The sequence below is a fragment of the Burkholderia sp. Cy-637 genome (assembly GCF_011753175.1).
Taxonomy (GTDB): Bacteria; Pseudomonadota; Gammaproteobacteria; order Burkholderiales; family Burkholderiaceae; genus Burkholderia; species Burkholderia gladioli.
In genome coordinates this window covers 1-48,211 of record NZ_VWWC01000037.1, presented here as the reverse complement: position 1 = coordinate 48,211, position 48,211 = coordinate 1, and the positions used below count along the sequence as shown (strand labels likewise).

The 48,211-nt window shown below is 66.8% G+C and carries 46 protein-coding genes, 2 tRNA genes and 1 pseudogene; 17 read left to right on the top strand and 32 right to left on the bottom strand.

All coding sequences use genetic code 11. The features are described 5' to 3' along the window. The 4 genes and pseudogenes from F3J10_RS13245 to F3J10_RS13230 all read right to left on the bottom strand — a co-directional run. Window positions 1-252: pseudogene (locus F3J10_RS13245) on the bottom strand (23S rRNA pseudouridylate synthase B); the annotation flags it as partial. Between the two features lie 63 nt (window positions 253-315). Continuing rightward, window positions 316-1,425, bottom strand: a complete 1,110-nt coding sequence (scpB, locus tag F3J10_RS13240; RefSeq protein ID WP_166913229.1) for an SMC-Scp complex subunit ScpB — start codon at window positions 1,423-1,425, stop codon at window positions 316-318. Between the two features lie 304 nt (window positions 1,426-1,729). Further along, window positions 1,730-2,935 carry a pyridoxal phosphate-dependent aminotransferase gene (locus tag F3J10_RS13235; protein WP_240155567.1) on the bottom strand — a complete coding sequence of 402 codons (1,206 nt, stop codon included), beginning with the start codon at window positions 2,933-2,935 and terminating at the stop codon, window positions 1,730-1,732. Between the two features lie 64 nt (window positions 2,936-2,999). Further along, window positions 3,000-3,902 (bottom strand): LysR family transcriptional regulator, encoded by a 903-nt coding sequence (locus F3J10_RS13230; RefSeq protein ID WP_046575873.1) that lies wholly within the window; start codon window positions 3,900-3,902, stop codon window positions 3,000-3,002. 415 nt (window positions 3,903-4,317) lie between these two features. On the opposite strand from F3J10_RS13230, the gene F3J10_RS13225 reads away from it, so the two are divergent. Together F3J10_RS13225 and F3J10_RS13220 are read left to right on the top strand one after the other, a co-directional pair. Continuing rightward, window positions 4,318-4,719 carry a transposase gene (locus F3J10_RS13225; RefSeq protein ID WP_013697771.1) on the top strand — a complete coding sequence of 134 codons (402 nt, stop codon included), beginning with the start codon at window positions 4,318-4,320 and terminating at the stop codon, window positions 4,717-4,719. Between the two features lie 183 nt (window positions 4,720-4,902). Beyond that, window positions 4,903-5,160: a hypothetical protein gene (locus tag F3J10_RS13220; protein ID WP_240155565.1), complete on the top strand. Its 258-nt coding sequence runs from the start codon at window positions 4,903-4,905 to the stop codon at window positions 5,158-5,160. Between the two features lie 145 nt (window positions 5,161-5,305). On the opposite strand, the gene F3J10_RS13215 is transcribed toward F3J10_RS13220, so the two are convergent. Beyond that, window positions 5,306-5,623, bottom strand: coding sequence for a hypothetical protein (locus F3J10_RS13215; protein ID WP_013697770.1), 318 nt, complete (start codon window positions 5,621-5,623; stop codon window positions 5,306-5,308). A 200-nt stretch (window positions 5,624-5,823) separates the two neighbouring features. Here F3J10_RS13215 and F3J10_RS13210 point away from each other — a divergent pair, with 200 nt between their 5' ends. The 3 genes from F3J10_RS13210 (at window position 5,824) to F3J10_RS13200 (ending at window position 7,441) form a co-directional block, all read left to right on the top strand. Continuing rightward, a complete protein-coding gene (locus F3J10_RS13210; protein WP_167242275.1) occupies window positions 5,824-6,540 on the top strand; it encodes a YdcF family protein in 717 nt (238 codons plus the stop codon). A 228-nt stretch (window positions 6,541-6,768) separates the two neighbouring features. After that, window positions 6,769-7,029 (top strand): hypothetical protein, encoded by a 261-nt coding sequence (locus tag F3J10_RS13205; protein ID WP_013697768.1) that lies wholly within the window; start codon window positions 6,769-6,771, stop codon window positions 7,027-7,029. Between the two features lie 157 nt (window positions 7,030-7,186). After that, window positions 7,187-7,441 (top strand): hypothetical protein, encoded by a 255-nt coding sequence (locus F3J10_RS13200; protein WP_013697767.1) that lies wholly within the window; start codon window positions 7,187-7,189, stop codon window positions 7,439-7,441. Window positions 7,442-7,492: 51 nt separating this feature from the next. Here the strand turns inward: F3J10_RS13200 and F3J10_RS13195 are convergent, their stop codons facing one another. Further along, window positions 7,493-7,783 (bottom strand): putative quinol monooxygenase, encoded by a 291-nt coding sequence (locus tag F3J10_RS13195; RefSeq protein ID WP_013697766.1) that lies wholly within the window; start codon window positions 7,781-7,783, stop codon window positions 7,493-7,495. Window positions 7,784-8,276: 493 nt separating this feature from the next. After that, complete coding sequence (bamC, locus tag F3J10_RS13190) at window positions 8,277-9,500, bottom strand: outer membrane protein assembly factor BamC (protein WP_167242274.1); 1,224 nt, start codon at window positions 9,498-9,500, stop codon at window positions 8,277-8,279. A 619-nt stretch (window positions 9,501-10,119) separates the two neighbouring features. Here bamC and F3J10_RS13185 point away from each other — a divergent pair. Both F3J10_RS13185 and F3J10_RS13180 read left to right on the top strand, forming a co-directional pair. After that, a complete protein-coding gene (locus F3J10_RS13185; RefSeq protein ID WP_167242273.1) occupies window positions 10,120-10,284 on the top strand; it encodes a hypothetical protein in 165 nt (54 codons plus the stop codon). Between the two features lie 5 nt (window positions 10,285-10,289). Continuing rightward, complete coding sequence (locus F3J10_RS13180; protein ID WP_167242272.1) at window positions 10,290-11,915, top strand: hypothetical protein; 1,626 nt, start codon at window positions 10,290-10,292, stop codon at window positions 11,913-11,915. An 82-nt stretch (window positions 11,916-11,997) separates the two neighbouring features. Here the strand turns inward: F3J10_RS13180 and F3J10_RS13175 are convergent. Continuing rightward, window positions 11,998-12,074: transfer RNA gene (locus tag F3J10_RS13175), tRNA-Pro, on the bottom strand. An 85-nt stretch (window positions 12,075-12,159) separates the two neighbouring features. Continuing rightward, window positions 12,160-13,404 carry an MFS transporter gene (locus F3J10_RS13170; protein ID WP_167242271.1) on the bottom strand — a complete coding sequence of 415 codons (1,245 nt, stop codon included), beginning with the start codon at window positions 13,402-13,404 and terminating at the stop codon, window positions 12,160-12,162. Between the two features lie 232 nt (window positions 13,405-13,636). Here F3J10_RS13170 and F3J10_RS13165 point away from each other — a divergent pair, with 232 nt between their 5' ends. Continuing rightward, window positions 13,637-15,085 carry a PLP-dependent aminotransferase family protein gene (locus tag F3J10_RS13165; protein WP_167230410.1) on the top strand — a complete coding sequence of 483 codons (1,449 nt, stop codon included), beginning with the start codon at window positions 13,637-13,639 and terminating at the stop codon, window positions 15,083-15,085. 51 nt (window positions 15,086-15,136) lie between these two features. Here F3J10_RS13165 and F3J10_RS13160 read toward each other — a convergent pair whose 3' ends face one another. Continuing rightward, the gene (locus F3J10_RS13160; protein WP_025098695.1) at window positions 15,137-15,307 is read right to left on the bottom strand and encodes a Flp family type IVb pilin; all 171 of its coding nucleotides are present in this window, start codon (window positions 15,305-15,307) and stop codon (window positions 15,137-15,139) included. A 361-nt stretch (window positions 15,308-15,668) separates the two neighbouring features. On the opposite strand from F3J10_RS13160, the gene F3J10_RS13155 reads away from it, so the two are divergent. Further along, on the top strand, window positions 15,669-17,843 hold the full coding sequence (locus tag F3J10_RS13155; protein ID WP_167242270.1) for a hypothetical protein: 2,175 nt from the start codon (window positions 15,669-15,671) through the stop codon (window positions 17,841-17,843). A gap of 103 nt (window positions 17,844-17,946) precedes the next feature. Here the strand turns inward: F3J10_RS13155 and F3J10_RS13150 are convergent, their stop codons facing one another. The 14 genes from F3J10_RS13150 to F3J10_RS13085 form a co-directional block, all read right to left on the bottom strand. Next, window positions 17,947-18,357 (bottom strand): MerR family transcriptional regulator, encoded by a 411-nt coding sequence (locus F3J10_RS13150; protein WP_025098697.1) that lies wholly within the window; start codon window positions 18,355-18,357, stop codon window positions 17,947-17,949. A gap of 56 nt (window positions 18,358-18,413) precedes the next feature. Beyond that, window positions 18,414-18,815: an integration host factor subunit alpha gene (locus tag F3J10_RS13145; RefSeq protein ID WP_013697759.1), complete on the bottom strand. Its 402-nt coding sequence runs from the start codon at window positions 18,813-18,815 to the stop codon at window positions 18,414-18,416. 73 nt (window positions 18,816-18,888) lie between these two features. Then, complete coding sequence (pheT, locus tag F3J10_RS13140; protein ID WP_167242269.1) at window positions 18,889-21,318, bottom strand: phenylalanine--tRNA ligase subunit beta; 2,430 nt, start codon at window positions 21,316-21,318, stop codon at window positions 18,889-18,891. 79 nt (window positions 21,319-21,397) lie between these two features. Then, window positions 21,398-22,411, bottom strand: coding sequence for a phenylalanine--tRNA ligase subunit alpha (gene pheS, locus F3J10_RS13135; protein WP_013697757.1), 1,014 nt, complete (start codon window positions 22,409-22,411; stop codon window positions 21,398-21,400). A gap of 148 nt (window positions 22,412-22,559) precedes the next feature. Further along, entirely contained in the window at window positions 22,560-22,919 is a 360-nt protein-coding gene (rplT, locus tag F3J10_RS13130) for a 50S ribosomal protein L20 (protein ID WP_004192938.1), read from the bottom strand. A gap of 29 nt (window positions 22,920-22,948) precedes the next feature. Next, on the bottom strand, window positions 22,949-23,146 hold the full coding sequence (rpmI, locus tag F3J10_RS13125; RefSeq protein WP_004191477.1) for a 50S ribosomal protein L35: 198 nt from the start codon (window positions 23,144-23,146) through the stop codon (window positions 22,949-22,951). 188 nt (window positions 23,147-23,334) lie between these two features. Continuing rightward, a complete protein-coding gene (gene infC, locus F3J10_RS13120; RefSeq protein WP_080562332.1) occupies window positions 23,335-23,859 on the bottom strand; it encodes a translation initiation factor IF-3 in 525 nt (174 codons plus the stop codon). 49 nt (window positions 23,860-23,908) lie between these two features. Beyond that, window positions 23,909-25,816: a threonine--tRNA ligase gene (gene thrS, locus F3J10_RS13115; protein ID WP_013697755.1), complete on the bottom strand. Its 1,908-nt coding sequence runs from the start codon at window positions 25,814-25,816 to the stop codon at window positions 23,909-23,911. A gap of 250 nt (window positions 25,817-26,066) precedes the next feature. Continuing rightward, a tRNA-Val gene (locus F3J10_RS13110) sits at window positions 26,067-26,143 on the bottom strand. A 93-nt stretch (window positions 26,144-26,236) separates the two neighbouring features. Beyond that, on the bottom strand, window positions 26,237-28,471 hold the full coding sequence (locus F3J10_RS13105) for a bifunctional (p)ppGpp synthetase/guanosine-3',5'-bis(diphosphate) 3'-pyrophosphohydrolase (RefSeq protein ID WP_167242268.1): 2,235 nt from the start codon (window positions 28,469-28,471) through the stop codon (window positions 26,237-26,239). A gap of 31 nt (window positions 28,472-28,502) precedes the next feature. Further along, window positions 28,503-28,856, bottom strand: a complete 354-nt coding sequence (locus F3J10_RS13100) for a RidA family protein (protein ID WP_025098700.1) — start codon at window positions 28,854-28,856, stop codon at window positions 28,503-28,505. 81 nt (window positions 28,857-28,937) lie between these two features. Then, window positions 28,938-29,837, bottom strand: a complete 900-nt coding sequence (locus tag F3J10_RS13095; protein WP_167242267.1) for an alpha/beta hydrolase — start codon at window positions 29,835-29,837, stop codon at window positions 28,938-28,940. 262 nt (window positions 29,838-30,099) lie between these two features. Beyond that, window positions 30,100-30,741 carry a CoA transferase subunit B gene (locus tag F3J10_RS13090; protein ID WP_047837208.1) on the bottom strand — a complete coding sequence of 214 codons (642 nt, stop codon included), beginning with the start codon at window positions 30,739-30,741 and terminating at the stop codon, window positions 30,100-30,102. Window position 30,742: 1 nt separating this feature from the next. Further along, the gene (locus F3J10_RS13085; protein ID WP_025098703.1) at window positions 30,743-31,447 is read right to left on the bottom strand and encodes a CoA transferase subunit A; all 705 of its coding nucleotides are present in this window, start codon (window positions 31,445-31,447) and stop codon (window positions 30,743-30,745) included. A 222-nt stretch (window positions 31,448-31,669) separates the two neighbouring features. Between F3J10_RS13085 and F3J10_RS13080 the strand changes: the two genes are divergently transcribed. Next, complete coding sequence (locus F3J10_RS13080) at window positions 31,670-32,215, top strand: LuxR C-terminal-related transcriptional regulator (RefSeq protein WP_166913217.1); 546 nt, start codon at window positions 31,670-31,672, stop codon at window positions 32,213-32,215. Between the two features lie 61 nt (window positions 32,216-32,276). Here the strand turns inward: F3J10_RS13080 and F3J10_RS13075 are convergent, their stop codons facing one another. Both F3J10_RS13075 and F3J10_RS13070 read right to left on the bottom strand, forming a co-directional pair. Then, entirely contained in the window at window positions 32,277-32,708 is a 432-nt protein-coding gene (locus tag F3J10_RS13075) for a thioesterase family protein (protein WP_013697748.1), read from the bottom strand. Window positions 32,709-32,741: 33 nt separating this feature from the next. Continuing rightward, the gene (locus F3J10_RS13070) at window positions 32,742-33,518 is read right to left on the bottom strand and encodes an SDR family oxidoreductase (protein WP_025098705.1); all 777 of its coding nucleotides are present in this window, start codon (window positions 33,516-33,518) and stop codon (window positions 32,742-32,744) included. A 169-nt stretch (window positions 33,519-33,687) separates the two neighbouring features. On the opposite strand from F3J10_RS13070, the gene F3J10_RS13065 reads away from it, so the two are divergent. Then, window positions 33,688-35,361: an electron transfer flavoprotein-ubiquinone oxidoreductase gene (locus F3J10_RS13065; protein ID WP_025098706.1), complete on the top strand. Its 1,674-nt coding sequence runs from the start codon at window positions 33,688-33,690 to the stop codon at window positions 35,359-35,361. Window positions 35,362-35,489: 128 nt separating this feature from the next. Here the strand turns inward: F3J10_RS13065 and aroC are convergent, their stop codons facing one another. The 3 genes from aroC to F3J10_RS13050 all read right to left on the bottom strand — a co-directional run bounded on the left by aroC (window position 35,490) and on the right by F3J10_RS13050 (window position 39,348). Next, entirely contained in the window at window positions 35,490-36,590 is a 1,101-nt protein-coding gene (aroC, locus tag F3J10_RS13060) for a chorismate synthase (RefSeq protein ID WP_167242266.1), read from the bottom strand. Window positions 36,591-36,759: 169 nt separating this feature from the next. Next, window positions 36,760-38,694: an MFS transporter gene (locus tag F3J10_RS13055; protein ID WP_167242265.1), complete on the bottom strand. Its 1,935-nt coding sequence runs from the start codon at window positions 38,692-38,694 to the stop codon at window positions 36,760-36,762. A 183-nt stretch (window positions 38,695-38,877) separates the two neighbouring features. After that, the gene (locus F3J10_RS13050; protein ID WP_013697743.1) at window positions 38,878-39,348 is read right to left on the bottom strand and encodes a CBS domain-containing protein; all 471 of its coding nucleotides are present in this window, start codon (window positions 39,346-39,348) and stop codon (window positions 38,878-38,880) included. 229 nt (window positions 39,349-39,577) lie between these two features. Between F3J10_RS13050 and F3J10_RS13045 the strand changes: the two genes are divergently transcribed. Then, window positions 39,578-39,898 carry an Mpo1-like protein gene (locus tag F3J10_RS13045; RefSeq protein WP_025098709.1) on the top strand — a complete coding sequence of 107 codons (321 nt, stop codon included), beginning with the start codon at window positions 39,578-39,580 and terminating at the stop codon, window positions 39,896-39,898. 119 nt (window positions 39,899-40,017) lie between these two features. On the opposite strand, the gene F3J10_RS13040 is transcribed toward F3J10_RS13045, so the two are convergent. Beyond that, window positions 40,018-41,331 carry a YihY family inner membrane protein gene (locus F3J10_RS13040; protein WP_166913216.1) on the bottom strand — a complete coding sequence of 438 codons (1,314 nt, stop codon included), beginning with the start codon at window positions 41,329-41,331 and terminating at the stop codon, window positions 40,018-40,020. Between the two features lie 84 nt (window positions 41,332-41,415). Between F3J10_RS13040 and wrbA the strand changes: the two genes are divergently transcribed. From wrbA to F3J10_RS13020, 4 genes are all read left to right on the top strand, one after another. After that, a complete protein-coding gene (wrbA, locus tag F3J10_RS13035; protein WP_025098711.1) occupies window positions 41,416-42,024 on the top strand; it encodes an NAD(P)H:quinone oxidoreductase in 609 nt (202 codons plus the stop codon). Beyond that, the gene (locus tag F3J10_RS13030) at window positions 42,021-42,503 is read left to right on the top strand and encodes a DUF2069 domain-containing protein (protein ID WP_167234437.1); all 483 of its coding nucleotides are present in this window, start codon (window positions 42,021-42,023) and stop codon (window positions 42,501-42,503) included. The genes wrbA and F3J10_RS13030 overlap by 4 nt, the downstream gene beginning before the upstream one ends. Window positions 42,504-42,534: 31 nt before the next feature. Next, window positions 42,535-43,956, top strand: a complete 1,422-nt coding sequence (locus F3J10_RS13025; protein ID WP_025098713.1) for an FAD-binding oxidoreductase — start codon at window positions 42,535-42,537, stop codon at window positions 43,954-43,956. 97 nt (window positions 43,957-44,053) lie between these two features. Then, window positions 44,054-44,899, top strand: coding sequence for a metallophosphoesterase (locus tag F3J10_RS13020; RefSeq protein ID WP_167234438.1), 846 nt, complete (start codon window positions 44,054-44,056; stop codon window positions 44,897-44,899). A gap of 165 nt (window positions 44,900-45,064) precedes the next feature. Here F3J10_RS13020 and F3J10_RS13015 read toward each other — a convergent pair whose 3' ends face one another. Next, a complete protein-coding gene (locus F3J10_RS13015) occupies window positions 45,065-45,229 on the bottom strand; it encodes a hypothetical protein (protein WP_161783281.1) in 165 nt (54 codons plus the stop codon). 150 nt (window positions 45,230-45,379) lie between these two features. Next, window positions 45,380-46,321 (bottom strand): LysR family transcriptional regulator, encoded by a 942-nt coding sequence (locus tag F3J10_RS13010; RefSeq protein WP_167234435.1) that lies wholly within the window; start codon window positions 46,319-46,321, stop codon window positions 45,380-45,382. A gap of 218 nt (window positions 46,322-46,539) precedes the next feature. Between F3J10_RS13010 and F3J10_RS13005 the strand changes: the two genes are divergently transcribed. Then, window positions 46,540-48,211: efflux transporter outer membrane subunit (locus tag F3J10_RS13005; RefSeq protein WP_240155563.1), on the top strand; the 1,672-nt coding region annotated here is incomplete at its 3' end.

The window sequence follows — 48,211 nt, the reverse complement described above, 5'->3', positions numbered from 1 at the left end:
GGCCGCGGCCGGCGCGCCCTCTTCGGCCACCTCGGCCGGCGCGGCTTCCGCACCTTCGCCCGCCGGATCGGCATTCTTCGATTTCGCCGCCGCGCGACGACGCGCGATCAGGCTGCGCGGGCCGCGACGCAGGCCGCGGCGCGGACGGTCTTCGCCGCCCGCGTCCTGGCCGGACTGCTCGGGAGCGTCCTCGGCGCGCGAAGCCTGGGCGTGCGCGGATTCGGACGAATCAGTGTCGTGGGTATCAGTCAAAACAACCTCGAAATGTCAGGTCTCGCGCCCGTCGCGGGCGCGGCAATCTCTATATGGCCGCAATCAAGCGCGGCGTTGCGCGGGCTCGTCCTCGTCGGGCGAGGCATCGCCCGAGCCGGTGTCTTCCGCTGAACCGGTTGCGTCGCCGTGCCGGTAGGCCGGGGCCGCGTCGATATCGTGTGGTGCTGCGTCCGCCGGGTTGCGGCTGGCTTGCGCCTCGTGGTGGCGGGCCGACTCGTCGTCGATCTCGGCACCAGGCACGGGGCCCTGTCCTGCTTCATGCTCGACCGCGAGCGGCCGGGCGGGTTCCGTCTCCGCCTGCTCGGCGCTCGCGTCGACAGGCTGCGATTCCTGCTGTTCGATGACGGTTTCGGCGGCCGGCTCGACTTGCTCCGAGGCCTCCGTTGCTTCGACCGGCTCGACCGAGCCGGCCAAATCCAAGCCGATGGGATCGCGCGCCTCGCCGCCTGCGGCCTGGCTCTCCCCCACCGACGGATCGGCAGCATCGCCGCTCGCGCCCGGCACCGGCTCGCCCCCGGCATTCGCCTGGAGCGATTCGCCCGATGCAGCGGAATCAGCCACGTCGAGACCAGCCTCGCCGGCTTCGCCTTCGTTGAATTCCATCGATGCCTGCGCCAGCAGGCTCGCCTCGAGATGCGCGGCGGGCTCTTCGAGCGCCGGCAGATCGTCGAGCGCCTTCAGCCCGAGATCGTCGAGAAACTGTTTCGTCGTCGCATAGAGCGCCGGACGGCCCGGCACGTCACGATGGCCGATCACCTCGATCCAGCCGCGATCCTCGAGTTGCTTCACGACCTGCGTATTCACCGTGACGCCGCGAATCTCCTCGATATCGCCGCGCGTGACCGGCTGGCGATAAGCGATGATCGCCAGCGTCTCGAGCACCGCGCGCGAATATTTCGGCGGCTTTTCCGGGTGCAGGCGGTCCAGATAGACGCGCATCGCAGGCTTGCTCTGAAAGCGCCAGCCCGTCGCCAGCGCGACTAGCTCCACGCCGCGGCCGGACCACGCTTCCTTCAATTCTTCGAGCAACGTTCGGACTGTGTCCGCCGACACGGTGTCGGCAAAGAGCTGCCGCAGATCGCCCAATTTGAGCGGTTCCTGCGCGCAGATCAAGGCAGTCTCGAGGACGATCTTCGCCTCTTGGGTATTCATGCAGCTAGGCCAGACCCTCTGGTCAAACGAACCGGATCAATATACGAAACAGACGATAAGGAACAGAAGACGCGCTCGCCCGATTCTGATCGGTCATATTGATGGGAGCACGAACCGGGGGTGGCGAAACCAGCGTGTTGCCTGACCCTGACCGGACGGAACAGCACGAAACCATGATGGAATCGCGTGACTGGACGCCATCTTACGCACATTCCGACGACGCGTAAAGCCGGCCATTCGATCGATGCCACGCTTTTTCGGGCAATGATTTTCAATCGCCATCCCGACCAGCCCGCCCTCGCCCTCAGCCGCCCGCTCCCCGCAAAAAGGCTTTCAGGCGCTCGACGCCGGCGTCGAGCCGGGCCACGTCGCAGGCATAACACCAGCGCACGAAACCCTCGCCCTCGTCGCCGAAGGCGCGTCCCGGTGCCAGCCCGAGCTCCGCCTCACGCACCAGGCGCTTGCAGAACGCCAGGCTGTCGGCCGCGCCCGGCAGGCGCAGGAACAGGTACATGGCGCCGTCCGGCGCCTCGACATGCACGCCGGGCAAGCCGTTGAGCGCGGCCACCAGGTGATCGCGGGCGGTGCGCAGCGACGCGACGAACTCGGCGACGAACGGTTCGCCCTCGCGCACCGCCGCCACGCCTGCGGCCTGCACGAAGCCCGGCGCGCACGAGGTGTTGTACTCGACCAGCTTGGACAGGGCGTCCATGGTGCGCTCGGGCGCCACCAGCCAGCCGAGCCGCCAGCCCGTCATCGCCCACGCCTTCGAGAAGGAATTGACCACGATCACGCGCTCGTCGCGGCTGGCCAGATCGAGGAACGAGGGCGCGCCGCCCTCGCCAAAACCGAGCCGCTCGTAGACTTCGTCGGCCACGATCCAGATGCCGTGCCGCCGACAATGCGCGAGGATAGCGGCCTGCTCGGCCGTCGAAAGGGTCCAGCCGGTGGGATTGTTGGGCGAATTGACGAACAGCATGCGCGTGTCCGGCGTCAGCGCCGCCAGCAGCCGCTCGAGATCGAGCCGCCAACCCGCCTCGCCGAACGCCAGCGGCACGCATTCGACCCGCGCGCCGAGAATCTTGGGAATCTCGACCAGGTTGGGCCACAGCGGCGTGATCGCCACCACGCGGTCGCCGGCGCCGACCAGCAACTGCGCGGCCAGCATCAGCGCGCTGACGCCGGCGCTGGTGACGGCGATCTGGGCGGCCCGCGTCGGGCCGTGGCGGGACGAAACGTAGTCGGCCAACGCCTCGCGCAGCGGCGCCGCGCCGAGATTGTGGGTGTAGAAGGTCTCGCCGCGGGCGAGCGCCGCGCTGGCCGCATCGCGGATGAAGGCCGGCGTGACCCGGTCCGATTCGCCGAACCAGAACGGCAGCACGCCGTCGAGGCCGAATCCGGCATTGGCGACTTCGCGGATCAGCGAAGGCCGCAGCGATTCGACCGCCACGCGCACATCCGGTGCAGGTCCCGAGGTGTTGACGAAAGCGTCCAAGCCCGACTCTCCCATGATGATCGTCGCCAGTGTAGCGGGCCGCGCCCGATTCTGGTGCCAGGCGTCGCGGCGCCCGCCTTCAGGCGAGATCCTCGGCCCGCGCCGGCATGTCCCTCACCAGCCCCCAGATCGCCTCGGCGGCCGGCGACAGCGAACGGTCGCGCCGTCGCACCAGCTCCACGGTGCGCTCGGTGCGCGGCGACAGGGGGCGCGCCACCAGCGAGGACCCCGCCGGCAAGGGCAGGGACAGCCAGGGCAGCACGCTCACGCCGACCCCTGCCTCGATCAGGCCGAACACCGTCGCCGAATGACCGAGCTCCTGCACCACCGATGCGCCGACGCGGTGCAGGCTCAGTGCCGCGTCGATCAGCGGCCGGCTGCCCGAGGCGTAGTCGAGCAGCACCAGCCGCTCGCCGTCCAGGGCGCTCCAGGGCACGCTCTCGGCCGTCGCGAGCCGATGATCGGCGCGCGCGACCAGGCAGAACGAATCGGTCATGAGCGGTTCGCAGACCAGGTCGACCACCGCCAGCGGCCCGATCACCACGCCGAAATCGACCTCGCCCGACTTCACCTTGCGCAGCACGTCGCTCTGCACGTCGTCGCGCAGCCCGAGCGTGACGAACGGGAACTGCCGTTCGGCGGCCGCCACCACGCGAGGCATCAAACGGCAGGCGATGGTCGGGCTGGCCGCCACCACCACGCGGCCGCGCCGCTGTTCGCCGATCTCGCGAATCTCGCGCAGGGCATCGTCGAGGTCCACCAGGAGGCGCGACACGCTGGAGATCAGATTCGACCCCGCATCGGTCAGCTGCACGTCGCGCGTGGTGCGATCGATCAGCTTGAGGCCGATCTCGCCCTCGAGCTCGCGCACGCAGCGGCTGACGGCGGACTGCGTGAGCCCGATCTCGTCGCCGGCCCGGCTGAAGCTGCGCAGCCGGGAGACTTCGATAAACACCCTCAGTTGGCGCAGGGTGATATTCATTGAATGCCCTCATCAATCTCACGCTTCGATGCGCGATTGTAGGGCCTTCGCCGAGGAACGGCTCGCGATGAGTCGGTGCGGTGCAGCACGGCCCGCGGCGCACGCCGCACGGGCTCGATTGCACAAGATTGGTGATTGTCCCGATTTGCCGCGGGGTCATTTTGGCGTCTTATACGCCCCTAGCTGACTTGGCCGTCGGCCCGGTGCGATGCGGCTTTCACGGGGATTGCCGCCGACATGGCACGCTTCGTGCATAAAGTCGCGTACAGGGTCGCGGGAACCTTCGGATGCACGGCGATACGTTCGGCTGAAGAAGGAATACGGCACCCCCACCCGGCACCCGACGTGGATCGGGTGCTTGAAGAGTGCGCGGCGCAGGGCAGCGCACCGGAGTTAGCTTCGCTGAGGTGAGGACATGATGCTGTTCGACGATTTGAAGGATAACGAATGGGCGCTGGTCGAAGGACTTTTCTGCGCGGAACCCACACGCAGTGAGCGTCGTGGTCGCCCCCGCGTGGAAGCACGTTCGGTCGTGAACGCCGTTCTTTGGGTACTGTCGACGGGCGAGGGTTGGTCGAAGCTGCCCGGGCGCTATCCGTCGCCGCCGACCTGCCGTCGGCGCTTCGACGAGTGGCAGGCCGACGGCACCCTCGCCGAAGTCGTGAAACGCCTCGGCACCAGCGGCCGCCAGGTTTCGCTGCGCGGCCGGATCGGTGCCAGCGCGGTGAAGCCGCCGGCGCCGCCGAGCCGCGATCGCCTGCGGGGCGCATTCTGGACCAATCCGGAATCCTGGCGCGCCCCCGTGAAGATGGCCTGATCCGCCAACGACGCCGGGCAGCTCGCTCCGCCCGCGCGGCCGATTCGCCGCCGCCCGCCATCGCCCGATGGCGGCGTGCGCGAAACATCTCTTTACCATTGCTTACAGCGTTCAGGCGCTCCCACCCCTACCGTAAGGTCAGGTAAAACAGGCCGCGATGACGGCCTGAAGGGAGCCCGAACCATGCCAAGCCACTTGCTGCTCGCCACCGCGAGCATGGTGCTTGCCCTGGCGCTCGCCCCGCGTGCACTGGCCGACCAGCCAGCGAGAACGCCGCCCGGCCAGGCGGGGCATGCCGGTCATGCACATCCGCCACCGGCGCCGCCGTCAGATCGGCCCGCCGTGGTGCCGCGCGGCGACCTGCGCGGCGATATCGCCAGCAATGCCCGGATCCACGGCGCTCCGCCGCCGCGCTCGTCCGGCGCGCTGCCGCGACGCTAGGCACCGCGGCAAATATCCAGAAAGCCGGGAACTGCGGGCGAGGCCGGCAGTCACAACGAATGCCATGAGCACAGCCTGGCAGCAGCAATGTACCCGGTACCGCCCGTATCTCGCGATACGGGCGTTTTTTTGACTAGTCCTTATGCTAGAGGCGGCTCTCCAGGATCGACACCGCGCTCGCGTCGCTCAGCACGTAGTCGTCGATACGACGATCGGTCCAGCTCAGTTGCTTTTCGTCATGTTCCAGCCTGGCGAACTCGGCGCGGCCGGTATCGGTCAGCACGGCGATGTCGACGGGAGCATGGAAGCCCGGGGCCGGCGCGACCGTCTTCTGGCGTACCGTATCCATCAGTCCCAGGCTGCGAAGGTATCCGAAGACGTTAGGGCGCCGCGCCCAGGGGACTTGCCGGTATTGCACGCGCCTCAAGGCATCGAGCACTGCTTCGTTGGAATACGTGGCCATCTGGACTCTTTCTCAAAGTACAGCGATCCTGCTGGCGGCCTCGCCGGCCCGGGACTGCTCCGGCCGACACCGCCACGCAACGACAGGCGGACGCTACCCATGATCCACCTGCGCCTTCCCTACCCGTTCCTCGCCACATTTCGCGGCACCTGGAACCGGTCGAACCCGAGCGGGCAAAAAGTTACCTTACCCCATTCAAATTGATTCTGTTCGATTCATTTGTGCTGCTCTTCGTAGCAGCCGCCCTCTGGCGCAAGCGCCGTTTCGCGATCGCCGCCACCGGCCTCGCCCTGCTGCTGGCGATCGGCACCGGCTGGCTGGCCGCGCCGCTGGTCGCCCTGGCCGAAGCCGGGGTCGAACCGGTCGAAGCGCCCGCGATGCGCGGGCATACCGCCATCGTCCTGCTCGGCGGCGGCATCGAGCACCGCCACGGGGAACTGGTACCGCCCCACGACGCGCTCTCGCGCATCGTCCGCGCCGCCGAACTCCATTCGGTATGCCAAGCAATCGCATCGCAATGCGACATCGTCGTGACAGGCGGCGATCCGCATCACCATGGCATCAGCGAGGCCCAACTCTACGCGCCGCTGCTGCGCGAGCGTGGCGTCGCCGAGCGCGATCTGATTCTCGAGACACGCAGCCGCACGACCTATGAAAACGCGAAGTACACGGCACCCATCCTACTCGCCCAACATTACGACGCGACAATTCTCGTGACATCCTCGTACCAGATGCGCCGCGCCCTGCTCGATTTCGCGCGCTTCGATATCGAGCCGCAGCCCGTCTACGCGAACCAGTTGCGGCCGATTCTCGGCTGGCGCCCGGTCTGGCACAATTTCGTCGCGGCCTCGCGCGCCCTGCACGAGATCGCCGGAATCATGCAATTTTACGCGTATCGGCGGCTCGGCTGGTTCTGATGTCACGGCGCCGCCACATCATCAAGCCGCGGGCATCAATCGGCCCGTCCATAGGTCCGTGGCGCGCGCATGTCGGCACGCGCCACTGTCGCGACCGCGACACGCCGGATCGTTCAGGATGCCCGAAAGTGCATTGATCCGTCACTTTTGCTACACTCGGCTCACTCGGTTGCAGTGCCGGACGGATCGGCAAACTCGGGTCCATCACCACTTAGCGGAGGTAGAGCAATGAAGAAAATGTCCCTGGCTATTCTGGTTTCGATGTCGGCTCTGGCTGGCGCGGCCTATGCGCAAGAAAGCACGACGATCACGACGATCACCGACCCGGCCAAGATCGCCGAAATCGAGCAGCGGGCCCAAGCTCTGCAACAGCAGCAGGACGCCCAGCGTGCCGCGCGTGAAGAGCAGCCGATGCACGAGAAGCACCATATGGGCAAGAAGCATCATGCCGGCAAGAAGGCCGCCAAGGCAGAGGCGGCCAGCCAGTAAGCGCCTACCCCGCAGCCTGTCGGGCAGCGCGGCCGCCACGAGCCGAATCCGGTCGATCCGGGTTCGGCTTTTTTCATGGCACGGCACATCGCGCACGCTGTGCTAAAGTCGCGCACCCGACTTTTCCACCCGTGCGCACTCCGGTGCGGAGGACAGAATGAGCAATATCCAGCTAGACATCGAATGGACCGAAGCGGCAACGCACAAGATCAAGCAACTGATGCCGCGCGGCTCCGACGAGGCGTATCTCGCCCTGCCGCCGATCGAGTGCCTGCCGATGGAAGGCGACGTGCTGTTCCTGGGGCCGCAGGGCAAGCAGCAGCCGTTCATCGTGGTCGAACGGCAGTATCACCATGACGGCGACGCCGACTGGACCATCATCCTGATCCTCGACGTGCCGAACGCGCACTGAGGCATCACATTGAAAGCGGGCGGCATCGCGCCGCCCCGCTACTGGCCGCCTTCAGGCGATCCGCTGCATCACGCGGATCTCCGCGCTGTCGATGAAGTCCGCCGCGGCCTTCCGGTAGGCCAGGATATGCGCGGACTGGGCGTGCGCCGCCAGCGCCGCCTCGCTTTCCCAACGCTCGAAGAACACGAAGCGCCGCGGATCGTCGCGATCGCGGTGCAGGTCGTATTGCAGCGCCCCGGCCTCGAGGCGCGTCGGCCCGACGATGGTCCCGACCTGTTCCAGCAGCTTGTCCTCCATCCCCGGCTTGGCGATGATCGTGGCCACCACTGCGATTTCCGACATCTCTGAACTCCCGTCAAGAAAATGGGCAGCGTACACGAATCCTCGCGGCTCGGCCGTGACGCGAGGATTCCAGCCCCACAAAAAAAATTGCCCGCGCTTCCTTCGAAGCGCGGGCAAAACCGTCGCCCTACGAGGATAGGCGACGGGGCCAACGAGGCCCATGCTCGCGCACGGGCCATCAAGCCGGGCCGATGCTCAAGGCGCATCGGGCCATCGAACGATTCGCGACGGCGGATCCGGCGCCATGCCGTTCCGCCTCGCGAACGATGTGCCGGGGCAACATCATTCCGACATATAACAGCAGCTTCCGTGCCAGGCGAAAATTTCATCCTAACTCATTGATTTAATTGAATTCACAATCATGCACATCGAAATTAAACGGGCGTTGACCGGTTTCGTTACCGGGTAACGTTACGTAACGTCGTATCGTTTCGCGCGCACCAAGGAAAAAGCCCGCCGAATGGCGGGCTTTCGAGAGCGGCGGAGAACCGGATCAGCGCAACTGGTTCGCCAGCAGTGCCATGATCTGGCGGGCCGGGCCGGTCGAGTCGATGTTGCCGCTGGCGTCGACGATGGCGATGCGCGTCTGGTCCTGCGTCAGCGCCTTGACGTTGACGAGGTACTGTTTCGCGGTCTTTTCCTTCTTGCCGTGGAACAGCTGGCTCCAGAAGCCCTGCTCGGCCGCGGTCAGGTCCTTCGGATCGACGTAGCTGACGTAGTAGAGCCCCTTGGTGCGATCGCGATCGTCGACCGTGAAATTGGCGCGATCGAGCGCGAGCCCGACACGCAGCCAGGAACGGTCATAGGGCTCGCCGAGCGTGAGCTCCGACGGCACGTCGGGCACGTCGCCGCTGACGACGCGGCCGGAGGAGCGAGCCGGCGCCGCCGAGTTGGCGACGTTCTGTGCGGCCACCGCCGCTGCCGCTGCATCGCCGCCCTTCTTCGCATCGGCAGCCGCGGCGGCCGGTGCCGCCACGGCTGCCGCCGTGGTACCGCCGGCCTTGGCCCGCGCGTCGTTCTGCGCCAGCACGGCCATCAGGCGCTTCAGGTATTCGGTCTCGAGCGCCGGATCGTTCGGCCGGGTTTCCCACTTGCTCGAATCGTTGTTCGTACCGGTCAGGGCCTCGCGCATGCCCTTCTGGCTGATGAACACGTAGGTGCCGCCATTGGGCGCGGCGTCGAGCCGCGTGCGGTACTTGTTGCGCTCGGCCGTCACGTAGGAATTGCCCATCGCCTTGGTGATCACGCCGCGGATCAGGCCCTGGTTGACCGACGGATGCGTCTCGTTCCAGTCGGTTTCCATCACGCCCTTGTCGCGCTGGTCGATCACGAGCAGGAAACCCTGCTCCTGCCAGAAACGGCGGATCTGCGGCCAGACCGCGGCGGGCGCCTGGTCGTCGATGACGAGCCAGCTCTCGGTGCCGTCGCGCTGCAGGTGCATGCCAGGCGTGACGGGCACCACGGCCGTATCGGACTGCGGCGCGACCTGCTGCGTCTGCTGCAGGCTCGACAGCGAGGTTTCGCCGTTGACCGGCGGCAGCGAACGCTGGTCGGCGGTTTCATCCATCATGTTCGGCGGCACTGCGAGCGACACCTCCTTGACCCGGGAATCGCTCTTGTAGTCGATTTTCGTGGGCGACGGCGAGCTGCACCCTGCCACGAACGCGCCGGTTGCCAGCACAACCGCAAACCGCTTGGTAAGACGAAGATCAGACATGTTCAGGGAATCCTTCCGGCTTAGAGGCCACGGGCACTTTTCCGTGGATCAACCGCGCATTTTACCGGGCTCGCGCCGTCAAGTGCAAAAAGCAGGCTGTCGTTTGTACCGGGGACCGCAAGAAAATCAGCAGATCGCCGGCACGGCGGGCGAAAACAGGGGGCGTCACGAAATTTTCCCTGATCAACCAGGCGCTATTCCGGCGTTTTTTGAACATCGGACACGAAGATCGCCACCGTCGGCCAGCGTCCTTTTCGGACGGCAGAAAAAATGGCCGTATGGCTCACCGATCCTGCGCCGCCCACCATGCCTTGATCGACGATGGAATCTCGCCCCCCCTTATCCGCCTCGATACCGCACGCGAATCCTTCCCGTCCAGGCGCCCGCCCGAATGCGCCGCCACTACCTTCCCGGTCTCGCGGCCGGTCTCGACCCGGTGTCGTCGGCTTCGTGACATTCAGCACGTCGCGACGCACGAAAACGAATCCCTAAAAATGACTTCACGCCGCTGCAGGCAAGTTCTCGAAGCGATCACCAAGCATTAACGCCCAGCGTCCATGACGCTTCGCTCCCATCCCCCAATGGCGCCGCCGCGCCATCAGAGCCAACAGGAGTTGATTTGAAAATCACCTCAGCGACTCGCCCGGTCATCCCGGCTTCCGATCCTGGGACTCGAACGCCGATCGATGAATACAGCAGCACGGAGCCGCCGCCCGATCCGATCCTGGATACGAGTGGAGACGGCATTCTGGACACCAACGGCAATCCAATCGACGCGCGGTGACGAACATGGGCAAACAAGGCACATATCCTCTCGACGGGCGCATTCTCGCAACCGGCGACACGCTGACCGGCGTGGTCACCGGCCAGACCACCGACCTCCCGATCGAGAATCTCAAGGCGTACACGGATGGACAGATTTCCACTTCGCTCAGCGAAGGTGCCGCTGCATGGGCTGACGTGAACGGCATCGACAGCAGCGATGGCACCACCGTCCGGAACACGCAGGCCAGCGCCATCCTGCAGCGCATGGCCTATCTGCGCGGTCTGCGCGTGAATGTCTGCGATCCCGCCTTTGCCGGCGGCGCATCGCGCACCGGGGGCGACCTGGTTGCGGCATTCAATGCGGCTGCCGCCTTGCTGCAGGCCCATGGCGGCGGCGTGATCGAAATTCCGTACGGCTCGTTCGGCGTTTCAGCAACGCTGGATATCGCGGAAGGCATCGACGTGCTGGTCCACGGCGCAACGATCAAGGCATTGGCGCCAGTGAAATCCCTGTTCAGGATCACGGCCGGCTTGACCTCCCTCGTCGGCGGCAGCTTCGACAACGCGAATGGAAACGCCCAATCGTTCCTGCAGGTCGACAAAGGCTGGGACGACAAGCCGGTGCTGATCTCGCCCGGGTACGTGGGCGGATTCACCGAAGGCGTAACCTGGCTGGCGGGAGATCGCGCGATCATCAAGGGCGGCATGTACGTCTCGAACGAGATCCACATCCACTCGCTCGACAACATGATGAATTCGGAGATTTCCGACATCCTCATGCTCGGCGGCAATGGCGTTCTTATCGAAAAAACCACCACGGACGGTAGCAAGGGCGCGCCCGAGGGCATCGGCATCAGCAGGCTGAAGGTCTTGCTCGGCCAGTCGCCGGCAACCTATTGCATCAATCTGAAAGCCGGATTGGAAGTCAGGATTCAGGGCAATATCTTCGACCAGATCGTCAACGGACAGGCGGTGATCCTCGATGCCACCGCGGCAACCGTCAATAACGTCAAGCTCGATTGCAACTGGATGGGTCGAAATGCCGGTGCCAGCGGAGCGCAATTCAGCGTATATGCAATCGGCGCGGTCGGCACGCCTCATTTGAGCAACAACACGTATTCGGGCTGGCAGGAGGCGGGCATCTACTTCAACGGCCAGGCGGTCGGCACCGCCGCCTACGATGTCCTGATCGAGGACGAAACCTTCTATCACGTCGACCCGTGCACGATGGACATCAACCTGAACTATGCCCAGCGCACGCGCATTTCCAACGTGACCTTCAATGGCGACGAATCGCTCGGGGTAGGGCCAGGTGTCGACGGACGCGTCGATCTCTGCAACTGGAATTCGAAGCTTCCGCCCGCGCTGACGCTTGGCATGAAGTATGGGCTGCAGGGCTCGGGGATGGTGCTGAAAAGCCGGGGCAAGACGGTCATTCCGCAAACGGATCGCCTGGTTGCTGTCGCACATGGCCTCTCTTACCCGCCGGATCCGTCTCAGCTCCGCGCCTGGGCGATCGGCTTCGCCAACAACGCCCCAGGTGAAATCGTGTGCCAGGACCTCGGCACCACGGGCTTCGACATCGTCTCCCGGAACGATCCCGGCGCTTCAGGTTGCCCGGTGGCATGGACGGCCGACCTGACGGAATAAGGGGATCACCGCCCCTCCCTGCCGATGGAAGGCGCACAGACGAAAAAACCCGCATCGGCTTTCACCGATGCGGGTTTTATTCTGGTCGGGGCGAGAGGATTTGAACCTCCGACCACCTGCACCCCATGCAGGTACGCTACCAGGCTGCGCTACGCCCCGAAAGAAAAAGAGTATATCAGACAGTTTGCCAGGATAGAACCACCATCGTGCACTTTTTCATCGGAGGCTTCCGCATCTCTCCTTCTCATGCCTTCGGCGCCCGTGACGCACGCCCCGACAAGCTCGCTCCGCGCCACAACACCAAGCCCCCCAGCAGCACCAGGCAAGCCAGCGCGCTCCACGCCGCGCCGTAACGAAAGCGGTCGACGAGCACGCCGAACAGCGGCGGCAGGATGCTGATCGCGAGCATGTTCAGCGTCATCGAGAAGCTGAGCGTCGAGGCCACCACGCTGCTCGGCGCCATCTCGGCTATCTGCAGCAGATAGAGCGGATACCAGCCGACGCCGACCAGCCCGACGACACCGAAGATCACGGCCAGCACCAGCTTCGGCGTCTCGGCCGGCAACAGCGGCAGGCCGAGCGCGACGGCGATGCAGATCGCCATGCACATGCCCAGCGAACGCAGCCGGCGCCCCGGCCACCAGCGGTCGCTGAGCCAGGCGAGCCCGACGCGCCCCAGGATCCCGAACCACTGCGACAGCGAGAACAGCAAGGCCGCGGCCACCAGCGGGTAATGGAAACGCGCCGCCACGAACGGGATCGCATGCGTCGCGAAGGTGTACTGGAACGCGACCATCGCGGCGCCCGCCGCCATCACCGGCCAGAGCACGGTGTGGCCGGCCACCAGCCGGATCGAGGTCAGCAGCCCCGGCGGCGCGGCCGACGGCAGGCCCGGCGCCTTGCGTTCGTCGCGATGCAGCAGCGCGAACAGCGCGCCGCCGGCCAGGCCGATCGCCCCCTGCACGACCAGCGCGAGGCGCCAGCCCTGGGTCGCTGCCAGCAGCGGCAGCGCCATGGCCGCCAGCGCGGTGCCGAGCGGCAAGCCGGCCTGCCTGACGCCGGTCGCCATGCCGCGCTCCCGCGGCGGGAACCAGCGGACGATGGCGCGCGTGCCGCCGGGCTGCACCGAGGCGTAGGTGGCGCCGATCATCGCGATGAACCCCAGCAGCACCGGAAAGGGCGGCGCCATCCAGGCGCCGAGCATGGCGGCCAAGCCCATCATGCTCATCGTCGATGCAACCACGCGGCGTTCGCCGAAGCGGTCGATCAGCCAACCGAGCATCAGCATGGTCACGACCTGGCCGCCGTTCAAGGCGCTGATCGCCAGCGCGCCGGCCGCCTCCGACAGGTGAAACGCCGCCTGCAACGAAGGCATCAGCGTATAGAGGCCCTGTGCCGTGATCGACGCGGTGGTCTGTGCCAGGGCGGCGACGCCGAGCACGGTCCAGCGATAGCTGTCGGTCGACTCCCCGGGCATGACGCGGGACATGGGCAGGCTGGGTTTCAAGGCGGATTTCCGTCGATCGCGGCGTGCGCCGCGGTGGCTGGGGCTCGGCGCCACGGAACCAGGCCATGGGCGACACGAGTCGAAGCCCATCTTCGCGCATGCCCGCCGCGCGCGACACATACAGAAAAACGGAAAATCGACCGGTATAGCGAGCCGCTCGAAGCACGGCCGCGTTGCTACAATTTCCGCCCGCACCCGGCTTCCCGCCCGAGACATGACCCACAAATACCGCACCATCGCCGCGCACTACAGCCGGGCGATCGAGACCGGCCTGTTGCCCGTCGGAGAGCGCCTGCCCTCGCTGCGCGAGCTGGCCAACCTGCATCGCGTCTCGCTCGCGACCACGGTCGAGGCCTGCCGCCTGCTGGAGCGGCAGGGTTATGTCGAGGCGCGGCCCAGGGCCGGCTACTTCGTTCGTCATCCCAAGCGATCCGCGGCGCCTCACGCCGACCAACCCGGCCACGCCGCGGAACCCGACGAGCCGCGCATCGATGCGGCCGATTACGTGGGCGTCCACGAGCGCATTTCGGTGATGCTCGCACGCGCCATGCAACGCGCGCCCGAGGTCGACCTGGCGCGGGCGGTCTGCGCGCCGGCGATGTATCCGGGCGCGGCCCTGAAGAATCATGCGCTGCGCATCCTGCGCGCCCGCCCGAGTCTCTACGATGCCAGCCCCGATCCCGGCGGCGTCTCCCGCTTGAAGGAGGCGATCGCGCGCGTCTCGATCACGCGCGGGCTGGACCTCGACCCCGGCGCCGTGCTCGTCACCCACGGCTGCAGCGAGGCCCTGTCGCTCGCCTTGCGGGCCGTCACCTCGCCGGGCGACGTGGTCGCGATCGAATCGCCCTGTTACTTCGGCATCCTGCAGATCCTCGAATCGCTGGGGCTGCGTGCGCTGGAACTGCCGACCGATCCGCAACGCGGCCTCTCGCCGGAAGCCCTCGAGATCGCCCTGCGCCGCCCGGGCGGCGTGCAGGCCGTGATCTGCACGCCGGCCCTGCATAATCCGCTCGGCAGCATCATGCCGGACGATGCCAAGGCGCGGCTGGTCGAATCCTGCGAGCGAAGCGGCGTCCCGCTCATCGAGGACGACAGCTACGGCGCGCTGCTGCCCAATCCCGCACATGCGCGCCCGCTCAAGTCCTGGGATCGCAGCGGCAACGTGATCCACTGCAGTTCGCTGAACAAGACCGTGTCGCCCGGCGCGCGCATCGGCTGGCTGACGGGCGGCAAATGGCAGAACCGGATCGAGATGCTGATGTACGCCGTGTCGCGCCACCGCGAGGAGATCCCGCAACTGGCCGTGGCCGACTATCTGACGAGCGGCGCCTTCCATCGCCAGATGCGGCGCATGCAGACGCAGCTCGCGCGGCAACGCGCCCTGCTCGCCCAAGCGATCGCCGAGCATTTCCCCGCCGGCACCGAGCTCACTCGCCCGGCGGCGGGCCTGCTGCTATGGGTGACGCTGCCCGGGCGAACCGATACCGACCGGCTGTTCGATCGTGCCTTGCACGAAGGCATCCGCATCAGCCCCGGCTCGATGTTCTCGAATACCGGCCGCTTCGGTCACTGCCTGCGGCTGAGCGCCGGCATGCCGTTCGATTCGCGCATCGAGGCGGCGGTCGAACGGCTCGGGCAACTGGTTCGGGAACTGCCATCCTGAGGCGGACGGCGCGGCAGGCCCGGGAAGGCCGGCAGGAGAAAGCGCCGCGGGTCAGAATCTGTTGAAAAAGCTCGCGACGAACGAAAACAGGCTTTCCACGCTATTGCTCAAGGCGGTTGCGCCCAGCGCCGCGGCCCCGACCACGAAACCGCCGATCAATCCATACTCGACCGCGGTCACACCCGTCTCGTCGGCCAGAAAACGCTTCCACACTGCCTTCATTTCATTCCCCACGTGCATCGTTGAAATCTTGATTGATCGTTATTGCGGCGATGATACGCCTCGCACGTGACGTCGCAATGGCGATCTACCACGAAATTCGTGGCGATTTCCACCTTCACTTCCGCCCTATTTTTAACGTCAACTCATACGTTCGTTTGAATTCGCGCGTTTGAATTCGATCCGCGCGATCGCCGCCTTTCGCACCGGAACGTCATCCGCCGCGCCGCAACACGCCGAGCGTTTGTTTGGTACCGCTTCTCTAGGCCCCTCGTGCCAGACTTCCCGGCAGTCGGAATCGCACCGACACCGCGGCCGGACGGCTCGACGCCATCACGGACTGATCGACAGGGAGACGAACATCATGCGAACACCGGCATCGCGTGCCTGGCGCACGCGTTTCGCGCCTGCGCGTCGCGCGAGCTGCGGCCAGGGCCTGACGCGCGCGCTCGCCGCGCTCGCGCTCGCGGCCTCGCTGCTCGCCACCGGCTGCGCCGAACCTTCGGCGAACCCGGCCACGACCGCGGGCGGCAGCCTGCCGAAAATCGATCGCGACAAGGCCGAGCAACTGCGGCGCGAGCAGCAGATCGCGAGCAGCCTGCCCTCGCTCGGCTCGATTCCCGTCACGCGATCGCGGCCGCTCAGCCTGCGCGATTCGGGCCAGGACGGCGCGATCACGATGCTGCGCGATGTCGATTTCCGCATCGTCGGCGAGCTCGGCTTCTACGTCCACCAGTTGTCGGCCACGCTGCGCCCGACCCGCCCCGGCGCCCCGATCGTCTTCGACGATCCCTCGAGCTTCGGCATCGACGTGCATCGCGGCATCGTCACGCTCGACGACAGCAAGCTCACCGCGGTCTTCAATACCTACCTGTTCGGCTATCGCGGCGCGCCGCTGCGCAAGCTGCAGGTCTCGGCAGGCGACGGCGTGATCCATCTGCAGGGCGAGATGCAGCGCGGCGGCTGGGTGCCGTTCTCGCTGACCGGCAAGCTCTCGGTGCGCGACGGCACCGCGCTGGTATTCCATCCCACCGAGGTCCGCGTGCAGGGGCTGGACGCGAACCCCGTGATGCGCGCGGCCAACGTGAAGATGGCGGACCTGCTGAAGATCGACACGCCGGTGGCGAAGCTGTCCGGCGACGACCTGGTGATGCAGGTCGACAAGCTGATGCCGCCGCCGCAATTGAAGCTGAAGGTGGTCGCGTTGCGCATCACGCCAGACGGGCTCGACCTCGCCTTCGACGACGGCACCGGAGCCGGTTTCGCGATGCCCGAGGGCGCGCCGCAGCAGGCCATGCTGATCCGCGGCGGCGACGTGAAGTTCATGCGCTCGATGCCGATGAACGCCGACATCCTGATCGGCCCGGCCCGGCCCGCGACGAAGGCCGAGCCCTTCGTGTTCGATCTCTACCACTATCGCGACCAGGTCTCGACCGGTTACTTCAGCTTCGCGCCGAGCGGCGCGATGACCATCCACATCCCGTCCTATGCCGGCGCGAAACCGCCTCCGGATGCGATCGGCTCGGCCGGCGCGCGCCTGAACGACAGCTTCGTCAAGACCCAGCAGGCGGCCTTGCGCGACGCGCGCCAGCGCTGGTTCTCCGAAGCCCTGCCCGGCGGCGGCGCCTCGCTGGCCGTGAACGCGGCCACCGGCGCGCCGGCCGACGAGCGGCACGTCTCGAGCCGGACCACGGCGATCCAGCTGCGCAACGTGGATTTCAGCATCGCCGGCCAGATCGGCTTCCACGTTGACCAGCTCGACGCGCAGATGGTGCCGCGCCGCCCCGGGGAACCGGTCGATCTCGACGATCCGAACCAGTACGAAATCCGCATCCTCGGCGGCTCGGTGCTCGAGACCTGGCCGGCCATGAATGCGCTGTTCAACGACTACCTGCTCGACTACACGCCGCGCGCGCTCAACGACCTGAAGCTCGCGCCCGACGGCGACAAGCTGCGCGTGACCGGCGGCATCCGGCTGTGGAATCATGTCCCGCCCGGCGTCTGGCTGCCGACCTCGATGACGGGCACGCTCTCGGTACTCGACGGGCGCCACATCGCCTACACGCCCTCGCAGGTCTCGGTGCTCGGCGTGCCGCAGGCGACGCTGCTGCGCGCGCTCGGCATCGAGCTGGCCACGCTGACGCCGCTGCGCCGGCGCGGCGCGGAGCTGCGCGGCGACGCGCTGGTGCTCGACCAGTACACGGTGTTCCCGCCGCCCGTGCTGAAGGGCCAGCTCGCGCAGGTGCGCGTCGAGCCGGCCGGCCTGCGGCTCAGCTTCCATCGCGCACCCGACGCGCCGCCGCTGCCGAAACCCGGCACCAACGCGAGCAGCTACATCTGGATGGAAGGCGGCGACATGAAAATGTTCAACGTGCTGGAGACCAACCTGCGCGCGCTGATCGAGAACACCGCGCAGCCAGGGGCGATGCGTTTCGATCTCTACGGCTATCGCGAGCAGGTCTCGAAGGGCTCGGTTCGCATGGCGGCCGACGGCACCCTGCTGGTCGATCTCGGGCGCGCGAATCCGCTGGCGCCTTGATCACACCGCTGCCTATCGGCGTCGCGACGATGAAAAAAGCCCGCCAGGCAACAAGCCTGGCGGGCTTTTTCACAAGATCCTGCATGCACGGCGACGATGCCGCCTACTTGCGCTCCAGCACGTCGATCACGTCGAGCAATGCGCGCCGCAGTTGGTCGACATCCACCGCTTGCCCGGCCGACGCGGCCTCGGCCTGCGCGGCCGGAAACATCTCTTCCTGCTCGGTCGGCATGCCGCGATCGGAACCATGCGAATCGAGCCGGTTGCGCGCACCATTGATGGTGAAGCCCTGCTCGTACAGCAGTTCGCGAATTCGCCGGATCAACAGCACCTCGTGGTGCTGGTAATAACGCCGGTTGCCGCGACGCTTGACCGGACGCAGCTGCGTAAACTCCTGTTCCCAGTAGCGCAGCACATGAGGCTTCACGCCGCACAACTCGCTGACCTCACCGATCGTGAAGTAGCGCTTCGCGGGAATCGGGGGCAACACGACTTTCTCAACCGTCGATGTCATCGTCAGTCAACCGTCGGTAAGCGCGGGCAAACCGCGCGGCGGCACGAATGTGCCGGTCAGCGTGTGATCGGCGTGTCCGAGCCGTTCTCGACGAGCGCCTTCAGCTTCTGGCTCGCATGGAAGGTGACGACACGACGCGCAGCAATCGGAATCGCCTCGCCCGTCTTCGGGTTGCGGCCCGGCCGTTGCGGCTTGTCGCGCAACTGGAAGTTGCCGAAGCCGGACAGCTTCACGCTCTCGCCATTCTCGAGCGCGTCGCGGATCACCTCGAAGAAGGCTTCGACCATGTCCTTGGCTTCCCGCTTGTTGAGCCCGACGCTGTCGAACAGCAGTTCCGCGAGCTCGGCCTTCGTCAGCGTCGGCGTCTCGCCGGACGGCGCCGCTGCCACGTCGCGGTTCAGGGCGCTGCGCTGCGCCGTCAGAAGGGCTTCGAATTCACTCGAGTTCATGTCATTCATATCTGCAAAACTTGCGCATTATCCCTGGTCAAAACCGGCCGGAACCTGCTGCATCCCGGCCGGCTTCCGCGTATCAGCCGCGCAGTCGCGCGCCGTGGACCCGCATGCTCTCGACGAGGGCCTGGATCGCGAGATCGACCGTCTCGTCCTGCAGCGTCCCGGCCGGATCCTGCAGGGTGACGCGGAATGCCAGGCTTTTCTCGTGCGCCGCCAATCCACCGGAAGTGTTTGATTTTGCACGAAATTCGTCAAAGAGTACAACCTTCTGGACGAACTTGCATGCCTCGCCCGACAACGCACCCTTGATCGCGTCGAACAAGGCCTGCACCTCGACCTGCTGGTCGACCACCACGGCGATATCGCGACGCACCGGCGGGAACTTCGACACCTCGGTCGGCGCCGGCAGCGCGCGCGCGATCAAGGCCTCGGCGTCGATCTCGAACATCACCGGCGCATGCGGCAGTTCGTACTGCTGCATCAGGCGCGGATGCAGCTCGCCGATCCAGCCCACCGCGCGACCATCGAGTTCGATGCGCGCGCTGCGGCCCGGGTGCAGCGCCGGATGCTCGGCCTTCACGAAACGCGCGACGGCCGGCGCGAGCAGCGCCTCGAGGTCGCCCTTCACGTCGAAGAAGTCGACCTGCCGCGTCGGCGCTCCCCATTGCTCGTCGAGCAGCGGGCCATAGGCCAGCGCGCCGACGCGCTTGGGCTGCTGGTAGCCCTCCACGCTCAGCTCGCCCGCCGCCACCTCGGCATCGGCCAGGTAGACGCGGCCGGTCTCGAACACGCGCACGCGATCGGCGCGACGGTTCAGGTTGTGGCGCAGCACGCTGACCAGGCTGCCGAACAGCGTGGTGCGCATCACCGAAAGCTGGCTGGCGATCGGATTGAGCAGGCGCACCGGGTTGGTGTTGCCGGCGAAATCGCGTTCCCAGTCCGCATCGACGAAGCTGAAGTTGACCGTTTCCGCGTAGTCGCGCGCGGCCAGCGCATGACGGATCGTGTGGATCGAGCGCTGCGTCTCGTTGGTTGCGCGCATCTCGCTGGTCGCCACCGGCGGGCGTGCCGGAATCCTCTCGAAGCCGTAGATCCGCGCGACTTCCTCGATCAGGTCTTCCTCGATCTCGATGTCGAAGCGATGCGGCGGCGGCGTCACCGCGAAGCTGTCGCCGTTCTGCGTGAAGCTCAGGCCCAGGCGCGTGAAGATGCTGGCGATCTCCTCGGCCGCCACCGCCACGCCGATGATGCGATTGGCGCGCGACACACGCATCGTCACCGGCGCGCGCGACGGCAGGTTCACCGCCTGGTCGTCGACCGGGCCGGCCTGGCCGCCGCAGATATCGAGGATCAGCTGGGTGATCCGCTCGATGTGCTCGACGGTGGTCGAATAGTCGACGCCGCGCTCGAAGCGATGCGCGGCATCGGTCGAGAAGTTGTACTTGCGCGCCCGGCCGCGGATGCTGTCGGGCCACCAGAAGGCGGCCTCGAGATAGATATTCGTGGTGTCGAGCGTGACGGCCGTGCTGTCGCCGCCCATGATGCCGGCCAGGCTCTCGACCTGGCTCTGGTCGGCGATCACGCCGACCTGCTCGTCGAGCTCGACCGTGTTGCCGTTCAGCAGCTTGAGCGTCTCGCCGCGCTTGCCCCAGCGCACGTCGATGCCGCCGTGGATCTTGTCCAGGTCGAACACGTGCGAGGGCCGGCCCAGCTCGAACATCACGTAGTTCGAGATGTCGACCAGGGCCGAGACGCTGCGCTGGCCCGCGCGCTCGAGGCGCTCGACCATCCACAGCGGCGTCTTCGCGCGCGCGTTCACGCCGCGGATCACCCGGCCCGAGAAGCGGCCGCACAGATCGGGCGCGGAGATGCGCACCGGCAGCGTCTCATCGAGCTCGACCTTGGCCGGCGGGAAGGCGACGGGCTTGAGCGGCGCGCCGGTGATCGCGGCGGTTTCGCGCGCGATGCCGTACACCGACAGGCAGTCCGCCTTGTTCGGCGTCAGCTTGATCTCGAAGATCGTGTCGTTCAGGTTCAGCGTGTCGCGGATGTCCTGGCCGATCGGCGTGTCCTCGGGCAGCACCAGCAGGCCGCTGTGATCCTCGGACAGCTTCAGCTCGCGAGCCGAGCAGAGCATGCCCTGGCTTTCGACGCCGCGCAGCTTCGAGAGCTTGATCAGGAACGGCTTGCCGCCCTCTTCGGCGGGCGGCAGCTCCGCGCCGACCAGCGCGACCGGCACCTTGATGCCGGGCGCCACGTTCGGGGCGCCGCAGACGATGTTCAGCGTCGTGCCGGTGCCGGCATCGACCTGGCAGACGTTCAGCTTGTCCGCGTCCGGGTGCTTGACCACCTCGAGCACGCGGCCGACGACGATCCGCGAGGTCGGCGGCGCGGCGGCGCGCAGCGACTCGACCTCGAGGCCGGCCATCGTCAGCGCATGCGACAGCTCGTCGGTCGTCAGTTGCGGATCGACAAAGGTTCTCAACCAGGATTCAGGGAATTGCATGGGTGTCTACGTTCGAAACAGGTTAGATCGATACAGCACGGCGCGGCTCGCATCGAACGACGCGCGCCACGCGCCGGGCTCACGCGAACTGGCGAAGGAAGCGCAGATCGTTCTCGAAGAACAGGCGCAGGTCCTGCACGCCGTAGCGCAGCATCGTGAGACGCTCGAGGCCGCTGCCGAACGCGAAGCCGATATAGCGCTCCGGGTCCAGACCCATGTTGCGGATCACCGTCGGGTGCACCTGGCCGGAGCCCGAGATCTCGAGCCACCTGCCCGCGTTCTTGCCGTGCTCGAACATCATGTCGATCTCGGCCGAGGGCTCGGTGAACGGGAAATACGAGGGACGGAAGCGCACCAGGATGTCGTCGCGCTCGAAGAATTTCTTCAGGAAGTCGGTGTAGACGCCCTTGAGATCGGCGAAGCTGACGTTCTCCTCGATCCACAGGCCTTCGACCTGGTTGAACATCGGCGAATGGGTCGCATCGCTGTCGACGCGATAGGTGCGGCCCGGGGCGATCACCTTGATGGGCGGCTTGTTCATGCGCGCATAGCGCACCTGCATCGGGCTGGTGTGGGTGCGCAGCAGCAGCTGGCGCCCCTGCGCATCCTTGCCGTCGACGTAGAAGGTGTCCTGCATCGAACGCGCCGGATGATTCTCGGGGCTGTTCAGTGCGGTGAAGTTGTACCAGTCGGTTTCGATCTCGGGACCATCGGCGACATCGAAGCCGATCGAGCGGAAAATCTGTTCGACGCGTTCCCAGGTGCGCATCACCGGGTGCAGGCTGCCCGCACCGGCGCCGCGGCCCGGCAGCGTGACGTCGATCGCCTCGGAGGCGAGGCGCTGGTTGAGCAGCGCGTCGGCAAGCGCCTGGCGTCGCGCGGTGAGCGCGCCTTCCACTTGCTGCTTGGCGACATTGATGCGCGCGCCCTCGGTCTTGCGCGCTTCGGGATCGAGCTTGCCGAGCCCTTTCAACAGCTCGGTCAGCGCGCCCGACTTGCCGAGAAAGCGTGCCTTCTCGTTTTCGAGCGTGGTGATATCGGCAGCCTGTTCGAAGGCCTGCTTCGCGTCAGCGACAATCTGGTCCAGATCCATTGATCCCATCATTTCCAACGTCAATCGTTCTCGGCGAGCGAATCGCTCGATCCAACAAAAACGGGGCTCGGATGAGCCCCGTTTTCGCTGCAGCGGCCGTGACTACCGGATCCTCGCTGCAACTGACCACGCAGTGCTAATTTCGCAATTAGGCTGCAACGGCGGCTTTCACCTGCTTGACGATCGCGGCAAAAGCAGCCTTGTCGAACACCGCCATATCGGCCAGCACCTTACGGTCGAGTTCGATCGAAGCCTTCTTCAGGCCGTTGATGAACACGCTGTAGGTCATGTCGTGCTGACGGACTGCCGCATTGATACGGGTAATCCACAGTGCGCGGAACACACGCTTCTTGTTGCGACGGTCGCGATAAGCGTACTGACCGGCACGCATCACCGCCTGCTTGGCGATGCGGTAGACGTTATTGCGGCGACCGCGATAACCCTTGGCCAGGTTGATGATCTTCTTGTGACGGGCCCGCGCGGTTACCCCACGTTTGACTCGAGGCATGTTTCTCTCCTTGGAGTATCAGTTAGGGGTTACGCGAACGGGAGCATCGCGCGGACGGAGTTCAGATCGGAATCATGAACTGCCGTTGCGCCGCGCAGGTGACGCTTGTTCTTCGTGGTTTTCTTGGTCAGGATGTGACGCTTGAAGGCTTGACCGCGCTTGACGGTACCGCCCGGACGCACCACGAAGCGCTTCGCAGCGCTCTTCTTGGTCTTCATCTTAGGCATAACAACTCCAGTTTATTAGATGGAGGTGGGTGTGCGGCTGGCTTGCGCCCTGGCTCCGCCCTTTGAAACCCAGTCCACTTGTGTACGACGCGCACACTGCCCGCGCGCCGTCATGTTGGCGAGCCGCCCTGCCGGGCCACCCGCCGAACTTCGTGCTGGCCGCCGTGCCGGGCACGGCAGCCTCGCGATCACTTCTTCTTCTTCGGAGCGAGCACCATGATCATCTGGCGCCCTTCCATCTTCGGCATCTGCTCGACCTGGCCGAACTCGTCGAGATCGGTACGCAGGCGTTCCAGCATGCGCATGCCGATTTCCTGGTGAGCCATTTCGCGGCCGCGGAAACGCAACGTGATCTTCGTCTTGTCGCCTTCCTCGAGGAAGCGCGTCAGGTTGCGAAGCTTGACGTTGTAGTCACCGTCGTCGGTACCCGGGCGGAACTTGACTTCCTTGACCTGGATGACCTTCTGTTTCAGCTTCGCCTCGTGCTGCTTCTTCGATTCCTGGTACTTGAACTTGCCGTAATCCATCAGACGGCAAACGGGGGGGACGGCCTGCGGCGCGATCTCCACCAGATCAACATCCAGCTCTTCCGACTTGCGGAAGGCATCGGCGAGTTTCACGATGCCGATGGGTTCCCCATCGACTCCGACCAGACGCACTTCCGGCGCATTGATTTCACCGTTGATGCGATGCGACGACTTATCAGTAGCGATGTTACGTTTCCTCTAAAAATTAAAAAAACGAGCCGCGCTGCCAGGGCGGTTACTTGAACGCCCGCAGATCCTGCTGCAGACGCTCAACGAAGGCTTCGACCGGCATTACGCCAAGATCGACGCCGCCACGGGCACGCACGGCTACCGTTTGTGCTTCACGCTCCTTGTCGCCTGCCACCAGCAGGTACGGCACTTTTTCGAGCGTGTGCTCGCGTATTTTATAGCTAATCTTCTCGTTGCGCAAATCGGCCTCAACCCTAAGCCCTTGTTTTTGCAACGATTGGCTCAGCGACCGTACATATTCGGCTTGATTTTCCGCAATATTCATCACCACGACCTGCACCGGAGCCAGCCAGGACGGCATCGCGCCGGCATGGTGCTCGATCAGGATCCCGAGGAAACGCTCCATCGAACCGACGATCGCCCGGTGCAGCATGACGGGCCGGCGGCGGCTGTTGTCCTCGGCGACATACTCGGCGCCGAGCCGCTCCGGCAGGACCATGTCCAGCTGCAGCGTGCCGCACTGCCAGGAGCGACCGAGCGCGTCCTTGATGTGGTACTCGATCTTCGGGCCGTAGAAAGCGCCCTCGCCCGGCAGTTCTTCCCATTCCAGGCCGCAGGCGGTCAGCGCGTCGCGCAGGCCCTGCTCGGCACGGTCCCAGGTCTCGTCCGTGCCGGCGCGCTGGTCAGGGCGCAGCGACAGCTTGATCGAGATCTGATCGAACCCGAAATCCTTGTAGACGCTCATCGCGAGTTCGTTGAACGCGATCGACTCGGAGATGAACTGGTCCTCGGTACAGAAGATGTGCGCATCGTCCTGCACGAAGCCGCGCACGCGCATCAGGCCATGCAGCGCACCCGAGGCTTCGTTGCGGTGGCACGAGCCGAACTCGGCATAGCGCAGCGGCAGGTCGCGGTACGAGCGCAGGCCGTGGTTGAACACCTGGACGTGGCCCGGGCAGTTCATCGGCTTGATCGCGTAGTCGCGCTTCTCCGATTCGGTCGTGAACATGTTCTCGCGATAGTTCTGCCAGTGGCCCGAGGCCTCCCACAGCGAGCGATCCATGATCATCGGCGTCTTGATCTCGAGATAACCGGCCTCGTTCACGCGACGGCGCATGTACTGCTCGACCTGCTGCCAGAGCGTCCAGCCCTTCGGGTGCCAGAACACCATGCCCGGCGACTCCTCCTGCATGTGGAACAGGTCGAGCTGCTTGGCGAGCTTGCGGTGGTCGCGCTTTTCCGCTTCCTCGAGCATGTGCAGGTAGGCTTCCTGGTCTTCCTTCTTCGCCCAGGCCGTGCCGTAGATGCGCTGCAGCTGCTCGTTCTTCGAGTCGCCGCGCCAGTAGGCGCCCGCCACCTTCATCAGCTTGAAGACCTTGAGCTTGCCGGTGGACGGCACGTGCGGGCCGCGGCAGAGGTCGGTGAAGCCGCCATGCGAATAGAGCTTGATCTCGTCGCTCGACGGGATCGACTCGATGATCTCGGCCTTGTACTTCTCGCCGATGCCGCGGAAATACTCGGCCGCCTCCTCGCGCGACACCACGCGGCGCGAGACCGGCTCGTCCTTCTTGGCGAGTTCCTGCATGCGCTTCTCGATCTTCTCGAGATCCTCGGGCGTAAACGGCCGGCTGTAGGAGAAGTCGTAGTAGAAACCGTTGTCGATCACCGGCCCGATCGTGACCTGCGCCTCAGGGAACAGCTCCTTGACGGCATAGGCCAGCAGGTGGGCGGTCGAGTGACGAATGATCTCGAGGCCGTCGGCGTCCTTGTCGGTCACGATCGCCAGCGACGCGTCGCGATCGATCAGCGCCGAGGTATCGACCAGTTCGCCGTCGAGCTTGCCGCCGAGCGCGGCCTTCGCGAGGCCGGGGCCGATCGATGCGGCCACTTCGGCGACTGTCACCGGATGCTCGTATTGTCGAACTGAGCCGTCGGGCAGGCGTATCGAAACCATGGCTATCTCCGTGTGATGCCGGTAGGGTGCGGCAGCAATGAGTTAAAAATCGACCAAAAAAAATGCGGCCCCGCTTTCGAGGGGCCGCATTCCGGTGCATCCAAACCACAGGCGAAAACGTTCCTCGACTAGCGCCGCTCCGAAATGCCTTCGGTCAACGTTCGCGGTGTCATAACCGTATTCGCCTTGTGCGTAGAGAAGTGTCTACCGCCACCCCAGCGCATGAAACTTCGCTGGAGCCGATTGTCGTTGGTAGGCTCGATTGGATTCGAACCAACGACCCCCACCATGTCAAGGTGGTGCTCTAACCAACTGAGCTACGAGCCTGGAGAAACGAGATTATATGGACCTTTTTCCGGGCAGGCAAGCTTTTTGTGCAAAGCGGCAGACCAGCCACGCCGCCCCGCCTTCATACCGCCCTCAGGTCTTGCGCGAGGCCCGCACCACGCCCGGCACCTCGCCGAGCAGCGTGCAGGCGCGCTGCACCTGCGCCGAATTCGAGACCTCGACGGTGAACTGCATGACCGCCGCATTGCGCCGGCTCTGCGTCTTCACGCCGATCACGTTCATCTTCTCGCGCGCGAACACTTCCGAGATGTCGCGCAGCAACCCCTGCCGATCGCTCGCGTCGATCATCAGATCGACCGGGTAGACCGAGGCGCCGCGCCCGCCCAGCACATCGGCCGACCAGGTGGTTTGCAGCACGCGCTCGGGCGCGCGCTCGGACATGCGGCGAAACGTCGCACAATCGCTGCGATGGATCGACATGCCCTTGCCGCGCGTGACGAAGCCGCTGATCGGATCGGGCGGCGCCGGCCGGCAGCAGCGCGCGAGCTGGGTCAGCAGCGCGTCGACGCCGACCACCAGCACGCCCGTCGAGGCACCGTGCGCCACGCTGGCGCCGCTGCTGCGCTTCTCGAACTGCTCGGGCACCTCGATCTCGGGCTCGGGCGGCGGCGCATCGGACAGCGCCTGCTCGATATTGCGCAGGCTGAACTCTTCCTTGCCGACCGCCGCGAACAGTTCCTCGGGCGCCTTGAACCCAAGCCGCGCGGCCAGGCTGTCGAGACTCACCGAGGTCTTGCCTTCGCGCTGCAAGGTCTTTTCCACCTGCGCGCGGCCGCGCGTGATGATCTCCTGCTGGTCGATCAGGTTGAACCAGGCACGCACCTTCTGCCGCGCTCGGCCGCTCTGCAGGTAGCCGAGCTGCGGGTTCAACCAGTCGCGCGAGGGGCCGCCCTCCTTGACCGCGACGATCTCCACCGTCTGCCCGTTCGCCAGCGGCGTGTTGAGCGGCACCATCGCGCCGTCGACGCGCGCGCCGCGGCAGCGGTGCCCCAGCTCGCTGTGCAGGTGATAGGCGAAATCGACGGCCGTCGCGCCGTGCGGCAGCGCGATCACACGCGCCTGCGGCGTCAGCACGTAGATGTGGTCGTCGTCGAGCGAGGTCTCGCGCAATTGCGCCCAGGCCTCGTTGCCGGCGCTCTCGGGCGAGCCGTCGGCGATCTCGTCCTTCCAGGCCAGCAACTGCCGCAGCCAGGCGATCTTCTCGTCGTACTTGTCGCTGGCCGAGAACTGGCCGCCGTAACCGCGCGTGCCGGCCTCCTTGTAGCGCCAGTGCGCGGCCACGCCGTACTCGGCGAAGCGGTGCATCTCCTGGGTGCGGATCTGCACCTCGAAGGCACGACCGTCGTCGCCGATCACCACCGTATGCAGCGACTTGTAGCCGTTCGGCTTGGGGCGCGAGATGTAGTCGTCGAACTCGCGCGGCACCGGTTGCCAAAGATGATGGACGATGCCCAGCACCGCATAGCAATCCTTGATGTCGGGGACGATCACGCGAAACGCGCGCACGTCGTAGAGCTCGGAGAAATCGAGCTCCTTGCCGCGCATCTTGCGCCAGATGCTGTAGATGTGTTTCGGCCGGCCGCTGACTTCGGCCGGGATCTGCGCGGCGGCCAGCTCCTGCTCGAGCCGCGCGATCGCCTGCGTGACATAGGCTTCGCGCTCGACGCGCTTCTCGTCGAGCAACTTGGCGATGCGCTTGTAGGTAACCGGATCCTCGAAGCGGAAGGCGAGATCCTCGAGCTCCCACTTCAGTTGCCAGATACCGAGCCGGTTGGCCAGCGGCGCGTAGATCTCGAGCGTCTCGCGCGCCACGTCGGGCGGCGGCTCGATCTTGGCGGCCGCGTAATAGCGCAGCGACTGCAGGCGCGAGGCGAGCCGGATCACCACCACCCGGATGTCCTGGGCGAAGGCCAGCAGCATCTTGCGCAGCGCCTCGATCTGCGCGCGGCGCTCGGCCTGCGCGTCGCGATTGCCCTCGGGCACCTGCTTGGCGGCCATCAGGCTGACCGTGCCGAGTCGCAGCAGCTTGCGCACGTCGGCCACCAGCCGGGCGACCTCCTCGCCGAAACGCTGCGCGATCTCGGTTTCGGGATCGCTCAGGTGCGGCGTCAGCGCGAACAGCGCGGCGGCGCGCACCGCCTGCGGATCGACGTTGAGCGTGCGCATCAGCGCCACCGTGCCGGCCGCGTGATCGACGAGCCGCTCGCCCGAGGACAGGCAGGCCTCGCCCGCGTACTCGCGCACGAAGGCGAGCACGTCCTCGAACTCGGGCGACGCGGTGGCCGCGGAAACGGAATCGAGATTCATCGACGGACCGGCAGGAAAATCACGAAACGGCTCAGCTCTTCTGGGCGGCGACCACCACCACCTCGACCAGGCAGGCCGGGTTCGCGAGCTTGGCCTCGACGGTCGCGCGCGGCGGCGTGGCGCCCTGCACCACCCAGCCTTCCCAGACTTCGTTCATGGCCGGGAAATTGGCCATGTCGGTGATGTAGATCTGCACCGACAGCAGGTTGGCCTTGTCGCTGTTCACTTCGGCCAGCAGGCGGTCGATATGGCCCAGCACTTCCTGCGTCTGGCCCTTGATGTCCTGGTTCGTGTCCTCGGCGATCTGGCCGGCGAGGTAGACGGTGCCGTTGTAGACCGCGGTTTCGGAAAGACGGGGACCGACGTGGTGACGGATGACTGCCATGGAAATTCCCGGAAAGTGATGAAGGAAGGCGGCCGGCGCCTCGGGCGGGATTCGCCCGGGGCGCTGCGGCCGAACTGCATATTATGACGCGTCCTGGTCGAAAAAACGGCAGGCGATCGTAATCTGTGCCGGATCGAGGAAGGCCGGCGCGTGGCCGACGCCGGGAATCTCGACGCTCGACACGGCCTGGCCGCGCGCCCTCATGTCCTCGACGGTCCGTGCCGAGAGCAGGTCCGATTCGGCACCGCGCACCACCAGCACCGGCCCGGCGAAGGCCTCGAACGAGCGCCACAGCACCGCCTCGCCGGCCGCCGCCTGCTCGGGCGTGGTGGCGCGGAACGGCTCGGCGATACGCGGGTCGTAGCGCACGCGCCAGCCGCCCTGTTCGGCATCCGGGCGCAGCAGCGGCGCATTGATCTCGCGCCATTCCTCTCCCGACAGCGGCCCGAACGAGGCCGCCAGCGAAGCCAGATGGTCGATGCCGGCCTGCTCCGATTCGAAATGGACGTCCTTGCCCAGGTACTCGCCGATCCGCGTCAGCGAGTCGGGCTCGATGCGCGGGCCGACGTCGTTGATCAGCATGCGCGCGATCGGCGTGCCGGGAAGCCCGCCGAGCAGCATGCCGATCAGGCCGCCCATCGAGGTGCCGAACCAGTCCACCTGCTCGACATCGAGCCGCGCGATCAGGGTGACCATGTCGGCCACGTATTGCGGCAGGCCATAGAGGCGCGGATCGGCCAGCCAGCCCGAGCGCCCGCGGCCCGCCACGTCGGGGCAGACCACGCGATAGCGATCCGCAAGCGCCAGCGCGAGCCGGTCGAAATCGCGACCGGAACGCGTCAGTCCATGCACGCAGACCAGCACGCGCGGGTTGTCGGGATCGCCCCATTCGGTATAGGCGAGCCGGTGCAGGCCCGCCGGGCTCGCGCATTGCAGGTGGCGCTCGCGCGGCGTGGCGAAAGGCGGAAGGGAATCGGGCATCGACGCGTCCTCGCGTTGGGCCGGCCGGGCCGGCGGACCGGCGGGCCCGGAACGGCCCGCGCGCAGACCGGGTCGATTCTAAACCGCTTCGATCGCGGCTTGCGCCCGGAACCGGGCGCGGCCTCGGTGACGGCGGCGAGCACATACGGCACGCAACACACAAGGCCAACCCAAACAAAACGCCCCGCGTCGAACCGATCGCGGGGCGTTGCTCACCGGCATGCGTCGCCGGGCGGCGACACCGGAACGACCTCGATTTCGCTCAGGACACGGCGCTGACGTCCAGCGGCGCGCCCGTCTTGGCCTTGATCTCGTCGACGCTCACGCCCTCGGCCAGCTCGACCAGCTTGAGGCCGGCCTCGGTCACCTCGATCACGCCGAGATCGGTGATGATGATGTCCACCACGCCCACGCCCGTGAGCGGCAGGTTGCATTCCTCGAGGATCTTGTGCTGGTCGCCCTTCGCGACGTGCTCCATCAGCACCACCACGCGCTTGACGCCGGCCACCAGGTCCATCGCGCCGCCCATGCCCTTGATCATCTTGCCGGGGATCATCCAGTTCGCCAGGTCGCCGTTCTTGCTGACCTGCATCGCGCCGAGGATCGCCAGGTTGATGTGGCCGCCGCGGATCATCGCGAACGAATCGGCCGAGGAGAAGATCGAGGAGCCCGGCAGGGTCGTCACGGTCTGCTTGCCGGCATTGATCAGGTCCGCGTCGATTTCCTCCTCGGTCGGCGAGGGGCCGATGCCGAGCAGGCCGTTCTCCGATTGCAGCCAGACCTCGACGCCGGCCGGTACATGGTTGGCCACCAGGGTCGGCAGGCCGATGCCGAGGTTCACGTAGAAGCCGTCCTGCAGTTCCTTCGCCGCGCGCGCGGCCATCTGGTCACGATTCCAAGCCATGTCAGTCTCCTTTTGCGCGCACCACGCGTTGTTCGATGCGTTTTTCCGGCGTCGCGTTCAGCACCAGGCGCTGCACGAAGATCCCCGGCGTATGGATGTGATCCGGATCGAGCTCGCCGTTCTCGACGATCTCCTCGACTTCCGCCACCGTGATGCGCCCCGCCATCGCGCACATCGGGTTGAAGTTGCGCGCGGTGCGGCGATAGATCAGGTTGCCGGACTTGTCGGCCTTCCAGGCCTTGACCAGGGCGACGTCGGCCGTCAGCGAGGGTTCCAGCACGTAGTGCTTGTCGCCGAACTGGCGCGTTTCCTTGCCCTCGGCGATCACGGTGCCGAAGCCGGTATTGGTGAAGAAGGCCGGGATCCCGGCGCCGCCGGCGCGCAGCTTCTCGGCCAGGGTGCCCTGCGGCGTGAATTCCAGCTCGAGCTCGCCGGCCAGGTACTGGCGCTCGAACTCCTTGTTCTCGCCCACGTAGGACGAGATCATCTTGCGGATCTGCCGCGTCTCGAGCAGCAGGCCGAGGCCGAAGCCGTCGACGCCGGCGTTGTTGCTGATGCAGGTGATGCCGTTCACGCCGCTGTCACGCAGCGCGGCGATCAGCGCCTCGGGGATGCCGCACAGGCCGAAGCCGCCGACCGCGAAGGTCTGGCCGTCCGCGACGATGCCCTCGAGCGCGGCAGCCGCGCCTGGGTAGATCTTGTTCATGTTTCTGTCCCTTCCTCTATGGAAACCAGCCGAACCGGTTCGCGATGCGCGACGAACCCGCCGCATCATTCTAGACAGGCCTCGATGACCCTGCCTTGAAGGCCGGCCACCGGGGGAGTCACTGCTGGAAAGGGTACGATGGCCGGCCGATGCGGCACAATACGCAAAAATACATAAGCGTTCGCCGCAGGCGCGGGGAACGCGCCCGACCACTTCCGCCCGATGCCCGAACTCGACTACCAGACCGCCTTCCATCTCGCCCCGATCGGGCTCGTGCTGTCGCGCGACCGCGTGATCGAGGACTGCAACGACGCGCTGGCCACCATGTTCCGCTGCCAGCGCGCCGACCTGATCGGCCAGTCGTATCGCGTGCTCTACCCCTCGCCGGACGAATTCCAGCGCATCGGCGAGCGGATCACCAAGGTGATGGGCGCGACCGGCAGCTATGCCGACGATCGCATCATGAAGCGCGCCGACGGCGACCTGTTCTGGTGCCACGTGACCGGGCGCGCGCTGGACCGCGCCGCGCCGCTGGCCGACGGCATCTGGACCTTCGAGGATCTGAGCGCGACGCGCCGGGTGGCCGTCGAGCTCACGCCGCGCGAACGCGAGATCGCCGCGCAACTGGCCACCGGCAAGACCAGCAAGCAGATCGGCCGGGTGCTGGAGATCAGCTCGCGCACGGTCGACATCTACCGGGCGCGGCTGATGCGCAAGTACGGAACGGGAAACACCGCCGAGCTGATGCAGCGCCTGCTCGGCCAGTGAGGCCGCGGCCGGCGTGCCGCATCGGGCACGCCGGCCGCGGCGCGAAGGAAGGAGCGCCGGCTTACGCGACGCGCTGGCGCAGCGCCGATTCGATGGTCTCGCGCAGCAGCTCCGGCAGCGGCGTGGACTTGCCCAGCGCGTAGTCGACCCACACGCAGCGCGCGTTGCCGCGCGCGTAGAGCTGGCTGGGATCGTCGGCGCGGCTCAGCTCGAAGCCGGTGTCGAAGCTGCTGCGGCCGGGCTTGGCGGCCGTCATCCGCGCGATCACGTCGCCCGGGTAGTGCAGCTGCTTGAGGAACTCCATCGAGGCGGTGACGATCACCGGCCCCTGCCCCTCGCCATTGCCGCCCGCGATGCCCAACTGCTCGAACCAGGAGATCCGGGCCTGCTCCATGTAGCGGAAATAGACCGTGTTGTTGACATGGCCGAACGCGTCCATGTCACCCCAGCGGATCGGCATCGACATTTCGAAAACGGGTACGTACTCGCTCATCTCACTGCTTCCCACGACAGACAAACAACCGCTTCATGCGAGCCCGAATCCGTCGTCGGCCGAGATGATCGAGCCGTTGACGAACTGCGACTCGTCGGCCGCCAGCAGCAAGAGCAGGCCGTCGAGATCCTGCGGTTTGCCGACCCGGCGCCGCGGCAGCATCGACTGCAGCTTCTGGCCCTGCTCGGTATCCCACAGGTAATGATTGATTTCGGTATCGATGTAGCCTGGGCAGATGGCGTTCACGTTGATGCCGTGGCGCCCCCATTCGTTGGCCATGGCGCGCGTCATGTGCACCACCGCGGCCTTGCTCATCGAGTACAGGCCGATCTGCGGCAGCACGCGCAGGCCCGCCACCGAGGCGATGTTGATGATCCGGTACGGCGGCTTGCCGTGGCCATTGCCGCGCATCATCATGCGCTTGGCCACTTCCTGGGCCACGAAGAACGCGCCGCGCGTGTTGGTATCGAACACGTAGCCGAAATCCTCGGGCGTCACGTCGACCAGCTTCTGCATGGTCGAGACGCCGGAATTGTTGACCAGGATGTCGATCGTGCCGGCTTCCGTCTCGGCATGCGCGACCGCCGCGCGAATGCTCTGATGATCGGTCACGTCGAGCGAGACCACATGCGCCGCGCCGCCCGCCGCCTCGATCTGGGCGCGTAATTCCTTCAAGCGCTCGACCCGGCGGCTGGCGAGCACGATCTTCGCCCCCGCTTCCGACAACACCTGCGCGAAACGCTGGCCCAGGCCGCTGGACGCGCCCGTCACCATCGCCACCTTGCCTTCCAGATTGATCGAACGACCCATCACTGCTCCTTGCTGGATGGCCCGGCACGCAGCTTGCTGCCGGGCGTGAACCTTATCATATAAATAGAACGATCGTGCTAATCTAGCCGCATTCTGTTGCGGCAACCGTTTTATTTGGCCGACAATACGCTCCCAATTAAAAAGCATTCTAACGGTTAGAGGAACGCCAATGACCCCCGCAAGCCTCATCGAGCAATACGGTCCACGAGAATCGATGGAATACGACGTCGTGATCGTCGGCGGCGGCCCGGCCGGGCTGTCGGCGGCGATCCGCCTGAAGCAGCTGGCGGCCGGCAAAGGCGGCGAGATCAACGTCTGCGTGCTCGAGAAGGGCTCGGAAATCGGCGCCCATATCCTGTCGGGTGCCGTGATGGACCCGCGCGCGATCGGCGAACTATTCCCCGACTGGAAGGAAAAGGGCGCGCCGCTCAACGTCGAGGTGAGCGAGGACCGCTTCCTGTTCCTCTCGGAGAGCGGCGCCAAGTCGGTGCCGAACTGGGCCCTACCCGACAATTTCAAGAACCACGGCAACTACGTGATCAGCCTGGGCAACGTCACGCGCTGGCTCGGCCAGCAGGCCGAGGCGCTGGGCGTCGAGATTTTCCCGGGCTTCCCCGCCGCGGAGATCCTCTATCACGAGGACGGCTCGGTGAAGGGCGTGGCGACCGGCAATCTCGGCGTCGGCAAGGACGGCGAGCCGACCGAGAACTTCCAGCTCGGCATGGAGCTGCATGCCAAGTACACGCTGTTCGCCGAGGGCTGCCGCGGCCATCTGGGCCGCCAGCTGATCGACCGGTTCCGGCTCGACGCGAACAGCGACCCGCAAGCCTACGGGATCGGCATCAAGGAACTGTGGGAGATCGACCCGGCCAAGCACAAGCCGGGCCTGGTGATCCACACCGCCGGCTGGCCGCTCGCCTCGGACACCTACGGCGGCTCCTTCCTGTATCACATGGACAACAACCAGGTGGTGGTCGGTTTCGTGGTCGGGCTCGGCTACAGCAACCCCTACCTGTCGCCGTTCGAGGAATTCCAGCGCTACAAGACGCACCCGGAAATCCGCAAGTTCCTGGAAGGCGGCAAGCGCGTGTCCTACGGCGCGCGCGCGATCACCGCGGGCGGGCTGGTGTCGCTGCCCAAGACGGTGTTCCCGGGCGGCGCGCTGATCGGCGACGACGCGGGCTTCCTGAACGCCTCGCGCATCAAGGGCAGCCACGCGGCGATCAAGACCGGCATGCTGGCGGCCGACGCGGCCTTCGAGGCGGTCCAGGCGGGCCGCGAGCGCGACGAACTGGTGGCCTACCCGGAAGCCTTCAAGCAATCCTGGCTGCACACCGAGCTCTACAAGGCGCGCAACTTCAAGCAATGGATGGCCAAGGGGCTCTACCTGGGCACGCTGATGGTCGGCCTCGAGCAGAAGGTGCTGGGCGGCAACGTGCCCTGGACCCTGCATCACCAGCACGCCGACCACGAGATGCTGAAACCGGCCTCGCAGTGCACGCCGATCAGCTATCCGAAGCCCGACGGCAAGCTGACCTTCGACCGGCTCTCCTCGGTGTTCATCTCGAACACCAACCACGAGGAGAACCAGCCGGCCCACCTGACGCTGAAGGACGCCAGCGTGCCGGTCAACGTGAACCTGCACACCTATGCCGGGCCCGAGGCGCGCTTCTGCCCGGCCGCCGTCTACGAGTTCACCAAGAACGACGACGGCAGCGACCGCCTGGTGATCAACGCGCAGAACTGCGTGCACTGCAAGACCTGCGACATCAAGGATCCGACGCAGAACATCGTGTGGGTCACGCCGGAAGGCGGCGGCGGCCCGAACTACCCGAACATGTAAGCGAGATCGGCCGGCATCCGTGCTGGCCGCAAACGAAAAGGGCATCGCGAAGTGAATCGCGATGCCCTTTTTTCATTGTCGCCGGTGCCGGGCACCCTGCCCGGCACCGGCCCTGGTGTATTGCTCTATTACGGCGCTTCCGGCGCGATCCTCGGCGTGTCGGTGACGACGTCGCCGCATTGCGCGCGATGGCGCAGCGCATGATCGATCAGCACCAGCGCCAGCATCGATTCGGCGATCGGCGTGGCGCGAATGCCCACGCAGGGGTCGTGCCGGCCGAAGGTCTCGACCACGGCCGGCTCGCCGGCCTTGGTGATCGAGCGGCGCGGCGTGCGAATGCTGGAAGTCGGCTTGATGGCGATCGACACGGTCAGGTCCTGGCCGGTCGAGATGCCGCCGAGGATGCCGCCCGCGTGATTGCCGACGAAACCCTGCGGGGTCAGCTCGTCGCCGTGCTCCGAGCCGCGCTGGGCGACGCTGGCGAAGCCAGCGCCGATCTCCACGCCCTTCACCGCGTTGATGGCCATCATGGCGTGCGCGATATCGGCGTCGAGGCGGTCGTAGAGCGGCTCGCCCCAGCCCACCGGCACGCCCGAGGCGACCACGTCGATGCGCGCGCCGATCGAGTCGCCATCCTTGCGCAGCGCGTCCATGTAGTCCTCGAGCTGCGGGACGATCTCGGCGTTCGGCGCGAAGAACGGGTTCTCGCGCACATGCGACCAGTCGACGAACGGCACCTCGATCGCGCCGAGCGCGCTCATGTAGCCGCGCACCTCGATGCCGAAGCGCTCGCGCAGCCACTTCTTCGCCACCGCGCCCGCGCCGACGATCGGCGCGGTCAGGCGCGCCGAGGAACGGCCGCCGCCGCGATAGTCGCGGATGCCGTATTTCTGCCAGTAGGTGTAGTCGGCGTGGCCGGGGCGGAAAGTCTCGACGATATTGCCGTAGTCCTTACTGCGCTGGTCGGTGTTGCGGATCAGCAGCGCGATCGGGGTGCCGGTGGTGCGCCCCTCGAACACGCCCGAGAGGATCTCGACCGCATCCGGCTCCTGGCGCTGCGTGACGTGGCGCGAGGTGCCCGGCTTGCGGCGATCGAGTTCGAGCTGGATGTCGGCTTCCGTCAGCTCCATTCCCGGCGGGCAGCCGTCGATCACGCAGCCGATCGCGGGACCGTGCGATTCGCCGAAGGTCGTGACAGTGAAAAGCTTGCCGAGGGTATTGCCGGACATGGGGAGCCGTTCCAGAGAAAAAGTCGGGGAAACCGCTATTATGCCAGCCGCTCCGGCCATCGCGGGAGGCGCGCCGCGCCGGGGACGGCCGCGCGACCGGCCCCGCTTTCATGAAGCTTTCGCCCGCGACGACTCGGGCCGGCACGCAAGGCCCTGCCCCTGCCCCGCCTCACTTGCGCGCGCCGCGCAGCTCGCTCACCGCCTGCTGCAGCATATCGGGCGTGGCCGCCGAAGCCGCGATCGGCTCGCCGACCGCCAGCGTCAGCCGGCTCATCGCGCCCTTGCGCATCGGCCTCGGCCAGCGCGCATCGCCATGGCGCGAGAACCAGCTGCCCCACAGTCCGCGCAATGCCATCGGCACCACGGGCGCCTCGACGCGGCGCAGGATCTCGCTCACGCCGTGATGGAAGGTGTTGATGTCGCCGGTCTTGGTCAGCTTGCCCTCGGGGAAGATGCAGACCAGCTCGCCCTCCTTCAGCGCGGCCTCGCAAGCCGCGTAGGCTCGCTCCAGCATGGCCGGATCCTCGTGGCGCGGCGCGATCGGGATCGCCTTGGCGTGGCGGAACGCCCAGCTCGCGAAGCGCGTGCGGAAGATCCGGTGATCCATCACGAAGCGGATCGGCCGCGGGCTGGCCGCGGCGATCACCAGCGCGTCGACATAGCTGACGTGGTTGCAGACCAGCACCGCCCCGGTGGTTTCGGGAATCCGCTCGGCATGCACCAGCCGGATCCGGTAGAAGGTATGCACCAGCACCCAGGCCACGAAGCGCAGCAGGAATTCGGGCACCAGCGAGTAGATATAGGTGGCGACCAGCACGTTGAGCAGGCCGGTGACCAGGAACAGGCCCGGGATGCCGACGCCGGCGTGGGTCAGCGCCATCGCCATCAGCGCCGAGACCACCATGAACAGCGAATTGAGGATGTTGTTGGCGGCGATGATCCGCGCGCGGTGGGTCGGCGCGCTGCGGCTCTGGATCAGCGCATAGAGCGGCACGCTGTAGAAACCGCCGAACATCGCGAGCAGGAACAGGTCGGCCAGCACCCGCCAGTGGGCGGCCTGGCCGAGGAATTCGCCGACGCTGAGCAGGTGCGTCTGGGCCGGCAGCGCGTGGCTGGCGAAATACAGGTCGATCGCGAACACGCTGATGCCGATCGAGCCGAGCGGCACCAGGCCGATCTCGACGCGCCGCCGCGAGAGCCGCTCGCAGAGGATCGAGCCCAGGCCGATGCCGATCGAGAAGGTAGCCAGCAGCACCGTCACCACGTCGGGATTGGCCGACAGCACGTCCTTGGCGAAGCCGAAGAACGAGGTCAGGAAGGTCGCGCCGACGAACCACAGCCAGGAGATGCCCAGCAGGCTCAGGAACACGGTGCGGTTCTGCCCGGCCAACTTCAGGTTGCGCCAGGTTTCGGAAACCGGGTTCCAGTTGATCTTCAGCTCGGGCTGTGGCGCCGGCGTGTGCGGCACGCCCGAGGCCACGCCCCGCCCGATCACCGCGATCAGCACGCAGCTCCCCGCCAGCAGCAGCTCGCCGCGCCCGTCGATGCCGGCCGCCGCGCCGCCGATGATGGTGCCGATCAGGATCGCGATGAAGGTGCCCATCTCGACCAGCCCGTTGCCGCCCACCAGCTCCTGGTCGCTCAGGTGCTGCGGCAGGTAGGAATACTTGACCGGGCCGAACAGCGTCGAATGCATGCCCATCATGAAGGTGCAGAGATAGAGCAGCGCCGCGGTATGGGTCACGAAGCCGGCCGCGCCCACCAGCATCAGCGCGATCTCGAAGCTCTTCACGAAGCGCGTGAGCCGCGCCTTGTCGTACTTGTCGGCGATCTGGCCCGAGGTGGCCGAGAACAGCATGAAGGGCAGGATGAACACCGCCGAGATCAGGAAGGCCGCCGTCTTCGGGTCGACGCCGCTGAATTTCGCGCTCTGGTAGGTGATCAGGGAGGTGAAGCCGATCTTGAAGACGTTGTCGTTCAGCGCGCCGAAGAACTGCGTGGCGAAGAATGGCGCGAAGCGCCGCTGACGAAGCAGATCGAACTGCGAGGTGTGGGCGTAGCGTTCGTTGCGCCGTTCGGTATTGGTGTGTGTTGAATCGCTCATGCGCTCGGGGCGCGCGGCTGCGACGCCGCACGCGCGGTCAGTGTCGGATCGAAAACGGCCGGCACGCTCGCGCATACCGGCCGTGGAAGGATGCGCGGCTCGCCAGCGCACCGGGAATGTCGGCGCCGCGCGGTTCGCCGCGGCGGCTTGCGGCGAACGCCATCGCGCCGCCGATGATTCAGTTCAGCTCGCCACCGGCTTGTGGTGGACCTCGCCGTCCGGCTCGGGCGGCCAGTCGCGGATATAGGCCTTGAGCATGCGATTCTCGAAGCTCTGCGCTTCCACCACCGTCTTGGCGACGTCGTAGAACGAGATCACGCCCATCAGCACGCGCTTCTCGAGCACCGGCATGTAGCGCGCGTGACGCTCGAGCATCATCCGTCGCACCTCGTTGACGTCCGTTTCCGGCGTGCAGGTGAGCGGATCGTCCATGACCTTGCGGACCTGCACGTCGCCGATCGCGCCGCCGTTTTCCTTCAGCCGCAGGATGATCTCGCGGAAGGTCAGGATGCCGACCAGGTCGCCATACTCCATCACGACCAGCGAGCCGATATCGCGCTCGGCCATCGTGTCGACTGCCTCGCGCAGCGGCATATCGGGCGTCACCGTGTACAGCGTGTTGCCCTTGACTTTCAGAATATCGCTGACGCGCATTCTTGCCCCCAAAAACTGGATGGTACTTAACCGGCTTCCGATGCTAGCGGAAAGCCCATCAAAAGGAAAGCGCGCGGCCCGCCGCACAAGCCGCCGCGGGCGATGCGCCGGGTCGAATATTTCGCGCGGCGGCGGGTTCGGGCGATGCCGCGGCCGGTTGCGGACCGGCGTCCCTCGCCGCACAATGAAGCCTGCGTCGCGACGGGCATGCCGCCCGCGGGAGACAGCCATGAGCCAGACCGCCCAGGGCGAACATTTCGCCAATTTCGCGCAGTTCTACCCGTTCTACCTCAACGAACACCGCAACCTGGTTTCCCGCCGCCTGCATTTCGTCGGCTCGCTGGGCGTGATCGGCTGCCTCGCGATGGCCGTGGCGACCGGCCATTGGGGTTGGCTGCCCGCCGCCGTCGTCTGCGGCTACGGCTTCGCCTGGGTCGGCCACTTCTTCTTCGAGAAGAATCGCCCGGCCACCTTCCGGCACCCGATCTACAGCCTGATGGGCGACTGGGTGATGTTCAAGGACATCTGCCTGGGTCGAATCTCCTTGTAAGGTCCGCGCCTCGGTCGGGTGCGGCACCGGCGGTCGATCGCGGGCCGTGTGCATTTCCCGCGGCGCCGAACCGCCGCGACGGCCGCCAGCCGAAAACCCGGACAGCTTTCAGGCCCCGCTCAGGCCGTTTTCGGCGGAGCCGCGGCCGCGGCGCCGGCCTGCTCGCCGCGCTCCTCCGCCAGCGCCTCGCCGCGCTTCACCAGCAACTGCGCCAGCGTCGCCCCCAGCCGCTCGCCCGTGAGCGCCGCCACCAGCCGCTCGCCGTCGATCGAGGGCCGGCCGCGCTGCACCTGGTACAGCAGCTCGTCGCGATCGACCACGAAGGCGTCGAACAATTGCGACACCGTCAAACGCTCGGGATTGGCCAGCAGCACGTAGCGCGACACGGCAATGTCGCCGCCCTCCAGCCGCGCGACCCACTCTCGATCCTCCATCGCCGCCAGCAAGCGCTGCGCGGTTTCCATGCCGCAGCGCACCATCACGGCCAGGCGCGCGGCCGAATGGCCCGGCTTGCCGGCCTCCTGCGCGTCGGCCAGGCGCGCCAGCAGGGCCAGCGCGTCGAGCAGGTCGCTGCCCGGATAGGCGACCCGGTGGAACTGCCCGATCCGGATCACCGGCAGCGCCGAGGCCACCATCGCCCCCGCCAGCGTGATCAGCCAGCTCAGGTACATCCACAGCAGGAACAGTGGCACCGCCGCGAAGGCGCCATAGACGGCCGTGTAGGTCGGGATGCGCCGCACGTAATAACCGAAGCCGCGCTTGGCCAGCTCGAAGGCGATCGCCGCGCAGATCCCGCCCACCACGGCATCGCGCCAGGCCACCGTGCAATTCGGCAGATAGACATACAGCAGGGTGAAGGCCAGCACCGTCAGCGGCAGCGAGGCGGCCGTCAGCAGCCATTCGACCGAGGTGGTCGCGGCCGGCGTGCCGGCGATCGCCAGCGACTTGGTGAACAGGTAGGAGGAGATCGACAGGCTGATGCCGAACAGCAGCGGCGCCAGCGTGATGAAGGCCCAGTAGGCCAGCACGCGCTGCGCGAAGGGCCGTGACTTCCTCACGCGCCAGATCACGTTGAAGGCCGACTCGATGGTCATCATCGTCATCACCGAGGTGACCACCAGCACGATCAGGCCGGCCGTCGTCAGGCCCTTGGCCTTGGCCGAGAACTGGTTCAGGTACTTGAAGATCTGGTTGTTGATCTGGGCCGGCATCAGGTGGTCGGCCAGGAAGCCCTGCAGCGAGGACTGGAACGAGGAGAACATCGGGAAGGCCGTGAACAGCGCGAAGGCGACCGTCACCAGCGGCACCACCGCGAGGATCGTGGTGAAGGTCAGGCTGCCCGCGACCTGCGGAATACGGTCCTCGGCACCGCGCTTCGCGGCGAATCGGGCAAGACGCCGGATCGTGACCAGATCAACACTCAGCTTCGGCAACGGCTTTCTCCTTCGGGCTGCAGGCGTGCCGCCACGCGTCGCGGCGGTCGCACCCCCTATAATAGCCGCTCACTCAAGAGGCTTATGAAAGACATCCTGGTGCTCTACTACAGCCGCCACGGCGCGACGCGCGAGCTGGCCCTGGCGATCGCCGCCGGCATCGACGCGGTGCCCGGCGCGCAGGCGCGGATCCGCACCGTGCCGCCCGTGTCCACCGTCTGCGAGGCGACGTCGCCCGAGATTCCGTCCGACGGTCCGCCCTACGCGGAGCTGCGCGACCTGGAGGAATGCGCGGGCCTGGCGCTCGGCTCGCCGACCCGCTTCGGCAACATGGCCGCGCCGCTCAAGTATTTCCTCGACGGCACCACGCCGCAATGGCTGTCGGGCGCGCTGGCCGGCAAGCCCGGTTGCGTGTTCACCTCCACCGGCAGCCTGCACGGCGGCCAGGAATCGACCTTGCTGTCGATGATGCTGCCGCTGCTGCACCACGGCATGCTGATCGTCGGCATCCCCTATACCGAAAGCGCGCTGACCACCACCGACGGCGGCGGCACCCCCTACGGCGCCTCGCATCACGCGCGCAGCGGCGCGCCGGCCTCGCGCCAGGGCATCTCGGTCGACGAGAAGACGCTGGCCGTCGCGCTCGGCAACCGGCTGGCACGCGCCGCGCTGCGCCTGGCCGATCCGCAATGAGCGCCCCGGCCGCCGCCCGCCCCGCTTTCGCGTTGGCCGCGGCCGGCTGCCTGGTCGCGCTGATCGCGCTGTCGATCGCCTGGGAGCTGTGGCTCGCGCCACTGCGCCCCGGCGGCTCGGCCCTGATGCTCAAGGCGGTGCCGCTCGCGCTGATGCTGCCGGGCGTGTGGCGGCGCAGCGTGTACACGCTGCAATGGGCCTCGATGCTGATCCTGCTCTATGTCGCCGAGGGCGTGGTGCGCGGCATGACCGACGGCGGACTGTCGGCGCGGCTCGGCTGGCTGGAGCTGCTGCTGGCGGCCGGCTTCTTCGCGGCCGCGCTGGCCTATGTGGCGCCCTTCAAGCGCGCGGCGAAGCAAGCGGCCAGACAGAACGCGACACTTGCCGAAGCGCCGGCTGGAGCCGATCGCCCCAAGGCCGGCGCAAGGCCTGCCCAGGCAGGCGACAATACAAAATCCGCGCGGCGCCGCCGCCCCTGATGCCGCGCCCTTCCCCTTCGAGACTCCCGCGATGACCACCTCCTCCGCCTTCCTCGATGCCTGCCGCGCCGCGATCGGCGCGGACCACGTGCTGAGCGACGCGCACGACACGGCGCCGTTCCTGACCGACTGGCGCAAGCGCTACCGCGGCACGGCCTGCGCGGTGCTGCGCCCCGGCAGCACCGACGAGGTGGCGGCGATCGTGAAACTGGCCGCCGAGCACCGCGTCGCGATCGTGCCGCAGGGCGGCAACACCGGCCTGGCCGGCGGCGCCACGCCCGACGACAGCGGCACCCAGGCGGTGCTGAGCCTGGCGCGCCTGAATCGCGTGCGCGAGCTCGATGCGCACAACAACACCATCACGGTGGAGGCCGGCGTGATCCTCGCCGAGGTGCAGGCGCGCGCGCAGGAAGCCGGGCGCCTGTTCGCGCTGAGCCTGGCCGCCGAAGGCAGCTGCACGATCGGCGGCAATCTCTCGACCAATGCCGGCGGCACCGCCGTGCTGCGCTACGGCAACACGCGCGAGCTGTGCCTGGGCCTGGAGGTGGTCACGCCGCAGGGCGAGATCTGGCACGGCCTGCGCGGCCTGCGCAAGGACAACACCGGCTACGACCTGCGCGATCTCTACATCGGCGCCGAGGGCACGCTGGGCATCATCACCGCCGCCGTGATGAAGCTGCATCCGCGCCCGGCCGCCCAGGTCACGGCGCTCGCCGCGCTCGAATCGCCGCATGCCGCGCTCGACTTCCTGGCACTGGCCCAGCGTTGCGCCGGCCCGCTGCTGACCGGCTTCGAGCTGATGTCCGATTTCTGCATGCGGCTGGTCGGCAAGCATTATCCGCAGTTGCGCTACCCGTTCTCGACCACCCATGCACAGACGGTCCTGCTCGAGCTGTCCGACAACGAGAGCGAGGAACACGCGCGCGCGCTGTTCGAATCGATGATGGCCGAGGCCTTCGACGCGGGGCTGGTGGTCGATGCGGTGGTGGCGGAAAACCTGGCGCAGTCGCGCGCGTTCTGGGACCTGCGCGAGCACATCCCGCTCGCGCAGGCCGACGAGGGGCTCAACATCAAGCACGACATCGCCGTGCCGATCTCCTCGATCGCGCGCTTCATCGACGAAACCGACGCGGCGATCCAGCAGGTCGCCCCGGGCGCGCGGATGGTCACCTTCGGCCACCTCGGCGACGGCAACCTGCACTACAACGTGCAGACGCCCGAGGGCGGCGACCCGAAGGCTTTCCTGGCCGAGTTCCAGAAGCCGATCAATCGCGTCGTCTACGACAACGTGCATCGTCACCACGGCACGATCAGCGCCGAGCACGGCATCGGGCAGTTGAAGATCGACGACGCGCAGCGCTACAAGTCGCCGGTCGAGATCGAGCTGATGAAGACGCTCAAGCGCGCGCTCGATCCGCACCAGTTGCTGAACCCGGGCAAGGTGCTGCGCTGACCCGGCAGGCGGCGCCGCGCGTGCAGCCGGACGCGCCCCCGCCCTGCCGCCCCTCCCCCCTTCGATACCGCGACCGTCACCAGGAGCCCCCATGTCGATCCGCGTGCGCGTGCTGTCCGACCTCCATCTCGAAGGCAATACCCCCGAGGCGATCCCGGGCGCGGCGGCCGACCTGGTGGTGCTGGCCGGCGATATCCACAATCACGCGGAAGGCCTGCGCTGGGCCGCCGAAACCTTCGACGCCGAGGTGCCGGTGATCTACGTGCCCGGCAACCACGAGTATTACGACGGCGATTTCGGCGCGCTCGAGGCCGCGATGCGCGACACGGCGCGCACGCTCGACCAGGTCCATTACCTCAATCGCGGCGTCTACCACGCGCCGGATGGACGCTTTCGCGTGCTCGGCACCACGCTCTGGACCGATTTCGAGCTATATGGCGCCGACCAGGCGCGCCGCGCCGAGGCGATGACCGCCTGCGCCCGCGCGATGTTCGATTTCAACGGCGCGATCCAGGTGGACTGGGCACCGGGCAGCGGCGCCGGCGAGGCAGGCGGCGCCCTCGCGGCGCAAGCCTCGCGGGCGCTGACGCCCGCCGACACGCTGGACCTGCATCGCGCCTCGCGTGCCTGGCTGGCGGCGGAACTGGCCCGGCCCTGGGCCGGCGCGACCATCGTCGTCACCCATCACGCGCCCCATCGCGACAGCCTGGCCGAGCGCTACGCGAACGAAATCGTCTCGGCCGGCTTCATTTCCGACCTGGAAAGCCTGGTCGCGCCGCCCGTCGATCTGTGGATCCACGGCCACACGCATACGTCCTTCGACTACACCGCGGCGAGCGGCACGCGCGTGGTCTGCAATCCGCGCGGCTATATCCGGCGCAGGACGGGCGAGCGCGAGAATCCGGCCTTTGCCTGGGACAAGGTGGTGACGCTGGCAGCCTGAGGGACGAAGCCGCGCCGTAAACGACAAACGGGCATGCGAGAAGCACGCCCGTCTTTCCAATCCGGCAGGACCCTGCCGCCGCGACGCCGCTCAGGCCGGCCAACTTCCCGGTCCACCCGCCGCCGTCACAGCCTGAAACATCTTCGAACCGGTATCGCGCCCGGCTCAGTAGCGCGACGACCGACGCGCATCGAAGCGCTGCGCATCACGACGCACCCGAATCGGCACCAACTGGCGCTGCATCCGTTCGCGCAGCAGATCGCGCGCCGCCACGATACCTGCCCAGCCGATCACGGCCGCGAGACCCAACATCACCCAGTGCGCGTTCATTGCCTTTCTCCGTCAGTCAGTGCGTCGATTCGATGACTCAACAGTAGCAAACCCCGCGCGTTTCAAGCGTAAAAAAATGTTGCCTCACTGCAAAGAAACGTCAGGCCGCCGTTCAGGCGTGCCCGAGCGGTTTTCGATGCTCCCCTCTATTCAGGTTTCGTGGGTGAATTGCTCGAGCGCGGTGATGTCGGCCTCGAGCGTGGCAGGCAGCGATTCGCGCATGAAATCCACCCAGGTGCGGATCTTCGCGTCGAGATACTGGCGCGAGGGATAAAGCGCGTAGATATTCATCACGTGCGAGCGGTATTCGGGCATCACGCGCACGAAGTCGCCATTGCGCAGGCCGGTGATCGCCGTATAGAGCGGCAGCACGCCGACGCCCATGCCCTCGCGGATCGCCACCGCCAGCGCCTCGGCGACATTCACGCTGAACGGCGGCGAGGCCACCGACAGGGTTTCGTCGCCCTCGGGCCCGAGCAGGGTCCATTCGTCCCACTGGAAACCGGGCGCCACCATGCCCAGGCAGGTGTGGGCGTCGAGATCGCTCGGCCGGCGCGGCACGCCGTGCCGCTCCAGGTAGTCGCGCGAGGCGCAGACCACGCTGAAGGTCTCGCCGAGCCGCTGCGACACCAGCCCCGAATCGGGCAGCTCGCGGCCGACCACGATCGACACGTCGAAACCCTCGTCGAGCAGGTCGGGCAGCCGCTGCGCCAGCGTCAGGTCCACCTGCACGTCCGGGTAGCGCTGCCGGTAGCGCGCCGCGAGCGGCACCGTGTAGTGCTGGCCCATGCTGGTCATGCAATGCACCTTGAGCTTGCCCGAGGGCCGCGCATGCGCGTCGCTGGCCTCGGCCTCGGCCTGGTCGACATAGGCCAGGATCTGCTCGCAGCGCTGCAGGTAGCGCTCGCCGGCCTCGGTCAGCGCGATGCGCCGCGTGGTGCGGTTCAGAAGGCGCGTGCGCAGGTGCGCTTCCAGGTCCGATACCGCCCGCGAGGCGTAGGCGGTCGTCGAATTGAGCTGCTGGGCGGCCGCGGTGAAACTGCCCGCATCGACCACGCGCATGAACACACGCATGTTCTGAAGCGTATCCATACTGATTCCCCCTTCAATGCGGGCAGATTGTTGCACAGAGCCGCGGCAATATTATCTCAAGATACGTAAAGATTCCTTGCACCCTTACCGGCTTATCCATCAATAAGCGAAAAAATATAATCGCTTCCGAATCATCTTTATCCGAACGGGAGAAAATCGTGCAGTCTCCGGTAACAAAAGGGACGCTCGCACTTGCGGTTCTTGCATTCTCATTAACAATGGCCGGATGCGCGAGCATGGGCAATGTTGCACCGCAAGCAACGCGCGTCGACCCCGCCACGCTGGACGCGGGCGCCGCGATCCGCGCGGCCAACCGCGACGCGGGCTGGCCCAGCGCCGACTGGTGGCGCGCCTATGGCGACCCGCAGCTAGACGGCTGGATCGCGGCCGCCCAGGCCGGCAATCCGTCGCTAGCCGCCGCGCAGGCGCGCGTGCGCCAGGCGCAGGCGGTGGCGCGCATCGCGCACGCCGACGAACTCCCGCAGCTCGACGGCGAACTGGCCCTGCAGCGCAAGCACTGGCCCGACGACTATTTCTACGGCCCCGGCACGCTCGCCAACACCAATAGCTGGAACAACACCGGCACGCTGAACCTGTCCTACCACCTCGATCTCTGGGGCAAGGACAAGAACAACGCCGAGCGCGCGCTCGATTCGGCCCGCGCCCAGGCCGCCGACGAACGCGCCGCGCGCCTCGAGCTGGAGGTCAACGTGGTGCGCGCCTATATCGACTTCGCGAAGAATTTTGCCCTGCTCGACATCGCGCAGCAGACCTACGACCGCCAGAACGAGCTGATCCAGCTCGCGCAGAAGCGCCTGCGCGCCGGCATCGGCACCCAGCTCGAACTGAGCCAGGCCGAGTCGCCGCTGCCCGACTATTCGCGCCAGATCGACAGCTACCAGGAGGCGGTGCAGCTCGGCCGCCACCAGCTCGCTGCCCTGGCCGGCAAGGGCCCCGGCGCGGGCGACACATTGACGCGCCCCAAGCTCGCGCTCGATACCCCGGCCAGCCTGCCCTCCGCGCTGCCCGCCGAACTGATCGGCCGGCGCCCCGACGTGGTGGCCGCGCGCTGGCTGGTCGACGCGCAGGCGCGCGGCATCGACGTGGCCAAGGCTCAGTTCTACCCGAATGTCGACCTGCTTGCCTCGCTGGGCGGTTTCGGCGTCGGCTCGGCCTTCGCCGGCTTCCTGCGCTCGATGAACGGCGGCTGGTCGGCGGGCCCCGCCATCACGCTGCCGATCTTCGAGGGCGGGCGCCTGCGCGCGCAGCTCGGCGCCGCCTCGGCCGGCTACGACGAGGCCGTCGACCAGTACAACCAGACGCTGGTCTCGGCGCTCAAGGATATCGCCGACGACGTGGTGCGGATCCGCTCGCTCGACACGCAGCGCGAGGACGCCGCCCGCTCGGTGGCCCTCACGCGCCGCACCTTCGATCTCTCGCACCAGGGCTTCAAGCGCGGGCTGACCGACTACGTGAACGTGCTGGTGGCGCAGTCGCAACTGCTGCGCGCGCAGGAGAGCCAGACCCGCATCGAGGCCGAGCGGCTCACCGCGCACGCCTCGCTGATGGCCGCGCTCGGCGGCGGGCTCGAAGCATCCGAGGACGCGCCGCGGGATGGCGCGGCCGCGCCTGGCAAGGCCGGCGCGTCTGCGAACGGCGCGACGCAGCCGGCGCAGGCCAAGGCCGCTGCGTCGGCATCGGCTGCCTCGGCATCCACCTCGGCCCTGCCCCGGACCGCCGGCGAGGCCCCGGCCTCGCCGGCCCCTTCCGCGGCCGCCCAGTCTTCGGCCGCCTCGCCCGCGCCAGCCCCGGCCGCCAGGCTCAGCCGCGCCGCGACCAGCGAATCGGGCCGCCCGCTGGCGCGCCGCCGGCATGCCGCCGAGCCGGGCG

Excerpts from the sequence above, each read along its gene's own strand:
- F3J10_RS13145 (WP_013697759.1), bottom strand. The coding sequence starts at position 18,815 with ATGAATGACATGAACTCGAGTGAATTCGAAGCCCTTCTGACGGCGCAG.
- F3J10_RS13010 (WP_167234435.1), bottom strand. The coding sequence starts at position 46,321 with ATGGATACGCTTCAGAACATGCGTGTGTTCATGCGCGTGGTCGATGCG.
- F3J10_RS13220 (WP_240155565.1), top strand. The coding sequence starts at position 4,903 with ATGCCAAGCCACTTGCTGCTCGCCACCGCGAGCATGGTGCTTGCCCTG.
- F3J10_RS13015 (WP_161783281.1), bottom strand. The coding sequence starts at position 45,229 with ATGAACGCGCACTGGGTGATGTTGGGTCTCGCGGCCGTGATCGGCTGG.
- F3J10_RS13165 (WP_167230410.1), top strand. The coding sequence starts at position 13,637 with ATGACCCACAAATACCGCACCATCGCCGCGCACTACAGCCGGGCGATC.
- rplT (WP_004192938.1), bottom strand. The coding sequence starts at position 22,919 with ATGCCTCGAGTCAAACGTGGGGTAACCGCGCGGGCCCGTCACAAGAAG.
- F3J10_RS13215 (WP_013697770.1), bottom strand. The coding sequence starts at position 5,623 with ATGGCCACGTATTCCAACGAAGCAGTGCTCGATGCCTTGAGGCGCGTG.
- F3J10_RS13195 (WP_013697766.1), bottom strand. The coding sequence starts at position 7,783 with ATGTCGGAAATCGCAGTGGTGGCCACGATCATCGCCAAGCCGGGGATG.
- F3J10_RS13025 (WP_025098713.1), top strand. The coding sequence starts at position 42,535 with ATGACCACCTCCTCCGCCTTCCTCGATGCCTGCCGCGCCGCGATCGGC.
- F3J10_RS13090 (WP_047837208.1), bottom strand. The coding sequence starts at position 30,741 with ATGGCTTGGAATCGTGACCAGATGGCCGCGCGCGCGGCGAAGGAACTG.
- F3J10_RS13205 (WP_013697768.1), top strand. The coding sequence starts at position 6,769 with ATGAAGAAAATGTCCCTGGCTATTCTGGTTTCGATGTCGGCTCTGGCT.
- thrS (WP_013697755.1), bottom strand. The coding sequence starts at position 25,816 with ATGGTTTCGATACGCCTGCCCGACGGCTCAGTTCGACAATACGAGCAT.
- wrbA (WP_025098711.1), top strand. The coding sequence starts at position 41,416 with ATGAAAGACATCCTGGTGCTCTACTACAGCCGCCACGGCGCGACGCGC.
- rpmI (WP_004191477.1), bottom strand. The coding sequence starts at position 23,146 with ATGCCTAAGATGAAGACCAAGAAGAGCGCTGCGAAGCGCTTCGTGGTG.
- F3J10_RS13055 (WP_167242265.1), bottom strand. The coding sequence starts at position 38,694 with ATGAGCGATTCAACACACACCAATACCGAACGGCGCAACGAACGCTAC.
- F3J10_RS13230 (WP_046575873.1), bottom strand. The coding sequence starts at position 3,902 with ATGAATATCACCCTGCGCCAACTGAGGGTGTTTATCGAAGTCTCCCGG.
- F3J10_RS13235 (WP_240155567.1), bottom strand. The coding sequence starts at position 2,935 with ATGGGAGAGTCGGGCTTGGACGCTTTCGTCAACACCTCGGGACCTGCA.
- F3J10_RS13045 (WP_025098709.1), top strand. The coding sequence starts at position 39,578 with ATGAGCCAGACCGCCCAGGGCGAACATTTCGCCAATTTCGCGCAGTTC.
- F3J10_RS13050 (WP_013697743.1), bottom strand. The coding sequence starts at position 39,348 with ATGCGCGTCAGCGATATTCTGAAAGTCAAGGGCAACACGCTGTACACG.
- pheT (WP_167242269.1), bottom strand. The coding sequence starts at position 21,318 with ATGCAATTCCCTGAATCCTGGTTGAGAACCTTTGTCGATCCGCAACTG.
- F3J10_RS13100 (WP_025098700.1), bottom strand. The coding sequence starts at position 28,856 with ATGGCAGTCATCCGTCACCACGTCGGTCCCCGTCTTTCCGAAACCGCG.
- F3J10_RS13095 (WP_167242267.1), bottom strand. The coding sequence starts at position 29,837 with ATGCCCGATTCCCTTCCGCCTTTCGCCACGCCGCGCGAGCGCCACCTG.
- aroC (WP_167242266.1), bottom strand. The coding sequence starts at position 36,590 with ATGTCCGGCAATACCCTCGGCAAGCTTTTCACTGTCACGACCTTCGGC.
- F3J10_RS13065 (WP_025098706.1), top strand. The coding sequence starts at position 33,688 with ATGACCCCCGCAAGCCTCATCGAGCAATACGGTCCACGAGAATCGATG.
- pheS (WP_013697757.1), bottom strand. The coding sequence starts at position 22,411 with ATGGATCTGGACCAGATTGTCGCTGACGCGAAGCAGGCCTTCGAACAG.
- F3J10_RS13160 (WP_025098695.1), bottom strand. The coding sequence starts at position 15,307 with ATGAAGGCAGTGTGGAAGCGTTTTCTGGCCGACGAGACGGGTGTGACC.
- F3J10_RS13150 (WP_025098697.1), bottom strand. The coding sequence starts at position 18,357 with ATGACATCGACGGTTGAGAAAGTCGTGTTGCCCCCGATTCCCGCGAAG.
- F3J10_RS13070 (WP_025098705.1), bottom strand. The coding sequence starts at position 33,518 with ATGGGTCGTTCGATCAATCTGGAAGGCAAGGTGGCGATGGTGACGGGC.
- F3J10_RS13225 (WP_013697771.1), top strand. The coding sequence starts at position 4,318 with ATGATGCTGTTCGACGATTTGAAGGATAACGAATGGGCGCTGGTCGAA.
- bamC (WP_167242274.1), bottom strand. The coding sequence starts at position 9,500 with ATGTCTGATCTTCGTCTTACCAAGCGGTTTGCGGTTGTGCTGGCAACC.
- F3J10_RS13105 (WP_167242268.1), bottom strand. The coding sequence starts at position 28,471 with ATGAATCTCGATTCCGTTTCCGCGGCCACCGCGTCGCCCGAGTTCGAG.
- F3J10_RS13200 (WP_013697767.1), top strand. The coding sequence starts at position 7,187 with ATGAGCAATATCCAGCTAGACATCGAATGGACCGAAGCGGCAACGCAC.
- scpB (WP_166913229.1), bottom strand. The coding sequence starts at position 1,425 with ATGAATACCCAAGAGGCGAAGATCGTCCTCGAGACTGCCTTGATCTGC.
- F3J10_RS13170 (WP_167242271.1), bottom strand. The coding sequence starts at position 13,404 with ATGTCCCGCGTCATGCCCGGGGAGTCGACCGACAGCTATCGCTGGACC.
- F3J10_RS13180 (WP_167242272.1), top strand. The coding sequence starts at position 10,290 with ATGGGCAAACAAGGCACATATCCTCTCGACGGGCGCATTCTCGCAACC.
- F3J10_RS13085 (WP_025098703.1), bottom strand. The coding sequence starts at position 31,447 with ATGAACAAGATCTACCCAGGCGCGGCTGCCGCGCTCGAGGGCATCGTC.
- F3J10_RS13080 (WP_166913217.1), top strand. The coding sequence starts at position 31,670 with ATGCCCGAACTCGACTACCAGACCGCCTTCCATCTCGCCCCGATCGGG.
- F3J10_RS13030 (WP_167234437.1), top strand. The coding sequence starts at position 42,021 with ATGAGCGCCCCGGCCGCCGCCCGCCCCGCTTTCGCGTTGGCCGCGGCC.
- F3J10_RS13155 (WP_167242270.1), top strand. The coding sequence starts at position 15,669 with ATGCGAACACCGGCATCGCGTGCCTGGCGCACGCGTTTCGCGCCTGCG.
- F3J10_RS13075 (WP_013697748.1), bottom strand. The coding sequence starts at position 32,708 with ATGAGCGAGTACGTACCCGTTTTCGAAATGTCGATGCCGATCCGCTGG.